Origin of the sequence: Streptomyces sp. TLI_185 (assembly GCF_003814765.1) — a bacterium.
Taxonomy (GTDB): Bacteria; Actinomycetota; Actinomycetes; order Streptomycetales; family Streptomycetaceae; genus Streptomyces.
Genome location: NZ_RKRB01000001.1, coordinates 10211567 through 10267495, shown reverse-complemented (window position 1 = coordinate 10267495; position 55929 = coordinate 10211567). Strand labels below are relative to the sequence as shown.

Here is a 55929-nt window from a genome sequence, read left to right as displayed (position 1 = left end):
GGTCACCACGTCGTCGACGGCCGCGACGATCAAGTGGTGGTCGCCGGCCGGGAGGTCGCGCACGACGCGGCACAGCACCGCGTACGAGCTGTGCGCGAGCAGCAGCGGCAGCCCGCCGTGCTCCTCGGCCGACCACTCCAGGTCCGCGAACCGATCCCCGGTGCGGTCGGCGAATCGCCGGGAGACGTGTTCGCCCCCGGAGTGCAGGATGTTCAGCGCGAACCTGCGGCCGTCGAGCAGCGCGGGCAGCGAACGGCCGCTGCGGCCCACCCCGATGGCGAGCAGCTGCGGCGCGCGGCTCAGGCTCATCACGGCGGTGCTGGTGAAGCCCACCGGGCGCCCTTCGGCCGTCAGGGCGGTGACGACGCACACGCCCCCGGCGAGGGCTGCCATGGCGTCGAGGAAGACGGAATCCGGCGGGGAGACGACGGAACGGTCGGAGGTGGCCGCGGCCATGAGGGCTCCCTGAAGCTAGAATGTTCGTGCCATCAACATTCAGCGTAGGGGCCGGGTGTTTCACGGGCGTAAACCCTCTCGCGGCACTCCCCCGGCCCCTCCCGGCCCGCCGCGCCCGACCCTTTAGGATTCCTGCCATGCCGGCCCAACCCGCCCACAGCACGTCGCCCGCCACCGGGGACACCGACGCACTGCTGCGCGCCGAACTCGGCGGCGCGATCCGGAAGTTGCGCAAGGAGCGAGGCCTGACCCTCGTCCAGCTCGCCGAGCGTGCCGCGCTGTCCCATCCGTTCCTCAGCCAGCTGGAGCGCGGGCTCACCCGCCCGAGCATGCCGTCCCTGCACCGCATCGCCCGCGCCCTCGGCACCACCCAGCAGGCCCTCATGGCCACGGCGGCGGTGCCGCGTCCCGACGCCCCCGCCGGTTCGGCCCACGTCGTACGCTCGGGCGAGGGCCTGAACGTGGCCAGGTCCGGCGGCACGGCGCGCATGCTCGGCGCCCCCGCCTTCTCCGTGCACCCCGTCGAGCACATCGGTGCGCCAGAACGGTTCGAGGAGTACTACGACCACCCCGGCGACGAGTTCGTCTACGTCGTGGCAGGCGAAATCGAGATCGAACTGCGGGGCGCCGACGGGCCCGAATCCCACGTACTCCGCCCGGGAGACAGCATCTGCTACCCGGGAGCCACTCCGCACCGCTGGCGCGCGGTCGGCGACGGCTCTCTGGTGCGGCTCCTCACCGTGCAGAACGCGACACAGTCCGACCATCACTCCTGAGCCGACCGCCGAGCGTCCGGCCGGCGCTTCCCCGCGAACACGTGGAGGCGATGGTTGTGGCCGAACGGCCGCTTGAGACTTTGATGCTCACTGGCACCGAGCCCATCACTCGAGATGTTGAAGCTCATGACTCTCAGCAGCTGCCGCTCCACGTGTCCCTCGTCTGATTCTGTCGCATCATCGCGGCGAGGCGCCGCACATCAATGACGTCGAACGGGACGTGGCCGCATCGGCAGCCGCCCACCACTTCCTCCAAGGCATTGCCTCGGTCCCGGTGCCCACAAGCTCGGTGGCCGTGGCCTCCCCTTTGCAGTCGGCCAGGGTGCGGCCCCGTCAATGAAGCGCGTTTCCGCTGCAGTTGGCACGCCCCCGGTCGTTGCCGCACCCCCGGCCCACTCCTTCCTCCCGGCTCGCAGCTCACGGCTCGGACCGGTTACGTCAGTGGCATGACGCTGTAACAGTCCTGACGGAGGCTCATGGCGACGCACCTCCGGTCTCCTCAGCAACTCGCCCCCCACGTGACCGGGTTGACCGAACGACCGCTCCCCGGACGGCGCGTGCCCGCCGGGGTTCGGACGAGGAGGAATTGATGGCTGCAGAGCAATCCCCCGCTTCCCGTCGCAACTTCCTGAGATCCGTAGGCGCCGCGGGCGGTGCCGGAGTGCTGTACTCGGCGATGGGCGCACTCGGGCTCGCCCCGGTGCCCGACGTGCGGGCGGACGAGTACCGCCCGCCCCAGCGAAGCGACTTCGCGCTCACGGGCCGCGCCGGGAAGAAGGTGCTCGTGCTGGGCGGCGGCATAGCCGGCCTGGCGACGGCGTACGAGCTGGGCAAGGCCGGTTACGACTGCCGGATCCTGGAGGCGAACGAGCGTCCCGGGGGCCGCAACTGGACGGTCCGCGGCGGCACGAAACTGACCGACCTCGACGGGCGCACGCAGACGGCGTCGTTCACCCAAGGCCAGTACATGAACGCGGGCCCGGCCCGGCTGCCGCAGTCCCACGTCACTCTCGAGTACTGCCGCGAACTCGGCGTCGAACTCCAGGTGTTCACCAACCAGAACGCCAACGCGTACATCTACCACGAGAGCAGTGCCGCCCTCGCGGGCAAGCCCATGCGCTGGCGCACGGCGAAGGCCGACGTCTACGGCTACATCTCCGAACTGCTCGCCAAGGCCACCGACCAGGGCGCGCTTGACGCACGGCTCACCGCGCAGGACAAGGAACGACTGATCGCCTTCCTGCAGAGCTTCGGCGCCATCAAAGGCAAGGCCGACGGCTACGCCTACACCGGCACCGACCGGCGAGGCTACTCCGTCGAACCGGGCGCGGCCTTCGAGGAGGGCACGGTCCTCGGCCCGGTGCCATCGTTGTCGGACGTCGTCGCCAGCGGCGTGGGGCAGCGCTTCGCCTTCGAATTCGGCTACGACCAGGCCATGTTGATGTTCCAGCCGGTGGGCGGCATGGACGCGATCCCGTACGCCCTGGCCAAGGCGGTCGGCCGGCACCGCATCACCTATGACGCCACAGTGCTGGAGGTCAAGGACCTGCCGGACGGCGCCGAGGTCACCTACAAGGACACCGGCGGCCGCAACCGCACCCAGCGCGCCGACTTCGTCGTCGCCGCCATGCCACCGATGGTCATGGCCCGCCTCAAGCACAATCTGGGGGCCGACATCACCGCCGCGCTGAAGTACGCCGTCCCGACGCCGGTCGGCAAGGTCGGGCTCGAGTACCGCAGCCGCTGGTGGGAGACGGACGAGCACATCTACGGTGGCATCACGCCGACCGACACCGACCTGGCGACCATCTGGTATCCGTCGTACGGCTACCAGGGGCGCCGCGGCACACTCATCGGCTACTACAACTTCGGTGCCAACGCCGTCGCGTACAGCGATCTGCCGCACGCTGAGCGCGTCGCGCGGGCGGTGAGCCGGGGTGTGAAGATCCACGGTGACAAGTACCGCACCGAACTCGATCACTCCTTCAGCGTGGCCTGGCATCGCACGCCTCACATCGAGGCCGGCTGGGTGGGCTGGCCCTCGCAAACCGGTCCGGAGTACAAGCTGCTCAACCAGCCGGCCGGGCACGTCTACTTTGCCGGCGACTGGCTCAGCCATGTCATCGCCTGGCAGCACGGCGCGTTCACCTCGGCCCGCAAGGTCGTGACCGACATCCACGCAAGGGTGATGGCCGCATGAAGCAACGTACGAGGGTTGTGATCGGTACGGCCCTGACCGCCTCGCTCCTCACCGGCGGCACCGCGCTCGCCGAGGGCAGGGGCTGGTGGCCCGGCTCCAAAGAGGTCCGCGTCATGCTGCCCGAGGGCCAGTCCAACCCGGCCATCGCCACCGGAGTGGTGACCGGCGGTGAGGTGGCGGTCTACCAGAGCAGCGGCCTCGGCCCGACCGCGCTCAACCCGTCCGCGCCGGCAGGCTCACCCGAGCTCTACACCGACCCGGCCCTCACTCAGGGCGCCACGGGAGTCACCGTTACCGAGGCCCAGGCACTCGTCGTCCTGCGCAACATCAAGACCAACCTCGAAGCGGCGGGCCTGACCCTGGCCGACGTCATCACGATGAAGTGCTACCTGATGAAAGCGCCGGGCTCCGACACCGCCGACTACGCGGGCTGGAACCGCGCGTACCGCCAGTACTTCGCCAACATCGACCTCACCTCCAAGGAGGTGGTCCCGGTCCCGATGGGCACCTCCGCCCCCAAGGCTCCGCTGGTCGCCAACAAGGCCCGTCCGGCGCGCGCCACGATGGAGGTCGCGTCACTGGCAGTCAAGGGCTGGCTGGTGGAGGTCGAGGTCACCGCCGCGTACAAGAAGCACTGACGGGCACACGTCCGCAGACCGACTGCAGCCAAGGGCCGGGCCCGCGACCGGGCCCGGCTCCGAAGCGACCTCCCCCCTACCGCCGAGTTCCTTGTCGGCGGCCCGCCCCCAAACGACGGTTCGAGGCCACGCGCGGCGCCCACATGCGCTGCCTCCGCGGCGGCCGACGCAGCGCATCACACGGCGGATGAGCCTTGTCGTCGGGAGAGGGCTACCCTGTGTCGCTCTCGGTCGATCTCGGTGACGACCACCGTGATCTCGTCGCCGACCTGGACGACATCTGATGGGGTCTCCACCGGTGTCCAGGCGAGCTCCCGCAGATGAACCAGTCCCTCGACTCCGTCGGCGACCTGGACGAAGGCGCCGAACGGGATCAGCTTGGTGACCTGGCCAGGCAACTTCTCCCCCACCGCGATGGCGTCGACGAATAGTTGAAAGGGGTCCGGCTGTGTGGCTTTCAAGGACAGTCTGGCCTCCAGGTTCCACGTGTCGAACTGGAGGAACTCGCACGAGACGCGCCGCCCGACCTGCACGACGTCGGAGGCCGCCTCGAAGCGACGCGAGGACAGTTCAGCGAAGGAGATGAACCCGACGCCAGGGAAGACCGAATGGGCCGGTCCGTCGTCCAGCGCCACGAACACACCGAACCGTTCGATCGCTGTGACGGTGCCGGAAAGGATATCGCCGCAGTGCAATGATTCCAGGAATGCCCAGAGTTCTGGCTCCTCAGACGGTCCACCCATCACCGACGACCGCTAAGCCGCTGGTCATCCCCACCCCGCGGTGGCGACATCATCGGGTCGAGGAACAGGTCCCACGGCGCCCACACCGCCGAGTCCAGCAGCTCCGGCGAATCCTCCGTCTCGCCCTGGCCGACGAAGGTTGTCATCTGCTCCTCCAACTCTCCAAACACCCGCGCCGCGCCCACGTGATGCACACGCGCCTGCTCATACAGCTGGGCGGCCGGGGCCGCCCGCGCCCGCTTCCCCCGCGTCACATGAACGATCCGCCAGGTCACCGTCGGGTCCACCTGCTCCAGCAGCGCCGGCAGGTAGTCGCCGCCGTTGTTCGTCTCGATCACCACGCAGTCCAGGGCCTATGCCTCGACCTTGATGCCGTCACCGCCGGCCTCGCCCTCCCCTGGAGTTCAGGCATCGTCGAGGGGCACGTCAACCGCATCAAGACCATCAAGCGACAGATGTACGGCCGAGCCGCGTTCCGCCCCCTCCCTATCCGGATCCTGTTGCGATCACGACCTGGGGATTCACGGAATCGCGGCCTGAACCACTTACACGACCACTGACAGGAAGGAACCGTCGCCGGACCAGACATCACCGCCGATGCCACCGGCCTGACGCTGTTCACGACGGTGCGGCGCGCTGACGAGCCGGGGGGATCCCCGCAGCCGGCATCGTGTTCCTCCCTGACGCGACATCGGTCGTCAGTCGAGGCCTTCGATGATGCGGAAGTCGCGCTCGACGCAGTCAGCAAGTACGGCCAGCGCCTCCTGGTAGGCCGCACTCGCGCGTGCGGCGACCGCCTGTTCGAAGCTGTCGAACTCGATCAGGATGGTGCGCTCGGCGGTTCCGGTGTCGTGTGCGACGACCCGGCTGCCGCGGGAGAGCGTCCGCCCGCCCGCGGCCTTGACGGCTGGACCGGCCAGCTTGTCGTAGACAGCAAGCCTCTCAGGGTCTGCGATGGTGCGGTAGACGCTGACCCAGTAGCCCTTGGCCACGGTACCTCCTGTGTTCGGAATTGATGATCAGAAGCAGGCTCAGATCCATGGCCGGCGCGCGGTGGGTCAGCGAGCCGACGGAGACGGCGTCGAAGTCGGACGGCTTCGATCAACCAGCTGGGGCTGCGATCGGCGCTTGTCCCGGGCCGCCACACCGGAGGAGCTGTTCACCGGCCGGCGGCAAAGCCGCGCGACCAAGCTCGACGCCTACAAGCCCTACCTCGACCTGCGCCGGCAGGAAGGCTGCACCAACGCCTGGAAGCTGTGGGAGGAGATCAGAGAGCAGGGCTACCCGGATGGCTACGGCAACGTCCGCAATTCCGTGAGCAGGACTCTGCGCGGCAAACCCAGCCGGTCGGACCACGGCCGCCATCGGCCCGCGCCGTGACCCGCCGGCTCCTGACCCACGCGGACGCCCTGGTCGAGAGCCACCGGATCCAGCTCAAGGCCGTGCTGGCCAACTGCCCCGGGCTGGACATCTTCGCCCAACACGTGCGGACCTTCGGCCACATGGTCACCGACCTGCAAGGCGACCAACTGCCAGAGTGGATCGAATCAGCCAGACAACAGCATGTGGCCGCACCACAGGAAATGGACCAGAGCCAGCCCCTCGCAAAGTGACACAGCCATGCCGCTGCCCGGACCGGCGAGTCCGGGCAGCGGTGTGCCGTCTGTGGGTCAGGGCGTCAGCTGCCAGCGTGCGATGTATCCGACGTCGATGGATGCCCGGTCCTGCACGCGCAGTTTCCAGGTGCCGTTCAGCGGCTGCGCGGAGGCGTCGACGGTGAAGGTCTGGTCGACGTTGTCGGCAGAGCCGCCGCTGCGGTTGAGCAGGGAGTAGACGGTGCCGTTCGGTCCGACCAGGTCGACAGTCAGGTCACCGCGGTAGGTGTGGACGATGTTGACGTAGACGGAGGTGGTCGCGGAGGCGTTGCCGTCGCGGCCGGTGATGGTCACCGGTGACTCCACGGCAGGCCCGTTGTCCGGTATGTCCACGTGGGTGGCGCTGGCGTAGACGTAGGCGATCCGCCAGCTGAAGGTCTTCGAGACTGACGCTCCCGTGCTGTCGGTGACCCTGACGGTGACATCGCCGGTGCCGAGGGTGGTCGGCGTGCCGGTGATGAGACCGCTCGGGCTGATGCTCAGGCCGTCGGGCAACCCGGTGGCCTCATAGGTCAGAGTGGCTCCGGAGTTGGTGGTGTAGGCGTCCAGCTGGAGGCTCACCGCCTGGCCGATGCCGCTGGTCTGGTCGGCGATCGGAGCGAGGTTGACCCCGAGTGCGATGCGGTTGCCGACGTTGATCGCCGCCCAGGCGTCGGCGACGGCGAGGTAGGTCGGACTGTAGACGCCGTAGAGGTCGGCGGCGGCCGACAGGGTGGCGGTGCGGGCGCCGGCGTAGTTGGTGGTCGAGGTCATGTACGTCGTCAGGGCGCGGTACCAGATGGCGGCGGCGTTCTGGATGCCGATGCCCGTGACCGACTGACCGTCGTAGGTCGGGCTGTCGTATGAGACGCCGTTGACGGTCTTGGCGCCGCTGCCCTCGGAGAGCAGGTAGAAGAAGTGGTTGGCGGGGCCCGAGGAGTAGTGGACGTCGAGTCCGCCGAGGGAGGGGCTCCAACTGTCGGCGGAGGCACCGTCCTTGGAGGGCTTGTCCATGTACCGCAGCGGGGTGCCGTCGCCGTTGATGTCGATCTTCTCGCCGACCAGGTAGTCGCCCGGGTCGGCCGGGAGGTTCTCGTAGAACTCCACGGCGGCGGCGAAGATGTCGGAGGTCGCCTCATTCAGGCCGCCGGACTCGCCCGAGTAGTTCAGGCCGGCCGTGGCCGCGGTGACACCGTGGCTCATCTCGTGGGCCGCGACATCCAGCGCGGTCAGCGGGTGGTTGTTGCCCGAGCCGTCGCCGTAGGTCATGCAGAAGCAGGAGTCCTGCCAGAAGGCGTTGACGTAGTTGCTGCCGTAGTGGGCGCGACTGTAGGCGGCGACACCGTCATTGCGGATCCCGTTTCGGCCGTACACCTGTTTGTAGTAGTCCCAGGTGGCCGCCGCGCCGAACGCGACGTCCACGCCGGCGGTCTGACGGTTCGACGGAAGGCCGTCGCCCCAGACATCGTTGTCGTCCGTGAAAAGGGTGCCGGTCCCCGACGTGCCCTGATTGAGGTCGTACGTCTTGTGTCCCGCGCGGTCGGGGTCGGTGAGCTGATACGTCGATCCCGACTGGGTCGTGCCCAGCGGGACCGTGCCGACGTACTGGCCGGTGCCGGTGCCGGTGTCCACCTTCTCGGCGGCCAAGAGCTGTTTGCCGGTGGTGGCGTCGGAGACGACCTGCAACTCACTGGGAGTGCCGTCCCGTTGGACGCCTTCGACGACGCTCTCCCAGGCCAGGACGGGCTTTCCGGAACCGGACCAGATCACCAAGCGGGGCTTCCGCTCGACCTCGGAGCCCTTGACCCGGGCGCGCTTCGAGGCTGCCTCGGCCTTGTCTGCGGCGGCGGCTGAGCGGATCCTCGGACTGAGCGAGGGCACGGCAAGGGTCGCCCGGCTCGCCCTGGTGACGGTGGTGCGACCGCTGCTGTCGTGGACGACGAGATCGCCACCGCGGACGGGCAGGCCGGCGTAGGTGCGCTCGTAACGGGTGTGCGTGGTGCCGTCGGCGTCAGTGATGACGTCCTTGACGACAAGTTTCTCCTTGACGCCGAGGCCGATACGGCGTGCGGTGTCGGCGGCCGAGCTCTGGGCGTGCTTCAGCAGAGCGGTGCGGCGGGCGGGCGTCAGGGACGCCGGCAGGGCACCGACCCGGGGCTTGGCGGTGATTTTCGCGGGGCTCGGGCCGGCAGGGGCGGCGGTGGCGTGGCCGGGAAGGGTCAGGGCGAGTAGAGATCCCAGGGAACTGAGAGCAACGGCGGCGGCGCGTCTGCGCCGGGCAAGGGTGCGGTCTCGCAGGGGCAACGGTTTCTCCTTCGATATGACGGCCCATGGGGGCCGCGGGCGGCACAGAGCGGCAGAGGGCGCCGGTCTGGAGGCTGCACGGCATGCGGGTGGAAGGAGGTGGGGGGTGAGGGCGGGGCTCGGGGTGACGCTGCGGGTGCACCGCGTGGTGAATCTGTCAAGGAATGGTGAACTTCCTGCAGAAGAGTGACACCGCACAGCTGACCTGTCATGCGCCGGTCAACCGATCGGCTGGAAATGGCTATGCAGATCAGGCAAATCGGAACGGACGACGCCGGTTTTCGGCCGCACCCGACGCTAGACAGTCGTCATCGTCGCGGATGTCGACGGGCGGAGACCCGCAGGGGGCGTCGACTTCACGTGCCCACACCGCCGCAATCCGCCAGGACCGGCCCCGTAACGCCGAGTGCAGCCAGGAGCATCGCGACCAGCTGACTCGCGGGGGGCTCAGGGCCGCGAACCCCGCGAACCGGGAACTGCGGCGGAACCCTCCGAACCCGAGGAGTAGGCAGCCATGGGCTCCGGCGTCCCGGCAGAGCAGACACACGCGATGTCCGGCGATGCCCAGCCGGCCCATCCGCCGGCCGGGAAGCCGCGCAGGAGGCTTTCGTCTGCACTTCTCTCCAACTCGCCGTGCGTGCGCCGGCGCACCGAATGGACTGACGCAGAGCTCGGCCTGGTGGGTCAGGTGGAATGTCCACACGGCGCTCAGCGCCACCGACGCTCTCGCCGATGAGGTGGTGGGCGGTGAGGGATGATGCCGGATCAGCCAGTCGAGCATGGTCGCCACCGGCCTGGCAGTCTGGTCGCCCTGGTCGGCGTCACCATCGGCGCGGCGCTCATCCTGAACACCGACGACGCGCGTCACCCGGTCACCGGGGCGACCGTCCTGGCCGCTGTCATGCTCGTGCTGGGCGGGCCACTGCTGCCGGCTTCGGCACGCCGCCGCGCCGTACGGACCGTGCGGCAGTCGGGCCTGGGTGATGTAGGCGCAACTGCCGGGCCGGACCGGGCTGCAGAACGGCACGTGCCCTTCGGTGTCCGTGAGGACCATGGACTTCACTGCGTTCTGCTTGGTCTTGCCGGAGACGAATTTATCCCGAGCCTTGCGGCCTGCGGCTGGGCGTCGCGCGCGGATCTCCGTGCCGTCGATGATCCCGGTCCGACCGCCGGCGCCCAGGTGATCGAGGACCGCGGTGAGAGTGCGTAGTCGGATGCCCGGCGCGACGGTGCAGCCCCGTTGCGCGAGCAGGGGCCGCACCTCGCCGATGGCGCGGGTGAGGGTGGAGCGGTCCACGCCGAACCAGCAGGCCAGCACGTCATGTGTGGTGCCGTGGCGCAGACTCACCAGCGTGGCCAGCAGCCGGTCGACGAAGACGAACTTGTGCTTCGCCCCGGCTCCTACGTCCCGTCGCCTCGGCCGAGCCTTCAGACGTGCCTGATACTGCTCATGCCACAAAGGCCCTACTTCAGCAATGAGTTCATCAATCACAGCCGGCGACAGCCCGGTGACCCGGTACTCCGTCACGATCAACTCACGCGCCCCAGCCCCCATCATGCACAGCTCAACGAGCCACCCGAGCACCGAGCCACGGCCAACCGTGCACGAGGTCGTGAGTCGCGAAGAGGGTGCCAGGGGTGGGCGCATGCTGCTGGAGGGCTCTCACACAATCCCCGGCCTTCTGGATTCAGTGCGCGGCCCGTAGGTATTTCAGGACGGCGAGTACACGCCGGTGGTCGTCCGGCGACTGGTGGAGGTTCAGCTTCTGCAGAATCTGCCGGACGTGGGCCTCCAGTGTCTTGGGGCTCATGGACAGCTTTGCGGCGATGGCCGCGTTCGAACGTCCCTCGGCCATGAGTGCCAGGACCTCGAGTTCCCTCGCGGTGAGGCCGGCGAGCGGGCTGGGGTCGCGCGGTCGCCGCATCAGCGTGGTGACGATCGTGGGATCGATGACGCACTCCCCCTCGATCACGCGGCGCAGCCCATCGACGAGCAGGGCAACGTCCGCTACGCGCTCCTTGAGGAGATATCCCAGGTGTTCGGGTGCGCTGCTGATCAGACGCATGGCGTAGTGCACCTCGAGGTACTGCGACAACACCAGTACGCCCATGGAGGGGTGCCTGGAGCGCAGCTGCTGGGCCGCAACCAGGCCTTCGTCGGTGTACGTCGGCGGCATCTTGATGTCCACGATCACCGCGTCGGGTACGACAGAGTCCAGCTTGCGCATCAGCGTGGCGGTGTTGTCAGCGGTCGCCACCACCTCGCAGCCGGCCTCTGCGAGGAGCCGCGCGAGGCCGTCACGGATCAGCATCGAGTCATCAGCGATCACGACCTTCATCGGATATGCCCCCGTTCGCGATCCCCGTCTGACCTCACTGCTTCGGCCGTGATCCTGGCCACGAGCAGCGTCCCGCCGGTGGCATCACCGCCGACAGTGATGCTGCCGCCCAAGGCCTCGACCCGGTCGGCGATGCCGCGCAGGCCCGATCCCCTGGCGTCGGCACCGCCGCGTCCATCGTCGCTCACGCGTACCACGATGTCGCCCGCCTCCGCGACGACCTCCACACTCGCCCGTGTGGCCGCTGCGTGTTTGACGACGTTGGTGAGTGCCTCGGCGCACACGAAGTAGAGGGCTGCCTCGAGCGGAGCCGGCTGCCGGCCGACCCTGACCGTGACACAGACCGGCAGGCCGGCTCGGTCGGCGAGCAGCGGAACCGCTGCGCCCAGTCCGCCGGCGGTGAGACTTTCCGGCCTGATTCCCTGGGCGAACTGGGCGAGTTCGCGCCGGGCGGTGGCCACCTCGGCCAGCACCTCCGGCAGCACGGCACATAGTTCGCCGTCGGCCTCGGCTTCGAGGGCGGCGAGATGGAGCGCTGCCTGGGCAAGATGGTGTTGTGCTGTGGCGGCGAGCTCTGCCTGCAGTGCCTGCCGCTGGGCGTCCGCCACCTCCACGACGCGGCGGCGAGATGCGGCGAGTTCCGCGACACGGGCGCGGATATCCGCCCTCATCCGCGCGTTGGCGACGGTCAGGCGAAGCGCCGCGATGGCTCCGTCGATCAGATCAGGGTCGTCCAGGACCGCAGGGTCATGGATGAGTACGGCGACGGGTTCGCCCTCGTTTTCGACAGCCGTCTTCACCCGCCCCGCCGGGCGCTGGTCGACGTCGAGCGGCCGACCGGCCTCATCGACGTACGCATGCTGCGACGGTACCCAGTAGCCCAGCGTGAGGCCGGGATCGCCCAGTGCCCTGGCCAGTTGGCCCTGCAGTCCCGAGGTGTCCGTGCGCTGGGCGAGCTGCACAAGGAGGTCGGAGACGGTCGCCTCGCTCCAGCGCCCGCAGTACAGGTCCACCGTCAGCCACATCACCACGAGGCAGACCGCGGTGTCGTAGACGAGCAGGACCGCGCGGTCCGCGCCCCACTCCAGGAGCACATTGGCGCTGCCCAGAGCCAGCACGCAGGCGAAGACCAGGGCGCAGGCCAGCGCCGGCCGGCCCGCCCTGCGGGCCGGTCCTGAGGTACGGGCGAAGACGTCGATGGCGGCCGCAACGACCGTCATCGACAGCCCCACGGCCAGCCACGGCGCCGGTACGAAGCCCTCGTAGACGGCCGCCACATACGCGGAGACGACCGCCGCGGCGGTCGACCGCCGGCGCAGCCGCCCGATCGGATAGGTCAGGTGCAGTTGGACCAGCGGCCCGCGGTGCAAAAACACCAGGCCGGGAAAGGCGCTGCCCACAAACCAGCACACCCCGGCCGTGGCCATCAGCGCACCGACGCGACTGCGGCGCCTGCCCGTCCAGGCCACCGCGCCCGACCCGAGGAGCACCACGCCCACCGCGGCGTCGGCCAGGGACAAGATCCGATCCGGCATGGCGCGCTCACCCGGCCAGCGCCAGCAGCGCGGTGCCCGACAGCCTGTCCTTCGGGATGAACCCCCGCGCGGCACTGCGGCTGAGCCGGTCTGTGTACGCCGTCGCATCCCGGCTTGAGGTGAGGACGACCGCGGGCCGCTGCCGCCCGCGTCCGGTCAGGCGCGCGCAGACCTCGAAGCCGTCAAGGTCCGGGAGCACGATGTCCAGCAGCACGATCTGGGGGTCCAGTCGTTCGGCCGCGTACAGGGCCGATGCGCCGTCCGCGGCCTCTCCGACCACGTCGAAGCCCTCCGCCTCCAGCAGTGCCCTGGCAAAAGCACGGAAGCCTGCGTGATCGTCCACGATCAGAAGCGTCGGGGCCACCGTCCGATGGTGACAGCGTGGAGGGCGGCCGTACATCAGGGCTGCCCCCGATGCACGGCCGGGCCGGCGTGGGGCCCGCTCAATGGGCCACCGCCGTGCTGACCCAGGGCTGCTGGGATCCGCCGAAGGTCACCACATAGCCGGCGCAGTCCGGGCAGTCGCTCATGTCGAAGTTGTCGAAGGTGAGATGCCCTGCGTCGAGGTGGAAGGTGGCGTTGAAGGTGACCAGTCCGTCGAGATGGATCCGGTCGCGGAACGTCTGGTAGGGCCACCGCTCGGTCTCACCGTTGGGGTCGGTCTTGGTGAGGATGCCGTTGTTGAAGGTCAGGGTCCAAGTACCGTTCGGTGGGCGCTCGGGCCAGGTGTCATATCCCGGCCAATGGCGCCAGTCGCTCTCGGTCATGGTGCGGGTCCACTGCCCTTGAAGAGGGCCGGCAGCGGTGGACTTGGCGGGGCACGAGACGGTATCGGGTCCGACACCGGTCGTCTCCTTGAGGAATTGGATCTGCGCGAGCCAGTTGGCCGTCCGTTTGTCGTTGCGCAGCCTGGCGTAGACCGGCTGCACGGCCGACCTCATGGCTTTGACGTCCGAGGCGGACGCCGACGGCAGCTTCATTCCCATCCTGCACAGGGTGGGAGCGGATTCCCGGTCCTCGGCCCGGGAGGCATCCACCGCCTGCGTGATGGTCTGTTTGAGCGCGTCGGCGAGGATCTCGCGCTGCCGGGCGGACAGCCTGTTGTGGGCTGCCTTGCCCATCACGACCACCAGGGCGCGCGGCCACAGGCCGATGTTTCCGGTCACGTACTTGGCATCGCTCTCGTGGTGGCGGCCGACGACCGCGCCGAGCTGCATCTGTATGCCGCCGAACGGGCTCAGGTCGACGCCGGGGGGCGCCTGGACGGGAGTGGCGCCCCAGGCCCGCAGGCTTTCGTCCATCAGGGCCGAATCCTGACTGGCGATCTTCTCATCCTTGAGGGCATCCGGATTCACCATGGGCTTGCGGGTACCCACCAGGCGCGCCACGGGGCCCGGCAGGACGCCGATGCCGACGAGACCGGCCTTGCGTACGCCGCCGAGCATCTGGGCCGGGATGCCGGCCTCGAACACCTTCGCCTCCAGCTCGTAGCTGTCCACCAACATGGGTGCCAGCAGCGCCTGGAAGTCCGTGATGCCGACCCGGTCGAAGGCGCGGGCCCCCACCCAGGCCATGTCGGCCTTGCCCTTGCGGATGTCGTCGAGCGTCGGCACCTCGGGGCGGGCCTGCCCTTCGCGCCACTCGTCCCGGAACCTGATCCTGATGGTCCCCTTGGACATCTGCTCGACACGCTTGGCCCAGGCCACCAACTGCGGCGGCTCAACGGATCCGCCGGGATTGGCGAGGGTGAGGACGGTGGGCTCGGCGCCGGCATGCCCTCCGGCGCGGTCGGATCCCGTAGCCGAGCATCCCGACGAGACCAGCACCAAAGCCACAACTGCCGCCGTGGCGGCCCACGTTCCCCGTTTCTGCCGTTTCACAGGGGCACCTCCCATCGATGCCCACGACGTTACGATCGTGCCCGGAGCGGGACATCGGGGCCAACCCCGCGGCTGCGCACGGCAAGAATCAGGGACAGCCCTCTCCCGGCGCAAGGGCCATTCCGGGAGCATCGTGTCCCGACAGGTGAGCCAGTCGCCGCCACCCGGGGGACATGCCGATGCCGATACGCCTGCTGCTCCTCGGCCTGGGAGCCGCGCTCAGCCTCCTCACCGTGCTGATCGCCCGGGCGGAGCGGGGCTTTTCGGTGGCGCTCACCACGCCGCACGGCCTGATCGCCCTGCTGGGCGCCGGCTGGACCCTCCTGATCGGCGCGTTCGCTCTCGGCTCGCGACCGTCCGGCAGGCGTGCAGGAATCCTGCTGTTCATCGCGGCATACGCCTGGTTCCTGCCGGAGTGGGACAACCCTGGGACAACGTCGTCGGTCGCGTTCTCCCTCGGGCTCGCCCTCAACGCGGCCTGCCCGGCGGCCGTGGGACACCTCGCCCTTGCCTACCCCGGCGGCCGACTCGGGTCCTGGCCCGCCCGGGTGCTTGTGGTGGGCGGCTACGCGATCACGGTGGGCGTCCAAGGAGTCGGCGCGGCCGCCTACTCCCGGCCCCAGGCGCACGGCTGCCCGCAGTGCCCGCGCAACTGGTGGGCGCTCGCCGACGCCCCGGCGCGCGCGCAGAGCATCGCATCACTGGGCGTACAGGCGGGCACGGTCTGGCTGTCGGCGCTCATCGCCTTCCTCGCCTGGCGCCTGCTCACCTCGAGCCCGGCCGCCCGGCGCTCCACAGGCCTGCCCACGCTGTGCACCCTCGGCTACATCACCGCTGTGGCCCTCTCCTACGTCCGCAGCCTGGACCGCGGCTTCCTCGGCTTCGACGCGCGGGACGGCCAACTGTGGCTGACGCAGGCGGGGACGCTGTCCCTGCTGGCGGCGGCTGCGCTCGCGGACCTGGTCCGCATCCGGCTCAGACGACGCGAGCTGACCCGCGTGGTCATCGACATAGGCGCCACGGCCACCCCGGGCAGGCTGCGCGACGCGATCGCCGAGCGTCTCGACGACCCGGACCTCCAGATCGCCTACCCGGTCGGCGTCGGCCACCGCCACATCGACGCATCGGGCAGCCCGGTCGCGTGGCCCCCGCAGCCCGGCAGAGCCACCACCACGCTCCGCATCAGCGACGCACCCCTCTCCATCCTCATCCACCGTCCCGGACTGCTGGACAGCCCGATGGCGGTCGACGAGCTTGTGTCCGGCATCCACATGGCCCTGGAACACGAACGTCTCCACGCCGAAAGCCAGGCCCAGTTGGCCGACCTGCGCGCTTCCGGAGCCCGCATCATCACCGCCGGCGACGAGGAGCGCCGCCGCCTGGAGCGCGACCTGCACGACGGCGCCCAGCAACGCCTCGTAGGGCTGGCCCTGGGCCTGCGCCTGCTGCGGATCCGCACCACGACCCCGGCTCCCCACCTGGATCGCGCGGAGGCCGAACTCGAGCAGGCCATCACCGACCTCAGAGCGGTGGCGCGCGGGCTCTACCCGGTCCTGCTCAAGGAAGCCGGCCTTGCCGTCGCCCTCGAAGCCCTGGCACACACCCGAGATCTCCGCATCCAAGACGTCCCCCGCGCGCGCTACCCCGACGTCCTGGAATCCACGGTGTACCTGATGGTGGCCCGGATGAGCGAGAACAGGACGACAACGGTCGGCATCGACGAATGCAGCCGACAACTCATCACATCCGTCACGGTGACAGGCGAAATGCCCGATCTCGCCGACCTGACCGACCGCATCACCACGCTCGAAGGCGCACTGACCTCACACACCGAGCACGGCAGCACTCAAGCGATCCTCCAGCTTCCCCTGCCCTGCCCAGACCAGACCGCCGTCGCCCATTCCTAGACGTCTCGGCCAGGGCGGGAGTTGGGCGCCTCCGGCGCCGGCAAGCTGGCACAGGATCGAATGTGAGGGAATGTCAGTTCTGTCGGCCACTGGAAAGAGTGTGGCCGCGTCATCAAGCATGGAAGGCCCGGCACCCTTCGGTGAGCGGCCATCAGGGCAGAGTGACCGTCAGCGATGGCCGCCTGCGATATCCCGGTGGAGATCGTGGATGACGGTGTACGTCTCAGGCAGGTCGTTGGTCAGCACGTGGGGCGGACGCGGACGAACGCACCGTGGGCGAGCATGTCCCGCTTCAGCTGCGCAGCGGAGAGGGTGTGGCCGCGCCGGGCGAGCGCGTCGCGCACCTCGCCGGGCGTCAGGTGCCGGTCGCAGCGCGCGAGGTACCGGGCCACAAGCTGCTCGCGGGTGGGATAGGCAGGGGCCTCCACCACCAGGAGCGAGTCGCTGAGCGCCTTGTGCTCGGTCATCCCGGCGTTGGCCACCTCCAGCACCGACTTTGTTGCCTGACCCACCCGCGACAGGCGCCGGCGCCAGTTGTCTCGGGTCAGATAGCCGTTTTGGTAGCACCACGACAGCAGGCCACCCACAGCGACCGTCGCGGCCAGCGGGTTGCCAGAAGCGAGGACCACCAGGCGGTGAATGCCCGCGCCGGACAGCTGCAGTGCCCAGTCGATGACCACCAGCGCGTTCGCACCGGTGGCCTCCAGACCGGCCATGCGCATCACGCTCTGCACGACGGGGATCCACTCAATGACGGCGAACCCGAAGCGGGAGAAGACGCTGTCCTGGGTGACGATGACGCTCGGGGCGAGGAACTCCGCGAGCGCCATGATGGGCGCGTCGTCCGGGTCGCCCCGGTACTTGCGCGGGATCTCCCGGTCGCCCCGCAGGATGCGCCGGGTCCGTGGGGAAAGGTGGTCGCGGATCTCCAGGTCGACCACTCGAAGGTTGGGCAGGATCTGCTGATCAAGCACGCGGCGCACCTGACGCTCACCCAGGCCGCCACCGGCTCGGCGACCGCCACAGCGAAGGCACGGCGCGGACGGCCTGGGCAATTGCCACAACGAACGCTGGCTGAGGCAGAGCTGAGCGCCTCTCGCCCCGCTGACGTTGCCCTTGCCGCCCATCCCCCCTGTGGCGTCCGCACACAGCTCAGACGGTCTGCGGGTGAGGAGATCCATCGAGCAGGTGTGGGGTCGTCCACGAGCGGCCGGTGGCCGTTTTCAGGGCTCTGGCCGCAGTTCCGTGAATGCTACGGCCGAGGAGCCTCGGCCGTGCCGTCGAAGGATGTCGTCGACGGCTGCGTTCCGGGACCTACTGGGGTCGGCCCAGCTGGTGGGCGGGCTGATCATTCCGTTCGGCGTCGGCCTGGGCAGGCAGTGGCAGCGTCCAGGTGTAGGCGTCCGGGTCGAAGGAGTCCAGGCGCTGGACGAGCCTGGCGGTCGACCAGGGCCAGCAGAAGGTGTTGATACCCGGGAGACCGAAGTAGTAGCCGGTGCCGCCGGCGTTGTAGACGGTGCCGCGTAGCGCCTCGTGCAGGGCCTGCTGGTGGGCTGTTTCGGCCTCGGGCTTGACATCCAACGCGAACGCCCCGCTGGAGCGCAGGTGGTTGAGTGCGGTGGTGACGTAGCGGAGTTGGGCTTCGAGGACGGTGGGGACGGCGGTGGTGCCGGTGAGCAGATTGGGGCCGATGAGCAGGAAGAGGTTGGGGTATCCGCTGACGCTGGTGCCCAGGTAGGCGCGGCGGTTGTCGGCCCACGTCTGGGCCAGTGCGCGGTCGGTGCCGTGTAGTTGGGGGGCCAGGGGGATGTCGCCGATGATGATCGCGTTACGAGCCCTTACGCCCTTTTGGAAGAAACGCGATCGAGGAGTTCACCTCCGACAGTGCCGAGTAGACCTTCTTCCGGTTCAGTTTCTTCATCGTCAGATCTTTTGACCTCACCGTTCCTGCTTTCAGCTTCAGCGGTAGCCTTGGGGCGAGCACTTGACCCCTCGGGGGTGGGTTTTTGCATAGCGACCGCGGATCCACCAGCCACTCCAATCGCGGCAAGCAGGACAGGGGTGGCGATCAAGATGGCGAAGACTCTACGTGCACGCATGGTTTCCCGCCTCGTCTAGGACAATGTCGCCACCAAGCTACCTCGGCAATCATTCCGAAAAACCGCTCAGCGAACTACTCACTCGCACGGCCGAGCGCGCTACCCCTCTGCGAGATGGTCAGATTCACCCGCCTTGAATCTCTCGATCATGGCGGCTATCTCCGGGCGCGTATAGAGGAGGGCCGGACCGTTGGGGACCTTGCTGTGGCGGATGGCGATGCCGTTGTCGTAAGCGGCGAATTCGACACAGTGAGCCTTTTCCAACCTCTTGCACGGGCTGGGCAGTTGGCCTGACAGAAGGATGAAGCCCCTGGTAGATGGGTTTTCGACCAAGAGAACCGTCCCCACCAGAGGCTTCGCATGCTTGTCTACCCGTCCGGAGTCGACGTGTCCAGTTCTGCCCTCCGCTTCCTCTCGGCCCGCCTGAGAACACACCGTCACGCTCTCGGCACCCGATGGCGGCGCCTGAGCGCGGGCCGACAGGCCCTGCTCACCCTCACCCACCTCCGCAACGGCCCAGCCCTACGCCCAGCTTCTGCCGATCGAGCGGATCGCCGCCGACCGTCCCTTCTACTCGGGCAAACACAAGAAGCACGGCATGAACGTGCAGGTCATAGCCGACCCGAAGGGCCGTCTCCTGTGGGCTTCACCAGCCCTGGCAGGTGCCGTCCATGACGTCCGGGCCGCACACGAGCACGGTATCATCGACGCTCTCGTCCAGGCCGTCCTCACACTCCATCTGGCCAGCTCAGACTGAGGATGGAGAAGGCTCACTACCTCCAATGCAATGCGATGCCACTCCGATAGCACGTGTTTCGATGGTGTTCGAAAGGATGGCCGGTATCCACGGGCGGCGCCTACGGTGTGACGCAAAGAGGTCGACCACAGCGAGTTGCATCGGTCGACCGAGTGGCAGGTCCTCATGGGCGTCTGCTCGAACTGGCGTCACAGTGGGGCCCCAGGCAGGGAGACTTCTGGATGCAGTTGCTCAAAAGGCACGTGACCCGTACAGCTGTGGCTCTCACTCTTGGGATTGGCGCGCTCATCGGCGGCTCCAGCACTGCTTCAGCTGCCGACGTCCATCCCCAGTACGTGACCTACAAGTGCGATGCCGGGCGGGCCTGCGTATACGATACTTCCGGAGGTGTCTGGAATATGGACGGCTGTGGAGACAACTGGATCTACGGCCGTTTCAACTATGCCAGGGCCCACGGCAACAGCTTCACGGTGTATTACGTGAACGGCACGTGGGATTTCGTCTGGGCAGGGGGTCAGCGGACCCTGGACGGCAGCAATTACGTCGAGCGAGTGCACGTGGATTGCTGAGCGCTGACGACAAAAGCAGCCCCCTTCCAGCTTTGAGGAAGGGGGCTTCCTTCTTGGCTGGCCTCTCTTTTCCTCACCCTGTGCACGTCGGCGATTGGGTCCCTCCGTCGGAGCTTCCGAGAAAGGGAGCCTTCTCCATCCTCAGACCGTGTTTGAGATCTACCGTGGCTCGTTGCTGGTGTGATCGTTGAGCATGCCGTGAGCGGTGCTGGGGGCGGGTATCCGTCGGACTTGACGGACGAGCAGTGGGCGCTGGTGGAGCCGTTGCTTCCGCCAGCGAGAGTGGGGCGCAAGGGCGGGCGTCGGGAAAAGCATCCGCGGCGGCGGATCGTGGACGCGATCTTCTATGTCGTGCGGACCGGCTGTGCTTGGCGGCAGCTGCCAAAGGACTTCGCGCCGTGGCCGACGGTCTACTGGTACTTCACGTGGTGGCACGACGACGGAACGGTCGAACGCATCCACGACGCCCTGCGCGGCCAGATTCGCGAAGCCGACGGCCGTAACGTTGAGCCAAGCGCGGGCCTGATCGATTCGCAGTCCGTCCGTACTGCCGACACCGTTCCCGCTGTCACCAGGGGATTCGACGCGGGCAAGAAGGTCAAGGGCCGCAAGCGGTTCATCGTCACCGACACCCTCGGCCTGCTGCTGGCCGTGCACGTCGTCGCGGCGAGCGTCCAGGACCGCGATGGCGGCCGCCGACCACTGCTGTGGACCCGCCTCGACCACCCGGGGGTCAAGAAAATCTGGGCGGACCAGGGCTTCGCCGGCCGCCTGGTCGACTGGACCACCACCGTGCTTGGCCGGGAGCTGGAGATCGTCCGCAAGGACCCCGACCAACGGGGCTTCCAAGTCCAGCCGAAGCGGTGGGCAGTAGAACGTACCTTTTCGTGGCTCACCGCCCACCGACGCCTGGCCCGCGATTACGAGACCATTCCCGCCCGTTCCGAGACGATGCTCCGCTGGGCGATGATCGGCATCATGGTCCGCCGCCTGACCCGGGTGAGGCCGGCTTCCCGAGCGGGTCGGCGCCCGTTGACCCGAACTTCGGCCTGATAGCCAGGCGCGGGCAGCAACATCAGTCCGGCTCAACTTCTTCTCCGATGAGCAACGTCACCATCGTTTCGAGGCGCTCGTCGCTGACCTGCGGAACAGTCCAGTTGTTGCTCCGCGCGTGCTCGATGAACGCCGGGTCGAGCTCAACGTGGTAGCGCCCCACGTAGTGGGCCAAGTCGGAGTACCACAGCCAATGTCCGTCTGTGAGCAGGTGCAGTCCTCCGATGAACGCGCCCATTTCGCTCAGCACGTCAGGCACGGCTGAAGGCGTGGCGACCAAGGTCGCGCCGCCACGCAGGTACCGAACCAGATCGCCTTCACACCTCGGCGCCGCCATGCGCACAGCAGCTCGGATCGACGGCCCCTCCGGGCTGCCGTACTCCAGCTCCCTGAAGCCGCCGACGAGGGGGAACTTGTCGGAGATCACCTGACCGAGCCTAGAGCACCCTCCGAGAAGCCACCGACCTAGATCTCAAACGCGGTCTCAGTCTGAGCTGGCCAGATGGAGCGTGAGGACGGCCTGGAGGAGGCTCGTGATTCGGGTGGTCGAGCAGCGGAGCTTGCGCAGGAGCCGCCAGGACTTGAGGATGGCGATGGCCTGTTCGACCAGTGCCCGCACCTCCGCATGGGACCGCGCCGGACGGGTAGACAAGCATGCGAAGCCTCTGGTGGAGACAGTTCTCTTGGTCGAAAACCCATCTACCAGGGGCTTCATCCGTCTGTCAGGCCAACTGCCCAGCCCGTGCAAGAGGTTGGAAAAGGCTAAGTCTCCGTCGCCTCCGGAGGCGGATGACTTCTGCCAAGTGACGGCCATCTGGGCCGCTACTCGGTGCCGTCGGCTTCCCAGGTGAGCGCCAAGAACTGGATCGGTATCTACCCGACGGGCGTCAGCCCCGGCAAGCAGGCTTCGCTCACCTGGTCCTACGCCCCCAACGCCAGCGGCGCCCTGACCTTCCCGACGGGCAAACCGGGCGGCGCGGGTACGTACGACGTGTACTACCTCGCCAATGACGGCTACTCGGTGCTGGGCGGCCCCTTCTCCCTGACCGTCGGCTGACCGGCCACGACGACGGAACGCCCTCCCCTGTGCCGACCGTCCTGTTCGACAGGAGGCGACGCACGGCACGTCGCGGATGGTGCTCTGCCACTCGGCGCGTCACAGTTCGGATCCGACACGTCGGCACACATCGGTGGCCATCCGCGATGTGTCGACGCCGCAGGTCAACAGCCCGCGTGCGGCTGGGGCGAGGTTGCGTACGGGCCCAGACGTACGTCATGGACCAGCAACGCAACGACGTCGTGCCGATCCCGAACGGGCCGTCCTTCTTCTGCAGCTGCCAGTCCCCGCCTGGCAGAACGCCATGGAGCGACCTGCGGCACTTCGTGCCGCTCCACGCATAGGAAGCCCGGCCGGTCCTTGGCCGTCACGAGCTGGCCTTCTTCCTGGTCCAGGGGTGAGAGCCCTGCCATCCTCGCCCCAGGCGTCCACCAGCACTCCCGTTCGTTGTCCTCCCCCCTCGACAGCATCGGAATCGGTGAAGTTGAGTGTCCATCCGCGCGGATGATCCCCCCTGGCTGTCGACCAGCCAGGGCCTCGCCCACGGCGGGGGCGCATTGAGTGCCGCCGCCTTGGCCACGACCTGCTGTGCAGTGCGACCGGTGGGCGGATCGGTGGCCAGGACGGTCTCACCGGGCTGAATGGTCTCGATGTCCCTCGGGCTGGCGTTGGCCACGAGCACTTTGGTGACAGCCGGGAAGCACGGGGGTGCAGCCCTTGTGTAGCGGGCGGCCCTCAAGGCCTCCAGTGCTTCCATTTCTCGTTCGAGGTACCTGAACTTCGAGCTGAGGAGAAGGTCTTCGCCGAACTGGAGGCAGGATTCGCCTGGATGCCTCGGTCGGACATGCAGGCCCCGGCGGCTGGATGCGGGCACGTGATCCGGTGGACACCGCTGGCCCATTACGCACTTATTGCACAGAGGATCTTCACCATTCCCGACGTGAGTTCATATGATGCGGAGATCAACAGGCCCGGCCGGAGGGAGACTTCGGCGGGCCTCTCACGTTCCCGTGGGGGATTCATGCGCATACGCGTCGCGGCCGCCGTGGTTTCCGGTGCCGTCGTTCTGTCCGCGCTCGCTCTTCCGGCTGCCGCTCAGGCGGCGGAGCGAGCGAGTGTGTCGGCGAAGCTGAGCTCCTTTGCCTCGAGGGCCGTTCGGCCGAACGATTCGTTGGGCAACACCAAGTTCTCGAACGCGGTCATCAACGGCGGCAAGGACATCGTTCTCGGCACCACCGGCACGAAGTCCGTCACCGTCACGTACACCGCCACCGACCAGAACGGCGTCGCACTCACCGAGGCCTTCCTGTGGCAGGGCACCGACAGTTCGACCACGGACGGCATCACCGGCGGCCTGGGCACGGATGACGACCCCGACTGCACGGAGACCGCGACCCAGGGCGTCTACCACTGCAAGGCCGTCTTCAACATCCACCCGGCCACCGACATGAAGAACAACGGCGTGGCCGGTACCTGGAAGCTGTTCCTGGGCGCGTGGGACCTGTACGCGAACGCCAGCTACAACGACGACGTCGCCACCGCCTCGATCAAGAAGCTCTCCACGCTGACCGCCGACGCCACGCCCGAGCCGGTCAAGCAGGGCAAGACCATCACGGTCACGGGCAAGCTCGCCCGCGCCAACTGGTCGACGAGCAAGTACGCGGGCTACGCGAACCAGCCCGCGAAGCTGCAGTTCCGTAAGAAGGGCAGCAGCACCTACAGCACCCTCAAGACCGTCAAGACCAACACCACCGGCGTCCTGAAAACCACCACCACGGCCACGGCCGACGGGTACTACCGCTACGTCTTCGCCGGCACCGGCACCACCGCCGCCTCGACAGCGCCCGGCGACTTCGTCGACGTCAGGTAAGCACCGCGACACCGAGCCACCGAGGAGCGACCACGGCGGCGCCGAACTCAACGAATCGGCGCCGCAAGGCCGCCTCGGTGGGGGCCACCGCGGGAGCGTTCACCCTTCGTAGCCCGAACTGAGCATCCTGGGCCGCCAGGCGGTGGCTGTTCGTCCTGCCGGTCGTGCTGGTCGTCGTCGCCACTGTCATGGCGCTGCGATCCATCCCGGACTCGCGCGCCGTGCCGGAGCACGGGTTGGACACCGTCGGCTCGCTGTCGTCCGTGGTCGCAGCGGTCGGGCTTGTCTTCTTTCTCCATGAGGGCCCCCAACGAAGCTGAAGGACGCCCGCGACGCAGCTGAGTCTCCTCGTCACCGCCCTGGCCGCTGCCGGATTCGTGGCATGGGAGCTGCGACGGCAGCCTCCACTCCTCGACGTCCGCCTGTTCAGCGAGCAAAGTCTCGCGAGCGGTTCGGTGTCGCTTGCGATGGTCTTCGGCGTGCAGGCAGGTATCTTCGTGGCCCTCTTCCCTTACTCCCAGGCGGTGCTGGGCTGATCCGGCGTTCGCGCCACCCTGGCGCTCAAGCCGACGGCGCTGCTGATGATGTTCGCCTCCAGCCTCGCCCGCAGGCAGCCGCACGCATCGGCACACCCGCTGCGACTTCTACGCCCCAAAGGACTCCACGAGAGCCCAACTCCTCGAAGCCAAAGGCAACTTGCAGAAGATGGCCGTCTCCATCCCGCTCACCGAGGACGAACAGGCCGCCCTCACCGACGGCAAGGCCGCGATCGACCAACTGCTCAACAGACTCGCCGATACCCCGACCCCGACCGGGCCAACACCCCAAAAGATCACAGCACCCGGCAGCGCTCAGCTCCTACCGATCGTCGCTGTCCGTCAAGGCAAAGCAGCACAATCTTGACAAATCCGTTTCCACGGCAGGGCCATTCACCTGACGGCCCTGTCGCGTGTGCGTCGCTTATCGGTGCGTGCGGAGTCCGTCGAGGATGAGCGCGAGCATATGGGGTGCCCGGTCCTCGGGGCTGGACACGGCGCGCCACAAGGCGCCGGTGAGTTGGAGGAAGTCTCCTGGGTCGGCGTCGGGGCGGATGCTTCCGTCCTTCTTGCCCGCGTCGAGAAGCTGAGCGATCGCGGCGATGACCGGGCCGTAGCTCTGTTCGCTGATCGCCTGGTGCACGGCCGGGGTGAGTGCGTCGCCGAGGCCGTGCTTTCGCCGCATGGCCTCGACGAGGTCCATCGTCCAGTGCCGGAGGGCTTCCAGTGGGGGCATCTGTGCCAGTAGGTCGGCCACAGCGCCGGTGATGCGGGCAACCTCGTCCTGGTTGACGGCCAGGACGAGCGCCTCGCGTGTGGGGAAGTTGCGGTACAGAGTGCCGGCGCCGACTCCGGCGCGCTGGGCGATCTGGTTCATCGACGTGCTGCCGTCCGCGGCGAGCGCTTCGCGTGCGGCGGCGAGGATGCGTGCCCTGTTCTCACGGGCGTCTGAACGGACCACGGGACCTCACGTTGCTAAGTGGAGAGTTCTCCACTACGTTATATGGAGAGCTCTCCACATACTTTAAGGAGCGTCATGCATTACATCAAGCTCGGCATGACCGGCCTCGACGTGTCTCCGATCGCGATCGGTGCGATGACCTATGGCGAACCCGACCGCGGGCATCCCGTCTGGTCGAAGGGCGAGGAGGACGCGCGCCCGCTCATCAGGCACGCACTGGAGGCGGGGATCAACTTCTTCGACACCGCGAACATGTACTCCAACGGCTCCAGCGAGGAGATCCTCGGCCGCGCGCTCAAGGACTTCGCCGATCGCGATGCTGTGGTGATCGCCACGAAGCTGCGCCACCCGATGCGGCTGGGACCCAACGGCCGCGGCCTGTCGCGCAAGGCGATCATGACCGAGGTCGACCACTCGCTGCGCCGCCTCGGCACGGACTACATCGACCTCTATCAGATCCACCGCAACGACCACGCCACTCCCTGGGAGGAGACCCTCGAAGCACTCAGCGACCTCGTGAAGGCCGGCAAGGTCCGCTACCTCGGCGCCTCGTCCATGCACGCCTGGGAGTTCGCCAAGGCGCTGCACCTGCAGAGGCAGCACGGCTGGGCACGCTTCGTGTCGATGCAGGACCACTACAACCTGCTCGCCCGCGAGGAGGAGCGGGAGATGATCCCGCTGTGCCTGGACGAGGGCGTCGGCACGATCATCTGGTCGCCGCTGGCCCGCGGCCGTCTCGCCCGCGCGTGGGACGATGCCCGTTCGACGGCGCGCTCCGAGACGGACGGCGCTTACGCGGACCTGCTCTACTCGCCCGAGCAGGAGGCGTCCAACCACGCCATCATCGACGCGGTCGGACAGGTCGCACGCGCGCACGGCGTCAGGCGCGCACAGGTCGCGCTCGCCTGGCTGCGACGCCAGCCGGTCGTCACCGCACCCCTGGTCGGCGCCGGCTCGATCCGGCAGATCGACGAGGCCGTGGCCTCTCTCGACATCGAGCTGACCGACGAGGACGCGCGCGCCCTGGAGGCCCCGTACACCCCCCGCCACGACTGGCAGGGCGTCTCCGACGAGGCCGAGCTGGAGGCCATCCGCAAGCGCGTTCCCGGCATGGCTCTCGTATGAACCGCACTACCGAGAGGCACCCCTTGATAGTCGGATCCCGAGCTGAGGGCACACAGATGGCACAGGTACTGGTCACCGGAGGGACAGGATTCATCGGGAGCTGGTGTGTCCTGGCCCTGCTCGACGCCGGGCACACCGTCCGCACCACCGTCCGAGACCTGCGCCGCGCACCGGCTCTGCGCTCGTGGCTTCACGCGGCCACACCGTTCGACGACGACCGTCTGACGGTCCTCCGCGCCGACCTCGAACGCGCCGAGGGCTGGGACGACGCCGTCGCCGGCTGCGACTTCGTCCTCCACGTCGCCTCGCCGACCCTGCGCCGCACCCCGGCGACCGACGACGGGCTGGTGGCCCCGGCACGAGAAGGCGTCCAGCGGGTGCTGCGCGCCGCCCGCGACGCCGGCGTGCGTCGGGTCGTCCTGACGAGCGCCTTCGGCGCCATCGGGATCGGGCACCCACCACGCTCGACCCCGTTCACCGAGGAAGACTGGACCAACGTCGACAGCGACATCCCGCCCTACCAGCGCTCCAAGACGCTCGCCGAGCTCGCCGCCTGGCGGTTCGTCGCGGACGAAGGCGGTGGGCTGGAACTGGCAGTGGTGCATCCCGTGGGGGTCCTAGGACCACTGCTCGGCCCCGACGACCCTCCCTCCCTGCGCCTGGTGCGCAGAATGATCGAGGGACGGGTGCCTGCCTGCCCTCCCTTCGGGATGGGCTTCGTCGACGTGCGCGACGTCGCGGATCTGCACCTGCGCGCGATGACCGATCCGGCAGCCGCCGGCGAGCGCTTCCTCGCAACCGCCGGGCGCAGCCTGCGGGTTGTCGAGATCGCGCGCATTCTCCGTGACCGCCTGGGAGAACGCGCCGCCAAGGCCCCGGACCGCGAACTACCCGTGTGGCTCGCACGAGCGCTGGGCACCGTGAACCCGGAACTGCGACTGCTCAGGCACCAGCTCGGCCGGGATCTCGACGCCACAAGCGCCAAGGCGGAGCGGCTTCTCGGCTGGCGGGCCCGTCCCATCGAGGACACCATCGCGGAGACCGCCGAGAGCCTCCTCGTCCACGGCGTCGGGAAATGACCGGCTCGTAACCGGCCGACGCGGCAGCATTGAGGCACCGAAGGTGCGTCGGACTGGTGACCCGGAGCGACTGTGTCCGTTAGTACTCCAGCAGGATTTCGCTGTCTGACCTGCGGGGTTGGCTGGGCGGCTGGAGTGTAGCGGGTCTTGGAGTGGTGAGGGGTGACCTTGCGGAGGGCGCCCCTCGAACGTATGCCGTCGCCGCTGGTAATGGCAGCGTCGAGGAAATCTCCCGATGTGATCACCGAGCGTGCTGTCGAGCTGGGACCTGGAACTGAGCGACCTCTTCGTGGCCATCGGCCACCGTTTCCGCCGCGTCGAGCTCCGCTGCCGCATGCGTGACTATGTGCGCGAGCTACTCGCCCCGGTAGCCCGCAAGAACAGCTGGCAGTTGGCCGAGCAGGCAGGCCACTCCACTCCCGACGGACTGCAACACCTGCTCGCCGGCGCGAAGTGGGAGCCCGACGACATCGGCGACGACCTGCAGGAATACGTCGCTGACAAGCTCGGTGACAACGATGGAGTCCTCATCATCGACGACACCGGCTTCACTGACAGTTATTGAAATACGGGCCCCGGGCCGTACCGAGCACTGCCAGATCGGCGTCTTCGCAGCCTACGCAACCTCCCGCGGCCGGGCCCTGGTTGACCGCGAACTGTACCTTCCCAAGTCCTGGACCGCCGACCGTGACCGCTGCCGCGCTGCCAAGATCCCCGACGCGCGCGAGTTCGCGACCAAGGGCGAACTGGCCGGCGCATCGTGCTGCGTGCCCTCGCCTCGCCGCTGCCCATCGCCTGGGTCACCGCGGATTCCTCCAACGGACAGGAGAGTCGCTTCCGTCGGTTCCTGGAACAGTCGGGCATCGGTTATGTGCTGGCCGTGCCCAAGTCCCAGTTCATCGTGGGCTGTCCCCGGATCGAGAGCCTGTTCGCGCAGGCGCCGGACGAGGCGTGGCAAAAGGCTTCGTGCGGAGACGGGGCGAAGGGACCGCGCGTCTACCACTGGGCGGCGGTGCGGCTGCCGGCCGTTGCCGAGTTCGACTACCAGGGCGAGTTTCCCCACCGGATGCGGTGGGCGCTGGCCCGGCGCAGCATCAGCAAGCCCGACGAGATCGCCTACTACCTCGCCTGCGCCTCTTTGGCGACCAACGCTCGGGAGTTGGTGCGGATCGCCGGGTCGCGCTGCGCGATCGAGGAGTGCTTCCAGGCCGCGAAGAACGAGTGCGGCCTCGACCAGCATGAAGTCCGCCGTTACGTGGGCTGGCACCGGCACATCACCTCGCCATGCTCGCGCACGCCTTCCTGGCGGCCACCACGCACCAGGTCAGAGAAATGGGGGCGGAACCGGTGAGACAGCCGGGCCATCGAGCTCACAGTGGCGGAGGTTCGGCGACTCCTGGCAGATTGTCGGCCCCGGCCCCCGCACCTGCGCGGACACCGAGGCCGACGCTACGCGATGAACTGGTCGAACTGGCGTCGGCGACGCCAAGCAGTCGCCCGGCGCTGCCATTACCAGCGGCGACGGCCTACGTTCGAGGGGCGCTCTCCGTACGGTCACCCCTCACCACTCCAAGACCCGCTACACTCCAGCCGCCCAGCCAAACCCGCAGGTCAGACAGCGAAGTCCTGCTGGAGTACTAGGCGTCTTGGACGAACTTGTAGGTGAGGAAGACCAGGCCGTCACCGATGGTCCGGGTGTCGACCAAGCGCATGGTCTTCTTGCCGCCGGCCTCGCCGAAGAATCGTTCGCCGGTCCCGAGCACGACCGGGAAGACGACCAGCCGCACCTCGTCGACGAGGTCGTGCTCGATCAGCGTACGCCCGAGCCGATAGCTGGCAGGGACGACGATTTCTCCGTCCAGCTCCTGTTTCAGCTTCGAAACCTCGGTCACAACGTCGCCCTTGAGAACCGTCGAGTTGTTCCAGTCGGGTTCCTTGAGGGTCGAGGACACGACGTACTTGGGCATGCTGTTCAACCGGTCCGCAAGCTCGCCACTCCGGGGCAGCCACCGCCCCCGGAAGAACTCGTAGCTTTTGCGACCCAGCAGCCATGCCTCGGCGCGTAGCGCCTCCTCGAGCGCGACCTTGTTCCACTCTGCGAGATCCTTGCCCCCGAACTGGACGAACCAGCCGCCCAGCTCGAAGCCCTCCTGACCATCCGGGTCCTGGACCACTCCATCGAGCGAGACGTTCTGCGGTCCGCTCATCACGATCTTTCCCATTCCGCTCCTCCTTCGCGCCTGCGTGGTCGTCGGCCACGCAGGTACAGGCGTCGCGACGCTGGGAAACTGGGCGCCGGCCGACCGCCCAGTTCGCCCCACGGCCAGCGCCTATACAGGATGGAAGTGCGGCACGACGCGGGGAGAAGGTGACGGTGAGGATGGCGGCAGCCGATCTGATCGCAAGGGCGCGGGCCGGGGACGGGCAGGCGTTCCGGGAGCTGACCGAGCCCTACCTTCGAGAGCTGCACGTGCACTGCTATCGCATGCTCGGATCCTTCGAGGACGCCGAGGACGCCCTCCAGAACACGCTGCTCACCGCCTGGCAAAGCCTCGGCGGGTTCGAGGGACGCGCCTCGCTGCGCACCTGGCTGTACCGGATCGCCACCCATAGGTGTCTCGACGCGCGCCGCGCGGCCAGTCGGCGCCCGGCCAAGGAGTGGGACGTGCCAGGCGTCGAACCGCCCGAGCCGACCCGGCTCGGCGAGGTCGTATGGCTGCAGCCGATTCCCGGTACCCTCCTGGAGGGTGCGGTCGAGGTGCCGCTCGGCCCGGAGGCCCGCTACGAGCAGACCGAATCCATCTCGCTGGCCTTCGTGACCGCCCTTCAGGTCCTGCCGCCCCGCCAGCTCGCCGTCCTCGTCCTGCGCGATGTCCTGGGGTTCCAGGCGAGCGAGGTGGCCGGCATGCTGGACTCGACCGTCGAATCGGTCAACAGCGCCCTCAAACGAGCGCGCGCCAGCCTGCAGCGCAGCCGACCGCCGACCGGCGACCACCAGCCGCCTCCCCCCGTCGGCTCACCCGCCGAGGACGCGATCGTGGCGAAGTTCGTCCACGCGTGGGAGTCCGCCGATATCGATGCGCTGGTGGTCCTCCTGACCAACGACGTCTTCATGTCGATGCCACCGATGCCCTTCGAATACCAGGGCCGGGACGTCGTGGCCCGCTTCTGCGCCAGCCTGTTCGGCGCCGGCCGCAGGTTCGACCTCGTCCCCTCGCGAGCCAACGGCCAGCCGGCATTCGGGGCCTACCTGCGTGACCCCAACGGCATCAGCCACGGGGTCGGCCTCTACGTCCTCACTCTCACCGGCGATCGGATCTGCGCCATGACCCGATTCGACAACAGCGTGCTCCCATGGTTCGGGCTGCCCCGATCACTCCGGAGCCGATAACCGGATCATCAACCCTTCACGAGGGAGGACCGCTGCACGACCCCGATCCCGCGGTCCGGTACAAGGCCGCCAAGGACTGTTGCGGCTGCGAGGACAGCCACGTCTCCGTCCGCTTCGACCACCAGCAGGGCCCGCGCTATGCCGACGAGGCGTTCCGCACGTGCTTCGCACGCCCGGTCACCCACTACCGGCCGCATGCCGCCCGGCTGCAAGACGGGATGCTGCTGCGGGAAGCGGCGAAGCCGGCCGGAATCCCATCCCTGTCCCGGCCGCGGCGGGCCCACCCGTCCGCACCGTCGCCGGCTGGATCACCCGCCATCCCGACACGCTCACCGAAGACAGATCACACAGTCCAAGGCCATACGCGCCGCCCGCCCCGAGCTGGAAAACGCGCATCGACTCGTGCGTGACCTCGGGCAGATGCTCACCTTGCGCACCGGCCCTCTGCCGCCAGACCGGATCAACAACGCCCGCACCGCTCAGCTCCCCGGCATCACCGGCCTGAACCTTCCCCTTGATCGTGGACACCTGGAGACTGGGATCTGAGGTTCCAGAGGAAGTAGCACCAGGTGGGAAGCAAGTACACGAAGCGGTACACCGAAGAGTTCAAGCGGGACGCGATCGCGCTCGTCGACTCCTCGGGCAAGACGGTCACGGCGGTGACCCGGGAACTCGGCATCAGCTCCGAGTCCCTGCGCGGCTGGTACCGCAAGGCGAAGGCGGAGCAGGGCGAGGGCGCTGCCGGCGGATTGAGCAGTGCCGAGCGCGAGGAGCTCAAGCGGCTGCGGCGGGAGAACCGCGAGCAGCAGACGATCGAGATCCTGAAAGAAGCGACCGCCTTCTTCGTGAAGGACAACGACCGGTGAGCGAGTTGTGCCGGTTCATCCATGCGGAGAAGGCGAACTACCCGATCGTTCTGTTGTGCCGGGTGCTGCATGCCGCCCGCTCCTCCTACTACGCGTGGCGCGAGGGCGAGGCCGCCCGTCATGCCCGGCAGGCCGCCGACGACGCGCTCGCGCACGAGATCACGGTGCTGCACGTCGCCTCCCGCCGCACCTACGGTGTCCCGTGCATCCACGCCGAACTGCGGCGTCTGGGGCGACGGGTGAACCGCAAGCGCATCGCCCGCGTGATGCGCGAGCGCGACATCCGAGGCGTCACCCGGCGCAAGCGCCGCTCGTTGACCCGGCCCGACAAGAAGGCGAAGCCGGCCCCTGACCTGATCGGCCGCGACTTCCACGCCGAGCGGCCCGGGATCAAGCTGGTCGGCGACATCACCTACCTGCCCACTGCCGAGGGCTGGCTCTACCTCGCCTGCTGGCTGGACCTGGCCACCCGCGAGGTCGTCGGTTATGCCATGGCTGATCACCACCGCGCAGAACTCGTCGTGGACGCCCTCGACATGGCCTACGGCCGAGGGAACCTGGAGCCCGGCTGTGTGATCCACAGTGACCGCGGCAGCGAATACACCTCTACACAATTCTGCGACCGAATAAGGGAGTTGGGGCTGCGGAACAGCTGCGGACGTACCGGATCATGCTTCGACAACGCGGCCGCGGAGAGTTTCTGGGCCCTGCTCAAGGAAGAGATCGGCACGCGCATCTGGCCCGACCGGGCCACCGCCCGCGCCGAGGTCTTCACCTTCATCGAGACCTTCTATAACCGCCGCCGCCTGCGCAAGCACAAGACCTTCGGCTACCTCACCCCGGCCGAGACCAGGCAGCGGCATCAACACGCCCTCGCGGCATAATCGACGAGTGTCCAAGATCACGGGGAAACTTCAGCCTCCCCCAGGGCTTGACCGGCGATCTGGAGGCCGTGGCTGCCGGGCTCACCCTGCCCTGGAACTCAGGAAGCACCGAAGGCGCCGACAACAGGATCAAAAAAGATCAAGAGGCAGCTGGACGGGCGAGCCGGATTCGAACTACTCCGCAAAATGATCCTGCTCCAGTAACCCCTCCGCGACCGCTCCCCAAGATCTGTGCCAGAACCCAGATGGCACCGCCCCAGCCAGCCGACGCCCGCCACCCCCGACGTCCTGGCCGCCCAACGCCGAGAACGTGCCCGCATCCGCTGCGAGAAGGGCATCCGCTGGGGCGGACGCCCCCTCGAAGCGGCAGCTTGATGAACCTGGCCGTCTTCCCAGCCACGGCATCAGGTGAGTGGCGGTGCCACCTCGGCTGCGACCCACTCCATAGCCTTCTCGACATGTTCAGCTGCGACAGGCAGCCACAGGGTGCAAGCGGTGAGCCCTGCCTCGGCGAGCCGCCCGAGGTCGTCGGCGACACTCGCTGCAGTGGGCGCCTTGCCTCCGAGCGGCCGTCCCGGTGGCGGAATCGCCGCGGAGAGACCGGGCGGAGTAAGGAACGCGGCCGACGCGAGCGTCAGCCGGTCGGCGTTCTCTGCGCCAGCCAGGTCACTCAGGCGGCGCCGTACCTCGGTGACCTCTGCGGCGTCGGCGCCTGTGCCGTACCAGCCGTCGCCGAACCGCAGCGCACGGCGCAGGGCAGCGTCGCTGTGGCCGCCGACCCACACGGGCGGACCGCCGGCAGTGACCGGAGGCACTCCCAAGTGCGCGGCGCGCAGTGTCGTGTACGGCCCGTCGAAATCTGCGGGTCGCCGGGCCCACAGGGCCTTGGCGGCGGCGAGGTGGTCGTCGGTGCGTGCACCGCGTTCACGGGCGGGTACACCGACGGCATCGAATTCGTCGGGGTTCCAGCCGGTGCCGACGCCCAGGATCAAGCGACCACCGGACACGACGTCCAAGGTGGCCGCCTGGTTGGCGAGCACCAGCGCCGGGTAGTACGGCGCGACGAGTACGGACGTCAGCAGCCGCAGGCGCGTCGTCGCCCCAGCGACGGCCGACAGCAGAACAAGCGGGTCCGTGTCGAGGCCGAAGCCGCTGTCCAGTAGGCGGTTGCCGACCGCAACGTGGTCGAAGCCCAACTCTTCAGCATGGCGTGCGGCGCGGAGCACGCTGGCTCCGTCATCGAGCGGCCAGCGTGGTTGAAGAGAAACGCCGAGGCGCAGCTGGGACATGAAGTTGCCCTTCGATGGCAGTCCAATGGCGACACGACGATCACCGACCGACCTGTCGCCACACCCAACTCCCGCACCACCCCATTTCATCCCCGGCCGGGACGCAGCGGATCGCCTGTGACTCCGTATGCCCCTCGCAGGCCCACGCCATGAACTACGTAAGCCGGTCAGCCTTCCCGGTCAGAGCAGCAGCCGCGACATCCCCCCAAGCCCGGTTGCACGGGTTTCACGGCACGACGGCTGTTCTGTCAGCACCTGGGAAAAGATCACCACAGTGAAACGATCGTCATCCGCACCCACGACGGATCGGCCCTGCTGCACAACACGAGCATCGACCAGGTCGTGGTCTACGACGCCGGCCAGATCGACCCCCGAACACGTACCGGCTGGAGCGTCATGGTCACGGGCCCGGCCACCCCGATCACCGACCCGGCGCAGGCAGCCCGCTACCGGCGCCTCCTCGTCCCCTGGATCGAATGCGACAACAGGGCCTCCTGGACCGCTCTTTGGCGTAAGAACACCTTCGAGCTACCAAGAGGCCCTGGTTTCATGCACGGCGGCCGCTGCACTCACCCGATCGAGACTCCCGTTCGACCGGTGCCCCTCAAGATCGGAACGACAACAGCTGAGCATTCTGACAAAGCACTGCCCGGAATCCATCGGGGGCTGCGGCCGCTGCAGTCGTCGGACGATCCAGATCGCGGTTGTCCGGGGTGCGCTGTTCCTGGGTGAAGCGCGCCCCCCTTCGCCCATACGTCGAGGCATTGCGGGGGCCTAGCCTCGCACTATGGACACAGACAAGGATGATCCCGCCGCCGAGAACGCACTGGGAGGCTTCCTGCGCGCACGGCGTGCCCGGTTGCGCCCCCAGGACGTGGGAATTCCTGCCTCCGGTCGGCGCAGGGTGCCTGGGCTGCGCCGTGAGGAGGTCGCCACGCTTGCCGGGGTGAGTACCGACTATTACATGCGGCTGGAACAGGGCCGCGAACGGCATCCGTCGCAGCAGATACTCGAGGCCGTCGCGCGGGCCCTGCGGCTGGACGACGAAGCGGTGGCCCACCTGTTTCGCGTGGCCGGCCCGAGGAACCGCCGGACTCGCCGTGCGCCGCGCGTCGAACGCGTAGCCCCGCACATGCGGCGACTCCTCGATACGTGGAGCGGCACGCCCGCCTTCGTCCTGGGCCCCGCGTTGGACATCCTGGCCCGCAACCGGCTCGCAAGCGCCCTCCACGCCGGTTTCACCCACTCCGACAACCTGCTGCGCATGACGCTCCTGGATCCGGCGGCGCGGCATTTCTACCTCGACTGGGATCGGGCCGCCGAGTCGACCGTGGCCGCGCTGCGGCGGTCGGCCGGTATCGACCCCGATGACGCCCGGCTGAGCCAGCTCGTGGGCGAACTGTCCATGAAAAGCCCCGACTTCCGCGTTCTGTGGGCGCGCCAGGACGTGCGCGGGAAGACACGCGAGGCAAAGCTCTTCCACCACGCCCAGGTCGGCGACCTGGAATTGCACTACGAGTCCTTCACCGTCAACAGTGCCCCCACTCAGCAGCTCGTCGTCTACCAAGCTGAACCCGGCAGCACCTCCGCCGACGCCCTCGCCCTTCTCGGCTCGCTCATTGCCGGCCCCGTGCCCGCACCGGACACGGCGACGGGCGTCCTCTCCGACTGAAGGCACGCTCGCGGCGGTATGAGGCCCAGCCCGGCCCCGCGTTCCTGAGTGTGTGCCAGGGCTGGGCCCACCGCTCCCCCAACCCCGGGCGGATGCGAAGGAGGATGACGCCATGACCCGGACGGTGAAGCCGGGAGAGTTGCCCCGTCTGCGCCTAGGCCGGCTCGCCCCGGCCGAGGCAGCAGTGCCTATGGCCTTGCGGCGGGGCATGCCCGTCTGCGCGGTGAGGTACCGAACACGCGCGCGCCTCGGACCGGCCCCCCTGCCGCCTGAATCCTGTAGACGGCCGACTACGCGGCTGCGACATGCCCGCGCCACGCGCTGCCGGCCGGAACGGCGCGCGCGGCCGCCGGCCGGACGGCCCGGCGGCTCGGTGCCGCCGCGTGGTGGCCGGCCCGGCCGCCGGTCGGCGGAGCGTCGGCGAGGCGATGTCGGCGGCCGGACGTCTGGACGTCCCGTCCATCAGCGGCCGGCATTCCCCTCGCCCAGGGTGGGGTCATGTTCGACCAGGTTGGTGCCGTGCTCGATCAGGTTGGGGTCATGAGCGACAGCACTTTGTTGGGAGACACCCTGAGAGCACGGCGCGAAGCCCTCAAGCCGCAGGACGTCGGCCTGCCGGAGCACGGGCGCAGGCGAGTGCCGGGGCTGCGCCGCGAGGTGGTCGCCATGCTCGCGGGCGTGAGCTCCGACTACTACATGCGCCTGGAACAGGGTCGGGAGACCAGCCCGTCGCCCCAGATGATCGACGCGATCGCCGCCGCCCTCCGCCTCGACGACGAGGCACACGACACCTGCGCAGACTCACCCGGGGGCCCCAGGAGCGCCGCAGCGTTCCCGCCGGTCACGACGGGATCAGCCGCCAGCTTCTCCAGCTGATCGACAGCTGGCCCGACACCCCCGCCTTCAACCTGGGACCAGCCCTAGACATCCTGGCGTACAACGCGCTCGCCGCGGCCCTGCACGGCGGATTCCAGCGGTTCGACAACCTTCCCCGCATGGTCTTCCTGGACCGGGCCGGGCGTACCTTCTAACGGGCCTGGGACAAGGCCGCGAACTCGTGCGTGGCCGAACTGCGCGCGGCCTACGGATACGACCCCGATTCCCCGCGGATCACCGAGGTCGTCGACACGCTCTGCTCGAAGAGCCCCGAATTCGCCGAACTGTGGGCACGGCACGAGGTGAGGGGCAAGACGCAGCAGGCGAAGAACCTCGCGCACCCCGAGGTCGGCGCCCTGGAGATCCAGTTTTCGGCGTTCACCGTCCACGGTGCCCCGCACCAGCAGCTGGTCGTCCACCAGGCCGAGCCGGCCAGTGCCACCGCAGCTGCCTTCACCGAACTCCGGTCCCGCTCCGGCCGAGGAGGATCCGTACAGTGGTGCAGGGAGAATCCGGCTGGTCGCGGCCGGCCGGCCCGTCCTGTGGGCCGGCACCGACGTCCCCGGCCGGGCCACCTCCCCCAAGGCGGGCATCCCGGCCGCACCGCAGGTGACCGGCAGCCCATGGGTCGGCGTCTGGATCGACAGGAACGACTTCCTGCACCAGCAGCTCACCGCCGACGGCCGCTACGACGAGACCCGGGGCGGTCGCCCGCACGCCTACCAGGGCCGTTTCTGGATCGACGGCGACCGCATCGACTACCTCGACGACCTCGGCTTCTGGGCCTACGGCGAGTTCCAGGGCGACGAACAGCACCACGAGGGCTACGTCATGAAGCTGGGCTGACCTCTGCGCCCATCGGCGCCCCCCAATCCCGATCCTGGGTGCGCGACACCTGGGGAAACCGCGACCTGGTTGCCGTAGCGGGCAGGGCCGAGGCTGGTATTCGAGCAGCCTCGGCCGCCCCCGGCGACCGGCCCTCCCAGCCCCCTCCCGCGGACGGGCCCTTCTTCCAGCCCTGTCCGCCGTACGGAAAGAAGACCTCACATGAACGTCAACGACACCACCAGCGCAGCCGTCCTCGAAAAGCTCCGGTGCCGCCCCGCAGAAGGACGGCGCATCCTGTTCACCGGCGCGACCATCGTCACCATGGACCCCGGCCTCGGTGTCATCGAGCGCGGTGACCTCCTCGTCGAGGGCGACACCATCACCGCCGTCGGCCCCGACCTCAGCGCGGGCGACGCCGTGGTCGTCGACGCCACCGGCACCATCATCAGTCCCGGCTTCGTCGACACCCACCGGCATGCCTGGGAGGCCCAGCTGCGCCGGATCATGCCGGACGTCGACGACCTCGGCGGCTACGTCATGGCCACCCTGGCCGGCTACGCCACGGTCTACCGGCCCGAGGACATGTACATCGGCACCCGGCTGGCCGCCCTCACCGCGATCGACAGCGGCATCACGACCATGCTCGACTTCTCCCACAACTCCCGCACCCCAGAGCACTCCGACGCCGCCATCGAGGCCCTCCGCGACACCGGCATCCGAGGCGTGCACGCTTCCATGGGCCCGCACTTCGGCGAGTGGGACCGGCAGTGGCCCGGCGACCTGACCCGCGTCAAGGACCGGTACTTCAGCAGCGACGACCAGCTGCTGACCCTGCGCCTGGCGACGCTCGCCACTGACGAGATCGCCGGACCGGCGCTCGCCTACGGTCCCGAACTCGCACGCGTCGCAAAGGACTTGGGCATCGGAGTGAGCGTGGACGCCGTCTTCGGAACCTCCTCCTCCGAGGCGATCCTGCGCTGGGCCAAGGACGGCATCCTCAGCCCCGACGTCACCCTCATCCACGCCACCGGACTGACCCCCGAGGCCTGGAAGGCGATGGGAGAGACCGGCACCACCGTGGCGCTCGCCCCCACCTCCGACGCCCAGATCGGCCTGGAGACCGCGATCCCCGCCGTCGACGAGGCCCTGTCCGTCGGCATCCGCCCCGGACTGAGCATCGACGTCGAAGTCGCCCTGGCCAGCGACATGTTCACGCAGATGCGGGCCCTGCACGCCATCCAGCGGATGCGCGCCGTCAACGCCGCCTACGGCACCGACCAGCAGCCCCACCGCATCACCACCCACGACGTCCTGGACTTCGCCACCCTCCAGGGCGCCCACACCAACGGCCTGGCCGCCGTCACCGGCACACTCACACCGGCCAAGAAGGCCGACCTGCTGGTCATCCAGGCCGAGGACCTCAACAACATGCCGCTCAACGACCCGATCGGCACCGTCGTACTGGGCTCCGACGCCCGCAACATCAGCGCCGTCCTCATCAACGGCGAGCCCCGCAAGTGGAACGGCCACGTCCTGGACGTCGACCTGTCCGCCCTGCGCCGCGAGGTCAACGCCTCGCGCGAGTACGTGCTGAACACCCCGGCTGCCTGAGCATCCCCCTTCACCGTCCCCCGGCCAGCCACACGCCGGCCGGGTGACCTACTGCCCCGGCGGCGCCATCGGCCGATCGCGTCGCGCACACACGGGGCCGCCACCAGACGCCCCTTCTGGAGTTTCCATGTCCCACCCCACCACAACCCCCCAGGCCGCAGCCAAGAGCAGCACGCCCGACCAACCGCCCCGCTGGGCCCCGGCCGCCCCGACCACCTTCCTGCTGACCGCGCTCGGCGTCCTGATGGCCGGCCAGATGCACACCGTCCTGGCGCTGCTACACCCATGGCCCCCGCGCTCGGCACCACACCCGGGCAGGCCATCTGGACGGCGACCGCGTTCGGCTTCTCCTACGCCGCCGGCTTCCTCCTCGCCGGCCCGCTCTCCGACCGCTACGGACCACGCGCCGTGATCACCGCAGGACTCGTGACCGCCACGGCGGCCACCGCCGCGGTCAGCGCCGCCCCCAACCTCCCCACCGCCATCGCCCTGCGCAGCCTGCACGGACCGACCGCCGCGACCTTCCTCGCCTGGTGGGGTGGCCGATGGTGACGGCCGGCGCCTGTCCGGTATTGCCCGGCCTGTGGTGAACGGCTTCGGCCGGACGCTGGCCCGCAGGCCCGGTTCTGTCGGCGGTGTGTCGCTCCAGGCACTGGCCACCGACTCAGCCGTGACGGACGAGCTTGACCGCGGAGACGAGCACGATCACGGCCAGCGCTGGCATGAGTCCCTCGCGCGGCCAGCAGGCCGCCGCCTCACACCTGCAATCGCCATGCCAAGCGGCGGCGCATCACCCAAGGGCGGCTCATTGATTGGCGAGGACGTGCGCCCACGGCTCGTCGATGTCGGCCAGGCCCAGCACGGCGACCACGTTGTCGAGCATTCCCGCGCCGAACCAGCGCCGCACGGCGTCGTCGTCGCCCAGCAGTTGGCGGACGGTGTCGACCTGCTTGGCGTAGCACCGGCGCACGGCCTGTGCCACCAGCGGCTCGCCGACGGCACAGTTCGCGTGCATGAGGAAACGCAGGATGTTCCGGTCCGCGACGAGCGCCGCGTAGGCGTCGCGTGCGGCATCCAACGCCGCCTCGGGTCCCGGCCCGGCCGCACCCGGCGCCGGCGAGTGAGCGACCAGCGTGTCGGTCATCACGACGGACACGTGGTCGACCACCGCCGCGAACAGCGCTTCCTTGTTCGGGTACAGGCGATACAGGTATGGCTGCGAGACGCCGACCCAGTCGGCGATCTCGTGCGTCGTCGTACCGTAGAAACCCTTTTGAGCGAAGCACTCGACCGCGGCGGCCACGATGGCCCGACGGCGTTCGTCGCTCTTTGTGCTGGTACCGGCGGCAGGCATGGGCGTCAGTCAAACACGGCTCCGCTCAGCGCCCAAACGTCACACTGAGGTCGGAGTCGGACGGCACGTCGTCGGGGGTGAGCGCCTCGATCGCCACCAGCGGGTTCCAGTAGTCCAGGTAGTGGGTGATGCGCCCGTTGTCATCGGTGCGCACGACGGAGATGCAGGTCTGCTCGTACGGCTTGCCGGTCGGCAGCGCCGTGCCCTTCGAGCGGAACTCGGCGATCACCAGACCCGGATCGACCGTGTCGTGGAAGACCAGGTCGACGAACTCCACGTCGAAGGTCTCGGGAAAACTGCTCATGTGCGCGACCAGCGCGTCTCGTCCGGTCACCCGCTGAGGCACACCGGCCGGCGCGTACGGGAACTCCAGCACCGCGTCCGGGGCGAACAGCTCCACCCATTCCTCGACGCGGCCCGCGGCGGTCAGGCGCAGGTGCTCGGCCAGAGCGTGGCGGGCAGCGGCGCGGCGAGCGGCGTCGTCTTCCTTGACTGTCATCTTCACTCCTACGTTAGTGGTCGACCTATAACCTAACACGCCGGCAGCCGCTACAGGCAGCCGGAAAGGAGGTACCGCCAGGGGGTCAGGCCCGGCCCACGTACATAACGGCGTCCAGCCCCCGTTATGGGGGGTGGTGCCACCGGGCCCGAGAGGCGCCGTTGGAGACGCCGATGAGAGGTCCGACTACCGCCTGGCCTGGTGCAATGCCCGGCCGCTTGCGGGCGGCAGGTCTGCATGACGTGGATGCACGCAAACGACGCCGAAGCCCTGGCCAGCACCGCACGAACCCCGCTCGGGAGGATGGGTTGGACGGCATCGACGACGTGGGCGTCCTCCTCGGCCTGGACGACATGGCAAGCACCCGGGTCATCACGGATCTCGTGATCGAGCAAGGGCCGGTCGAAGCCGGCGAGCCGCAGGTCATCATCGAAATCGGCAGAACGGCCTCCACCTGGCGGCCCTTCGGCCTGCATCCCTTCGTCAGGGCCTACATATCCGGGGGCTCCGAGTCGTGGGAGCGGGGAATTGCCGGCCGGATCGTCAAGGTGTTCAAGAAGGCGCACTTCTTCAATGCCCGCCTCGCGAAGTGGCTGGATCGCCTTCAGGTGGCGCTCCTCGTCACGGCATCGTTCTGTGCCATCTACGACCGCGAAGGCATGGGTGGTTACGTTGGCTTCGCGGCGATCGTCATGTGGTTCGTCCTGTACGAGGTGGACAAGAACGTGACGCAGACCATGCTGATCAATAACCCCAAGTGGCTGCTGAGAACGGTTGCGCACAGTAGCCAGAACCACCGGCCGACTAGCGGCGGGGGGCCTGGAGGCACAGCGTTCGTCATGACGGTGGTCGGGCTCATCGCCACGTGATCGCGACCCTCGTTGCTCTCCTCGACTACTTCTTCCCGCGTAGCTGAGCGGGCATCGCGAGACCGCGCGTCTTCATGCTCGGCCCGAGACGGGAGTCGAAGACGGGGACCGCCTTACGCTTGGGAAGCAACTCGGTGTCAGCGAACTCGCTGTGCGGCGTGCTGGACGACGTGGTCGAGGGCATCTCGTACCGCGGCCGCGCGGGCACTCACCTCGGCCCGGTCGACGGCGCGGTGCACGACGTCGGCTTCGTCGAGAATCCAGGCGAGCCCGGGCAGCCCTAGCCGCTTCCGGAACCTGCGGACCTCGTCCGCTTCGCTCCCTTCGGTCCTGCGCCGCCCCGCTCGAAGCCGTGGCTGTGCTCGACCTTGGCGATGTGCAGGGAGTACCGCTCGTACCAGTGCTCCCGCCCGTACGCCTTGGCGGCCCGGTGCTCGGTGTGGTTGCGCCATTCCTCGATCCCGGCCAGATCCCGGAAGTAGGCGACGGTGACGGAGAGCCCGCCGGGCGTGCGGGCGGAGTCCTCGCCGAGGAACCCGGGAACCTCCTTCACCAGCTCGCCCATGCGCTGGGCGGTCTCGCCGTATCCGCCGTCCGCCTCGGTGCGCAGGGAGGTGAAGACGACGGCGTAGTAGGGCGGCTCATGGGCCGCGACAGGTACAACGCGTTGATCGCTCATGTCGTTCACGATCGTCCCGGGCCCGACCCCTCGTCCACCCTCCTTGCCGAAAGGGATCCACAAGGGATCCAACTCTTGACCCTTCAGCACCGCTCCGCGCCGCTGCCTGCTCCGGGCCGGCGCCCGGTGAGTCTTCGCGGGCGCAAGGCGTCGCTGCCTGGTCACGGCCCGAGGACACGGTGCGGCCTGTTGGTCGGGAACGAGGCGTCCCTCGTGGTGCGCTGCTTCAGACAGGACGGTGAGGACCGAAGGGACTATGACTTCTCGCGTTTACGTATGGCTCCGGGGCTGCGCAATGCCCTGCTGGCCGCGTTCGTGAAGCGGACGGCGCCGGGGGCCGGGCTGACGTCCCTGTGGTGAACAAGGCGCACGGCACGGTGCTGCGGCTGGACCGCTACCTGATGACGCTGGCCTGGCCGCCGACCGAGTTGGAGCATCTGATGGGATTCCAGAATGCGGCCCTGTCCGCACTTTCGTGAACCACAGCGTCTGGTGCGCCAGCAGAGACAGATGCGCCGAGCACCTCGTCTGTCGGCCGTAAGGCATGCTGTTGCGGTGAGTGATCCTTAACTGGCATGGCAGGAATGGCTGAACAGCCTGGACGTGCCGCGGAACGGTGCCGCCGAGTGGCTGTGTGCCCAGTACAGCGCCCTCGGCGTGACCGACCTCGTCGACCTGATCAGGTCGGAGGTCATGGAAGACCTTCCTCAGCTCGCGCGATTCGTCCTCCTGCGCAGCCTGTGGCACCGTGCGATCGACGGCTGGACCGAGCCAGGCCCTGCTCGACCAACTGCCCACCGCGCAACACCTCCTAGCCGCCGGAACGGACCGCGAGAACCTTGTTCGCCTGGTCCGAGCCGTGGCCTACGAGGCGGTGTTCGCGACGCTCAACGAGTTGGACGCCAGCGGCGATGTAAGCGTGTCGGGCGTAAACGCCGGCTAGGCGGTCATGGAGCCGGGCGAAGACGGCTCTCCGACTGAGCGGGCTCTGTCGGGCCTGCATGAAGACCTCTGACCATGGATCCCAGCGGGCGCGGCGGAGCCGACCTCTGGCAATGGGGGCGGTGCTGTGGGCTGATTGATGCAGGTCACGACCGGGGGAGGATGCGCCTCGCTGGGCCATGATCCGCGACGACACCTCCTACGAACTCCGTCCCCCGATCCCCACCACGGCTTGACGAGCGTCATTGGGAAGTTCCTTAAAGAAACATGGCTCGCTTGGCGGTCGGCCGCCGAAGTTCGACCCGATTGACTACCGCGAGCGGCACGCGGTCGAGTGCGGTATTAACCGCCTCAAAAGACACCGGGCCGTAACCATGCGGTATGACAAATTAGCGGTTCACTACGAGGGCTGTGACCAGCACATTCGATCCACGCCTCAGTCCGGGAGTTCCTCGCCCTTTCGGCGCCGGTGGGGCATCACGAGGCTGGTGCCCGGGTAGCCGCCGTCCGCGATCGTCATGGTGCGGCCGACGGCGGCCTTAACTCCGGATTCCTCCCATGCCTTGCAGTCGGCGCGGTTGCCGGGCAGCGGCCGGCCGACCACGACGACCAGACGACTGTCGGCGTCGATGACGACCTGGTGGTTGGTGGAGTACCGGTAATTCTTGGACTGCTCGGCGACCGTGTGGTCGCGGGTGGGCACCAGGGTGCCGTCCACAATGAGCACGGCATCCTTGCGGAACCGCTTGCGCGGCCGGAGGGCGAGCAGGGGACCGAGATGCCCGATGATGCGGTCGGCCCCAGACTTTGAGACCCCGAACAGCGGGGCGAGCTGCCGCAGTGTCAGGTTCGTGCGCCAGTACGTGGCGACCAACAGAACCCGGTCCTCGAACGGCAGCCCCCAGGGCCGGCCCTTGCGGACTGGGTCCGCGCCCTCACGCTGCAGCGCGGTGATCAGCTTGCGGAACTGCCGCGGGCTCAACCCGGTGAATGGCGCTATCCATGAAGGTTCCGACGCCGCAATCACTCCTGTCACGACAAGATCATGGCATCGTCTCCAGCGAGCCATGGGGGGACGACCGACAGAGTTCGGGCCCAGAGATACCCTCGGACGATGTCGAATCGGGCGGTAGCAGCTGGAGTAGGTCTTGCGCGGGTGATGGCGCACTGCGGGGGCAGCCCATCAGCAGCCGTGCACTATCTGGCGGATGCCATCACCTCCGCACCTGAGAACCCCGAGCCCTATACGGTTCTTGCCGAGTTGTGGAGGGACAAGCCGTCGGAGCTGGCCGAGGTCGTTCAGGGTGCCGACTCGTTGAGGACGGTACTGGCGCAGTCGTACATCAGCTTCCTTAAGGGCGACATGGACGGCGCGGCGCTGGCGATCGGATCGGTCACGGGTGTGCGACCCGACATCGCCTGGGCCAAAGCTCCCTGGTTCAGCGATGAACGATTTCTCGGCGTGGTGAGTGCTGATGCGCTGGCCGAGGCCGCAATGCGGACGATGGACTATGGCCATGATCTGGACACCGAAAGCATGCGGGAACGTCTTCGGCCCTGGTTCGAAGCCGTCGACGTGATCTCTGCCCGCCAGCCGTTGCCGGAGGCGTTGGCCAAGATGGCGATCTTGCTGCGGGCATGCGGTGTCACCGATGCGTCCTTTGCCCTCTGCGACCAGGCAGACTCCGTTGAACGGATCATGCTGACGGAGGTTGTGCGAGCGGGCACGTGGCGCAAGCTGGGTGATCTTCAGCAGACCGTGGCGGCGTTCGAGCGCGCTTTGGCCCTGGAACCGGCCAACTGGTCGCTCTACCTGGACCTGGCCGATGTGCGTGCTGAGCAGGGCGACTTCACCTCTGCGGTCCGGCTGATCGATCAGGGGATGAGGTACGAGCCGACTGAGCTCTCACTTCGCGCGGCCGGGGCTGCCTACCGTGCACGACTGACCGGCTCGCGTGCCGATCTGAACGAGCTCATCGAACTGGCGCCGAATCTGCCGAACGACTCGTACCGGGACCTGCTGATTGATCACGCGTGTGCTGGCCCCGCGCTGCCTGCCGAACTCGTGGCTGCGGCCCGGCGCTTTCAGAACCGCTGAGGCTCCGCTCCTCCGCGAGCAGCAGCGCCAGCCAGCAAGTGCCCAGCAGCGCGACCGGAGCCTGAGTTGCGGCGCGACTGCCACGGCAAGGGCGACGGCGTCCACGCCTTAACGCTTGGCGTCGCCCGGCTGCACAACCCACTCTCGGCCGCATGGCTCGGAGCTCCCCAGTGCAGGGGATCCACCTGCTGCAGTCGCAGATCAGTTACGGGACAAGTCTTAGCTTGGCGTTTATCGACTGTGGTCGAACATGGCCTCGAACTTGCCGACATTTTGGGCCGAGTGCCTGACGTGAGAACGGCCTTCGCCTGATCCTGTGCTCCGTCACAGAGGCACTTGACCAGTACGAAGGCCGTAGCAATGAGTCTGCTGCAGCGGGATGTCCCGCGGGATGCGTTTGCCGAACTGTCATGCTTCCGGACGGAGTTATACGCCTGCCTGACCCAGAGGCCCGACGCCCTGTTCGAGCTGAGTGACGCCCTGCTGTGCGCAGACGGCCCGGTGAGGACGTTGGTCGAACTGTCCCTGGCACCTGAGCATCAGCGTGGTCATGGTGCGTTGTACGGCGGGCTGAACCGCGGGCATCTGGATCTCCCCCGGCTACGCAGGGCACTGGCGGGGCTGCCGCTTCCACGGACGGCAGAAGGGCGGCTGGTCCTGGCAGTCGATGTCAGCAACTGGCTGCAGCCGGATGCGAATACCAGCCCGGACCGGCTGTTCTGTCACACCTATGGTCGAGGCAGGGGCTCGGCCCAGATGATCCCCGGGTGGCCCTACTCCTTCATTGCTGCTCTGGAGCCGGGACGGACGTCGTGGACTGCCATGCTGGACGTGGTCCGGCTGTGTCCGTGAGACGACGCGATCGCCGTCACCGCCGCCCAGGTCCGGGAGGTGTTCCAGCGGTTGTATGTCGCAGGCCAGTGGCAGATCGGTGACCCACCCGTCCTGGTGGTCGTCGACGCCGGCTACGACGTGACCCGCCTGGCTTTCCTGCTCGCGGACCTGCCCGTTGAGCTGCTGGGCCGGATGCGTTCGGACCGCGTCCTGTACTTCCCGCCCCCGCCGCAACCGACGGGGAAACGCGGGCGCAAGCCCAAGCGCGGGGCGGAGTTCGCGTTCGAGGCTGCGGCCACTCAGCCGGTCCCGTCCGTTACCACGGTGACCGACACCAGCCACTACGGGAAGGCCGTCGCCACTGCCTGGGACCGCCTGCACCCGCTGCTGGTCCGGCGCTCGGCCTGGGCCGACCACCCCGAAGGAGAACTGCCGGTCATCGAAGGCACCGTCATCCGTCTTCAGGTCGACAATCTCCGTGGCGACCGCAGCCCCAGGCCCATCTGGCTGTGGTGGTCGGCCACCGCCGCTTCTGCCGGGGATGTGGACCGGCTCTGGCAGGCGTTCCTGCGCAGGTTCGATCTTGAGCACACCTTCAGGATGTTCAAGCAAACGCTGGGGTGGACCGCTCCCAAGCTTCGCGAGCCGGCCGCCGCCGACCGCTGGACCTGGCTCGTCATTGCCGCCCACACCCAACTCCGCCTTGCCCGGCCCCTCGCAGAAGATCTCCGCAAGCCCTGGGAGCGGCCCGCGCGCCAAGGGCGTCTCACACTCGCGCGTGTCCGTCGAGGATTTCGCCGCCTCCACGGGAAAACCCCTCAGCCGGCCAGCGCACCGAAACCCAGCACCGCAGGCCCCGGCCGGCCAACCGGCATGAAGAACAAACACCGTGCACGCGAGCACCCCGTCGGGAAACAGGACAAACCAAACCGCACGACAGCCATCACAAGCAGCAAAGCGGCATAAACGCCAAGCTTAGGGCCGGCATGACGCCCGAGGCGGCGATCGTCACCTACCGCAGGCTCTACCTGCTCACGCTCGGCAGCGCGAGCTTCGTCGACCACCGCGACCCAAAGGCCGCCCAGGCCGCCACCCGCCAGGCACTGGGCGCCCTCGATCCCGAGGAATTCCCGGAGCTGACAGGCCACCTGTCCGCGGTCCTGACCGCCGTGGTCGACCACGAGGTCTACTACGGCGCCCTCCGCCAGCTGATTCACGCCGCTGCCCCGGCACAGGCAAGCGCCGAAGGGAGTTGGGCGTGACCATGCAACTGAGCCGGGCGGAGGAGGCGTTCACTGCCCTTGCCGACCACTGCCTGCAATGCGCCCAGTGCAAGCCCGACCTCGATACAGCACACCCCGAGACCCGGCGTTGCGAGAAGGCGGAGGAGCTGTATCGGGCGTGGAGGTCGGACTGGACACAGGGGCCGGCGGCGTTGAAGGCTTGCGCTCACGAGCCGCCTTTCAGGGGCTCTCCCCCGGATTTTCGAGCCTGTCGCCGACGGCGCACACCCGCAGCTGTCGATGTGCCAAGAGGCGTGCGCTGGCTGTCCACCCGTCCGACTTCGGCCTGTCGCCCTGCTGCGCGATAAGGCATCCTCATGCCCATGCGAACGGGGGACGCACGTGTCGGCGGCAACAGCAGGCGCGGACACTACAGAGCATGGGCCCTGGCTGCGGGAGCTGTCGCTGCCGTTGGACTGATCTTCGCGAAGTCGTCTCACCAGGGCGGTGGAGCGAGCGCAGAACACCTGTTGGGAGTCGTCGGCACCGCCGTGGGCCTCGTCGTCGGTGTGGCGTCGCTGTACATTTCGTGGCTCGGCTACCGGGCCGACCGGCGAGAACACGCCGACAGCCTCGGCCTGACGGCCATGACCGACGAACTGGCGTTGGCGGTGCGCACCCAGTGGCAGGCTGAGGCTAGAGTCCGGCGCCTCGATGAACCGTACGCACTGCCGGTCCCTTGGCGGTCCGCCCGCGCCGACCTGGTGGAACGCTGGGCCATTCTCGTGCGTACGTCCATCGGGGCGCCCGCCGACTGCGCCGCACTGCCGCCCGCCTGGGCCAGCGGCCCAGAGGGCCTGGCCGGCAGCGACGGCGAGATCGTCGAGGTCTTCACCACCCGCGTACCGGGCAGACGCCTGCTGATCCTCGGTGAGCCGGGCGCGGGCAAGACGATGCTGCTCGTACGCCTCCTGCTGGGCCTGCTCCAGTCGCGGGAGGCGGGCTCACCGGTCCCGGTCATCTTCCCGCTGGCCTCCTGGGACCCCGACAGCCGGGAACTCGACGCATGGCTGGCCGAACGTCTCGCCACCGACTACCCAGGCCTTGCCTCACCCGCTCCGGCCGCAAGCGGACCCGGGCAGGTCACGTCGCGCGCCCGCGCCCTGCTGGACCAGCACCTGATCATTCCCCTCCTCGACGGATTGGACGAACTTCCCGCGCACACCCGAGCGGTGGCCCTGGACGCCGTGAACCGCACCCTGCCTCCGGGAACCCCCCTCGTCCTGACCAGCCGCACCGCCGAGTACCGGACCGCCGTCGATCCGCCCGCCAACGCAGGCGTCCCCGTGCGCCTCACCGGGGCAGCCGGCATCGAACTCGACACCGTGGCCCCCGAGGAGGCGGCCGCCTACCTGCTCCGCGACGCCGGCGGAGAAGGCACGCCTTCCGCCGAGCGGTGGCGGCCCGTGCTCGACCTCCTGCCCACCGATACCCCCATCGCCCAGTCCCTGCAGACGCCTCTGACGCTGTTCCTGGCCCGAACGATCTACAACCCGCGCCCCGGCGAACGCCTCACGGCGTTACCCGACCCGGCCGAACTGTGCGACACCACCCGCTTCCCCACCGCCGCAGCCATCCGCGCCCGGCTCTTCGACGGCTTCGTCCCCGCCGCCTACCGCCCCCTTCCCGGCCATCAGGTGCGATGGACCAGCGCCCAGGCCCAGCAGACGCTCACTTTCCTGGCCCGGCACTTGGAGCACGACCTGCACGGCGGAGCCGACCTCGCCTGGTGGCAGCTGCGGCTGGCGGTGCCCAAGACCGCACGACGGTTGCTGTCGGGCGCGGTCCTCGGCGCGGCGATGTTCCTGCTGACGCTCCTGGGCATCGGCGTTGCCCTTCTGGGCCTCTTTGCCGGAGGCAGGCTCGGGGACCTGCTGGCGCTGTTCTGCTCCGCGCCTGGTATCACGCTCTTCCTCGCGAGCTGGGGCGGTGGCCTGCTGGGGTACCCGCTCTGGATGTTGGTCCTATTGGCCGCCTACTTGCCCGCGGGATGGCTGCTCAGCCACGCGTTCCGGCTGCGAGAACGAAACACCCCCGCAGTACGGGGCCACTGGTCGTGGAACCGCAGCTCCCTCTTGCTGGGGCTCGGGACCGCCCTCCTCGTCGGCACGGCACTCGACTTCCTCCTCGACCGGGTGGCCGGCGTCGGCTGGGGTGCCGTGGCCGGACTTGTCTGCTGGCTGGTCACGGCATGGAGCGCGGCCCCAGCCGACCTCTCCTCGGTCACGAGTCCACAGGAACTGCTCCGGCAGGACCGCAGGGCTTGGTGGGGTTTCGTACGCACCGGCGCCCTCCTCGGCCTCCTGGCCGGACTCCTCCTGGGCACCCTGCTGGGGTATCTGAACGGTGACCTACGCGACGCGGATCCCGTCAGCACGTTGATCGAGAGTACTGTGTTCGGCTGCAGCCTCGGCTTCTGGAGCGGACTCGTCCTCGGTCTGGCCGCCGCTATTCACCGCACCGCCTGGGGCGATTTCACCCTGAGCCGTCTCTACCTCTCCGCCCGGCATCAGGGAGCCCTGCCTCGCCACCTCATGTCGTTCCTCACTGACGCTCACCAAGTGCGGGGTGTCCTGCGGCAGGTCGGCCCCATCCACCAGTTCCGCCACATCGACCTGCAACGCCGCCTCGCCCGGCACACCGAAACCCCGCCGCTGTCGGCCCCGTCCCCAGCGACACGTCCAGACGACGCAGAGGGGCGACAGGTCACGTAGCTGGTACCACTAAAGTCGCGGGGGGGACAAGAGCAGGTCTGAAGGACGAGCCGAGCGCGGGTGGGGAGGAGTCTGAAGGAGCCTCGGCCGTACATCTGCCGATTGATCGTCTTAAACGGTTGACGTGGCCTTCGACGAGGCCGGAGCTGTAGTCGAGTGTCATGCCGGCGAGGACGGCGTCCCAGTCCTGGCGGAGGAATCCGGCGAAGCCCCGCACGGGTCCGGGCCCGTTGGTCTCGGCCTCGCGGACCCAGTCGGCGAGGAGGTGCCCTCGCCGGTCGCGGACCAGGCCGGTGAAGACGCGTGCCAGGTCACAGGCGGTGGCGATGTCCGGGCAGGCGATGCGCACCTCGTCGAGCTGGTCTTGTTCCCCACGGCTGAGTCCGTCGCGCGGTCTCATGATCCATGAGGTGATCTTGCGTGGTGTGGGGATGGGACGGGGAGGCTCTGCCGCGGCGGTGCCGCCGCGCATGGTGCGGATGTAGAGGCGGACGGCCTGATGGTTGCCGCGGTAGCCGGGCTCGTGGATCTCGCGGTAGAGCTGGGCGGCGTTGGTGCAGCCGTCAGTGAACCGTTGTTGCAGGTGAGGCCGGTAGGGGTCGAGTTGACGGGGGCGGCGGTCGCGGGCCGAGGCGATCAGCACCTCAAGATCGGTGGTCAGGTAGCGGCGGACGGTTTTGCGGTCCAGTCCGAACCGGCGGGCGATGGCGCTGATCGTCCACGTCGCCTCTCGTAATCGGTGGATCTCCGCATACCGTTCGCTGACCCGCTGTATGAGCGGGGTGGCGGGGATGTTGTCGAGCAGCGGCGTCAGTGGCAGCAGGGCGTTGGGTGGCGCGGTCGGCGGCGCGGGTGCGTCCACGTCGTCCAGGGCGCATTTGTGCAGGCAGGCGCGGTGTTGGTGTCAGGTCTTCTCGATCGCGGCGGACAGGTTTTGCAGCATGTGCCAGCGGTCGGCCACCTCGGTGGCCTCTGGCACCGCCTCCTTGATCGCGCGCAATGGTGCAGTCGGATACTGGAACTCTCCGAATAGCTCGGATCCCGCCGCGCCTCGGTTGGTGAGGTGCAACAAGTGCAAGTTGTTTCCGTCCTCGATCACGGGAGCCTCAGAGGGATGCTGGTCTCGGGCCTGGCGATCACGTGGGGGGAGAGTGGGACGGCGGCGTGGGGCGGGTGGCCGGGCAGTCGGCCGTTGCTGCGCTGGGCGCAATCTTCGTCTGCTGGGTGGTGGCATGGCTGGCTAGTGTCGATAGTCCAGAGGCGTGAACGCCTGTCAGATGTAGGAATGGAACGGGAACTGGTGGCACGGTGGCCGTGGACAGGGTCAGCGGGAGCAGCCCGAATACGCGGCCGCTGATCAGTTCCGCGCGGAAGCGGACGTCACCTGAAAGCGTCAGGCGGCGCGCGCGGATGCAGGTACCGGCCTGACCTGGGGGCCTGGGATTGCCGATCTGTACGTCCTCGAGCGTTACCCGTTCAGCGCGGCATACGCCCTTGCCGAGCGTGGGCAGTGCGCAGGAGAGGCCGGTGACGGTGAGGGTGCGAGCCTGCAGCTGGGTTCCGCCCGAGCCGCGGGGATGCAAGCCGGCGGCGCCCAGACACTCCTGCATGATGCGGGCAGCATTCAGGACGGCCGACCCTCGCGGTGCTGCTCGGGGAAGGGCTTCGACCGTGCAGGAGGAGGGCAGCTCAGGACGGCCTGACGGTGACATGGTGATGGTCTGTGATATCCCCTGGGCGGCGCTCGTCGGGCCGGTGGGGTGCCCAAGGAGGCAGGTGGCGATCAGCAGCAGGGCCACTGGGCGCAACGCCGGCGGTTCAGTCACGGTTCAGCGCCGACGGAGTGTCATCTTCCGTGGTCCGCCATGCAAGGGCCAGAGACCCGCCGGTCAGCGCGAGCAGCATGCCGATGAGGAATCCGCCGAGGTTGGCCAGCGGATAGGAGAGCAGGCCGAGCAGTACGGCGGCAGCGCCCGTCCGGGCGGCGGTGGCCGGCCGTGTCCACAGCTGCCAGGCGCAGCCGATGAGGGCGGCCGCCAGTAGCAGGGCGGCCGTACCGCTGAGGCCCTGGACGCCGAGCAGGGCAGGGCGCAAGAGAGGGAACGCGGCGAGTTCCAGGCCGGCGCAGCCTAGGAGGAGGCTGGCGGCGACGGGGCGTGGGGGGCGGGTCATGGGCATGGCTGTTCCCCCCGTTTGATGGACAGGGTGGCGTCGGAGAGCGAGAACAGTCCGGCTGTCAGTGACCAGGCTTTCAGTCGCATGCCGGTGATGGTCAGGGTGCGCGCCTGCTGTCCGTAGGTGCTTGCGGGTCCGGTGACGCCGGAGCTTTTCAGGGTGGATGCGTCCCGTCCCATTTCCACTGACTGGAAGGTCATGTCGCCGGTGACCTCGGCGAGGTCGAGGACCATGTCCTGGGCCCGTACCGGCTGCTCTGCGTCGGAGCGGACGATGACGGTGGCGGAACCCAAGGGGGTGTGTGCCACGGCGGACTGGCACAGGCCGCTGATCTCGGCATCACGGATGCCGACGACGGCCACCGGGTGGTCGTGGCCGCCGATGTCCTGGCGGAAGGAGGCGAACTGGGTGGCGCCGGTGGCGGTGAGCTTCCGCGCGGTGACGGTGAACGGGTTGCTGGCGACGGCGATGGAGACGGGAATCGCGGTGGCCGTGGTAGTGGCTATCATCCCGGACGCCAGCGCGGCGGCCGTGAGGAACGCGAGGGTGAATCGCGGCCAGTCCGTTCGGCTCTTACGCTGTCTGCTGGGCGCCGCGCGGGACCGCCGCAGTCCGAACCGCTTCATGGATGTGTGTCCCTTCGATGCCAGGGCGGCCATGTGCCGTGTTGCCACTAGGGCTTCAGCTCTTTCAGGACGCGGTCGCAGAGCGATGCCGGGGTGCCTACCGGAGTTGGGGCCGGGCCGGAGGGCGTAGGCCCTGTCACAGTCGAGTCGGGGCGCAGTGTGGTGCGGGTGCTCAATGGTCTGGTTTGTCGCAGACCAGGGCGTGGTAGCCGGCTGTTCGCCCCAGTGTCTGGTGGGCTCGGAGGACGGCAGTGAGGTTCTGCCAGTCCTGGTGGGTGAGTACTGCCAGGCCGGGCCACCACAGGCGCAGCGCGCGGCGGCCGCCGCGCGAGGATGCAAGGCGGCTGGCCAGGCGGAGGAGTTGAGTGGATCGGTGAACGACCGGACGGGTCCAGTCCAGCACTGCGGAGACGTCGAATCCGGCGGCGGTGGCGTACGCAACGTAGGTCTTCGGAGTGTCGAAGTCCTCGAACTGCCACGTGTCGCGCACCAGCCTGTGCGGGTCCAGCTCGGCGAGCGTCTGCGGTGCTGTGTCGGGCCAGGTGAGGTCCACCAGTACAAGCCGGCCACCGGGGCGCAGCACCCGGTAGCTTTCGGCGAGGAAGGCACGGCGGCCGGCCGGTCCGAAGTGGAAGGCGGCTTCCAGGCAGTGGACGCGGTCGATGCTGCCCGCAGTGAGGTTCACGCCTGCGGCCTCTTCGGGTAGGCGGGTCACGTCGGCGACGGCGAAGGAGACACGGGGCCGGTTGCCGAAGCGTTCGCGGGCCAGTTCGATCTGCTGGGGTTGGATGTCGACGCCGAGTGCCTGGCAGGCGTTGTCGGCCAGGCACGCCGTGGTGTGGCCGCGTCCGCAGGCGGCGTCCAGGACGACATGCCCGGGCGATGTGTCCAGCAGCGCAAGCGACTTGCGCGCGAGAGTCCGTTGGAACGGAGCCAGCCCGCCCAAGGCCGCGGGCAGCGTGGGCAGGGTGAAGTAGCCGATGTTGACCAGGTCGCCCCAGCCCAGATGGCGGAGGAAGCGGAACAGGATGCTGGTGTCGTTATAGGCATCGGCGAGGTTTTGTACCACTGGGTGTGCCTCTCTTACAGGCCAAGGGCGGTAACACGGTGCTGACGGCATCTGTCTGCAGTCGGCTCAGGCAGACCGCGCGTCTCGTGCGGCGGGTGCTTGTACGGGTGTCGGGCCCTGTGCCGCGCGGCGAGGTGATACGGGTTCGTGCAGCGCTCTGCGCACCCGGGTGAGTCACCACGGCTGACCCGGGCGACGGCTCACCCGGCCACCAGGGCTTCGGCGCAGGAGAAGGCCCGGGTCAGGTAGGCGTGGTCGACGGGGGCGGGGTCGGGGAGGCCGTCGAGTGCGGCGATGAAGTTGGTCCGGTCGTAGGTGCGGCGGTGGGTGATGTAGGGCAGCAGGGGAGCGCCGTGCTGGGCGACGAGGCGCTCCAGCGATGTCGGGCGGGACAGTCGCTCGGCCATGGACACGGTCAGTCCGGGGAAGCGGGTCTGCAGGGCTGCGGCGGCAGTGGCGAACGACACGTTGTGGGGGTGGGTGACGTGCAGGGTCTGCACGCCCGTCGTCGGCCCGGCGCCCGATGCGGCCCGCACCATGGCGTGCGCCGCGTAGTCGGCCTGGAGCATGTTGAGGCTGCCCTGCGGATCGCCCTCGACGCGGAAGTGCAGATCTGACGCCCGGTGACCGGCTTCGCCGGGTGGCCGGTGCAGCAGCGCCTGTACCGGCGAGGACCGCTTCGCCCAGCTGCGCAGGTGGCGCTCCAAGGGGCGGAGAAGGAAGTCGGCCGGCTGGGCGGGCAGATCTTCGGGGATGGGCCTGTCGGTGACCAGGAGGCTGGGGCGGAACACCGTCACGTCGCGTTCGTTGCGGTACGTCCAGGCGTGTACCAGCCGCTCGGCCGTGTACTTCGATTCCTCGTACGGGACCTGGAATCCGGCCGTGTCCACAAGGTCGTCTTCCCTGATGATTCCCGTGGCGCGCCGCCCCGCTACGTAAGCGGTGCTCACGTGCAGCAGACGGGCGTCAGGTGCCTCGTCGGCGAGTTCCAGAACGCGGCGGGTGCCGATGACGTTCGCGTGGTGCAGCGGTGCCGGGTCGCTCGCCATCTTGAGCAGGGCCGCGCAGTGCCACAGCGCGGTCAGTCCGTCCGTGATCCGGGCTCGCTCCAGTGGGCTGAGGCCGAGGCCCGGCCGGGTCAGGTCGCCGGTGACATAGCGGACGGCGGTGAGTGCGCTGTGAGGGAGCGGCGGAGCGTCCAGCCACTGCACTGCGGCTTCGACACGGTCACGCAGCTTCTCCGGAGTGCCGCGGCCCAGGACGGCGATGTCCTCTTCGCCGTGGGCTAGCAGTTCGCGCAGGAGGCGGCAGCCGAGGAATCCGGTCGCGCCAGTGAGCAGCACGGACAAAAGGGGTCTCCTGAGGAAGGGGTGGGGGCGGGAGGAGACGGTACGCGGTTGCCGCTGGTCACGGGCGGTGGTGCGGTGCAATTTCCGCATGATCACTCGTACGAGCGGCCGGTGGCACGACGGGCGTTGACCACTCGTCCGGCTGCTTTCGGTGCCGGGAATACGGCGAACCGCTGTGACCACGTGCACGTGCCCATCTCCCGGATGGTTACGGTCCGTTGCTCTCTTGTCCGCACAGTGAAAGGCCGCGCATGACGCAGCACCCGGCACCCGACGCCCTGGACCGGGGCATCGCCATCATCGGTGTCTCATGTCGCCTCCCCGGCGGCATCCACGGCCTCGACGCGCTGTGGGGCGCCCTGCTCGAAGGGCGCGACGCGATCGACGAGGCTCCGGCGGACCGGTTCGACGCCCGCCGGTTCGTGACCACCGACATGGCCCGTACCGGCCGGAGTTACACCGCGGCGGGCGGTTTCCTCGACGACGTTGCGGGCTTCGACGCC

General features: G+C 68.4%; 57 protein-coding genes and 9 pseudogenes (2 of these 66 only partly in view). 36 read left to right on the top strand and 30 right to left on the bottom strand.

Annotated features, from left to right (window positions below; genetic code table 11):
• A protein-coding gene (locus EDD92_RS47270) for a flavin reductase family protein (RefSeq protein ID WP_123970015.1) crosses the window boundary here: on the bottom strand, positions 1-456 show its 5' portion. Its footprint begins 66 nt before the window's first position; the window shows 456 of its 522 coding nt (coding positions 1-456); its start codon is at positions 454-456; its stop codon lies off the left edge, out of view.
• A gap of 137 nt (positions 457-593) precedes the next feature.
• On the opposite strand from EDD92_RS47270, the gene EDD92_RS47265 reads away from it, so the two are divergent.
• Positions 594-1232: a helix-turn-helix domain-containing protein gene (locus EDD92_RS47265; RefSeq protein ID WP_123970014.1), complete on the top strand. Its 639-nt coding sequence runs from the start codon at positions 594-596 to the stop codon at positions 1230-1232.
• A gap of 32 nt (positions 1233-1264) precedes the next feature.
• Here the strand turns inward: EDD92_RS47265 and EDD92_RS51880 are convergent.
• A pseudogene (locus EDD92_RS51880) lies at positions 1265-1360 on the bottom strand (deaminase); the annotation flags it as partial.
• Between the two features lie 461 nt (positions 1361-1821).
• On the opposite strand from EDD92_RS51880, the gene EDD92_RS47255 reads away from it, so the two are divergent.
• Together EDD92_RS47255 and EDD92_RS47250 are read left to right on the top strand one after the other, a co-directional pair.
• Positions 1822-3432 (top strand): flavin monoamine oxidase family protein, encoded by a 1611-nt coding sequence (locus EDD92_RS47255; RefSeq protein ID WP_123970013.1) that lies wholly within the window; start codon positions 1822-1824, stop codon positions 3430-3432.
• Positions 3429-4070, top strand: coding sequence for a Rid family hydrolase (locus EDD92_RS47250; RefSeq protein ID WP_123970012.1), 642 nt, complete (start codon positions 3429-3431; stop codon positions 4068-4070). The genes EDD92_RS47255 and EDD92_RS47250 overlap by 4 nt, the downstream gene beginning before the upstream one ends.
• Positions 4071-4246: 176 nt before the next feature.
• Here the strand turns inward: EDD92_RS47250 and EDD92_RS47245 are convergent, their stop codons facing one another.
• Together EDD92_RS47245 and EDD92_RS50320 are read right to left on the bottom strand one after the other, a co-directional pair.
• Entirely contained in the window at positions 4247-4813 is a 567-nt protein-coding gene (locus EDD92_RS47245) for a S1 RNA-binding domain-containing protein (protein WP_123970877.1), read from the bottom strand.
• Positions 4813-5154, bottom strand: a complete 342-nt coding sequence (locus EDD92_RS50320) for a hypothetical protein (protein WP_260327238.1) — start codon at positions 5152-5154, stop codon at positions 4813-4815. Before EDD92_RS50320 ends, EDD92_RS47245 begins: the two co-directional genes overlap by 1 nt.
• 9 nt (positions 5155-5163) lie before the next feature.
• On the opposite strand from EDD92_RS50320, the pseudogene EDD92_RS47240 reads away from it, so the two are divergent.
• A pseudogene (locus tag EDD92_RS47240) lies at positions 5164-5373 on the top strand (hypothetical protein); the annotation flags it as partial.
• Positions 5374-5511: 138 nt separating this feature from the next.
• Here EDD92_RS47240 and EDD92_RS47235 read toward each other — a convergent pair.
• Entirely contained in the window at positions 5512-5805 is a 294-nt protein-coding gene (locus EDD92_RS47235; protein WP_123970011.1) for a DUF1330 domain-containing protein, read from the bottom strand.
• Between the two features lie 136 nt (positions 5806-5941).
• On the opposite strand from EDD92_RS47235, the gene EDD92_RS47230 reads away from it, so the two are divergent.
• A complete protein-coding gene (locus EDD92_RS47230) occupies positions 5942-6193 on the top strand; it encodes a hypothetical protein (protein ID WP_123970010.1) in 252 nt (83 codons plus the stop codon).
• Positions 6190-6426: a hypothetical protein gene (locus EDD92_RS47225; protein ID WP_123970009.1), complete on the top strand. Its 237-nt coding sequence runs from the start codon at positions 6190-6192 to the stop codon at positions 6424-6426. The genes EDD92_RS47230 and EDD92_RS47225 overlap by 4 nt, the downstream gene beginning before the upstream one ends.
• 57 nt (positions 6427-6483) lie before the next feature.
• Here the strand turns inward: EDD92_RS47225 and EDD92_RS47220 are convergent, their stop codons facing one another.
• The 6 genes from EDD92_RS47220 to EDD92_RS47195 form a co-directional block, all read right to left on the bottom strand.
• The gene (locus tag EDD92_RS47220; RefSeq protein ID WP_123970008.1) at positions 6484-8751 is read right to left on the bottom strand and encodes a M4 family metallopeptidase; all 2268 of its coding nucleotides are present in this window, start codon (positions 8749-8751) and stop codon (positions 6484-6486) included.
• Positions 8752-9001: 250 nt separating this feature from the next.
• Positions 9002-10279, bottom strand: coding sequence for a transposase (locus tag EDD92_RS51875; RefSeq protein WP_260327393.1), 1278 nt, complete (start codon positions 10277-10279; stop codon positions 9002-9004).
• A gap of 160 nt (positions 10280-10439) precedes the next feature.
• Complete coding sequence (locus EDD92_RS47210; RefSeq protein ID WP_123970007.1) at positions 10440-11090, bottom strand: response regulator transcription factor; 651 nt, start codon at positions 11088-11090, stop codon at positions 10440-10442.
• Positions 11087-12625 carry a sensor histidine kinase gene (locus EDD92_RS47205; RefSeq protein ID WP_123970006.1) on the bottom strand — a complete coding sequence of 513 codons (1539 nt, stop codon included), beginning with the start codon at positions 12623-12625 and terminating at the stop codon, positions 11087-11089. Before EDD92_RS47205 ends, EDD92_RS47210 begins: the two co-directional genes overlap by 4 nt.
• Positions 12626-12632: 7 nt before the next feature.
• Entirely contained in the window at positions 12633-12968 is a 336-nt protein-coding gene (locus EDD92_RS47200) for a response regulator transcription factor (protein WP_260327237.1), read from the bottom strand.
• 100 nt (positions 12969-13068) lie between these two features.
• Complete coding sequence (locus EDD92_RS47195) at positions 13069-14505, bottom strand: TRAP transporter substrate-binding protein (RefSeq protein ID WP_185124357.1); 1437 nt, start codon at positions 14503-14505, stop codon at positions 13069-13071.
• Between the two features lie 179 nt (positions 14506-14684).
• Between EDD92_RS47195 and EDD92_RS47190 the strand changes: the two genes are divergently transcribed.
• Positions 14685-16412, top strand: coding sequence for a histidine kinase (locus tag EDD92_RS47190; RefSeq protein WP_185124356.1), 1728 nt, complete (start codon positions 14685-14687; stop codon positions 16410-16412).
• A 239-nt stretch (positions 16413-16651) separates the two neighbouring features.
• Here EDD92_RS47190 and EDD92_RS47185 read toward each other — a convergent pair whose 3' ends face one another.
• The 3 genes from EDD92_RS47185 to EDD92_RS47175 form a co-directional block, all read right to left on the bottom strand.
• Positions 16652-17386, bottom strand: a complete 735-nt coding sequence (locus EDD92_RS47185) for a PIN domain-containing protein (protein ID WP_123970002.1) — start codon at positions 17384-17386, stop codon at positions 16652-16654.
• A 340-nt stretch (positions 17387-17726) separates the two neighbouring features.
• Complete coding sequence (locus EDD92_RS47180; RefSeq protein ID WP_123970001.1) at positions 17727-17993, bottom strand: hypothetical protein; 267 nt, start codon at positions 17991-17993, stop codon at positions 17727-17729.
• Between the two features lie 617 nt (positions 17994-18610).
• The gene (locus EDD92_RS47175) at positions 18611-18859 is read right to left on the bottom strand and encodes a DUF397 domain-containing protein (RefSeq protein ID WP_260327236.1); all 249 of its coding nucleotides are present in this window, start codon (positions 18857-18859) and stop codon (positions 18611-18613) included.
• A 12-nt stretch (positions 18860-18871) separates the two neighbouring features.
• On the opposite strand from EDD92_RS47175, the pseudogene EDD92_RS47170 reads away from it, so the two are divergent.
• The 3 genes and pseudogenes from EDD92_RS47170 to EDD92_RS47160 form a co-directional block, all read left to right on the top strand.
• Positions 18872-19235 (top strand): annotated as a pseudogene (locus EDD92_RS47170) (transposase family protein); the annotation flags it as partial.
• Between the two features lie 254 nt (positions 19236-19489).
• Complete coding sequence (locus tag EDD92_RS47165; protein WP_123970000.1) at positions 19490-19837, top strand: hypothetical protein; 348 nt, start codon at positions 19490-19492, stop codon at positions 19835-19837.
• 180 nt (positions 19838-20017) lie between these two features.
• On the top strand, positions 20018-20890 hold the full coding sequence (locus EDD92_RS47160; RefSeq protein WP_260327235.1) for an IS5 family transposase: 873 nt from the start codon (positions 20018-20020) through the stop codon (positions 20888-20890).
• Positions 20891-20912: 22 nt separating this feature from the next.
• Here EDD92_RS47160 and EDD92_RS47155 read toward each other — a convergent pair whose 3' ends face one another.
• Together EDD92_RS47155 and EDD92_RS47150 are read right to left on the bottom strand one after the other, a co-directional pair.
• Entirely contained in the window at positions 20913-21317 is a 405-nt protein-coding gene (locus EDD92_RS47155; protein ID WP_123969998.1) for a hypothetical protein, read from the bottom strand.
• Between the two features lie 57 nt (positions 21318-21374).
• Positions 21375-21524 (bottom strand): annotated as a pseudogene (locus EDD92_RS47150) (IS5/IS1182 family transposase); the annotation flags it as partial.
• 213 nt (positions 21525-21737) lie between these two features.
• Between EDD92_RS47150 and EDD92_RS47145 the strand changes: the two are divergent.
• The 4 genes from EDD92_RS47145 to EDD92_RS47130 all read left to right on the top strand — a co-directional run bounded on the left by EDD92_RS47145 (position 21738) and on the right by EDD92_RS47130 (position 24720).
• Positions 21738-21947 carry a hypothetical protein gene (locus tag EDD92_RS47145; RefSeq protein ID WP_123969997.1) on the top strand — a complete coding sequence of 70 codons (210 nt, stop codon included), beginning with the start codon at positions 21738-21740 and terminating at the stop codon, positions 21945-21947.
• A 1021-nt stretch (positions 21948-22968) separates the two neighbouring features.
• Positions 22969-23817: a hypothetical protein gene (locus EDD92_RS47140; protein WP_123969996.1), complete on the top strand. Its 849-nt coding sequence runs from the start codon at positions 22969-22971 to the stop codon at positions 23815-23817.
• A gap of 377 nt (positions 23818-24194) precedes the next feature.
• Positions 24195-24353 carry a hypothetical protein gene (locus EDD92_RS50315; RefSeq protein ID WP_185124355.1) on the top strand — a complete coding sequence of 53 codons (159 nt, stop codon included), beginning with the start codon at positions 24195-24197 and terminating at the stop codon, positions 24351-24353.
• A gap of 169 nt (positions 24354-24522) precedes the next feature.
• Positions 24523-24720, top strand: a complete 198-nt coding sequence (locus EDD92_RS47130) for a hypothetical protein (protein ID WP_123969995.1) — start codon at positions 24523-24525, stop codon at positions 24718-24720.
• Between the two features lie 57 nt (positions 24721-24777).
• Here the strand turns inward: EDD92_RS47130 and EDD92_RS47125 are convergent, their stop codons facing one another.
• Positions 24778-25314, bottom strand: a complete 537-nt coding sequence (locus EDD92_RS47125; protein WP_123969994.1) for a TetR/AcrR family transcriptional regulator — start codon at positions 25312-25314, stop codon at positions 24778-24780.
• A 75-nt stretch (positions 25315-25389) separates the two neighbouring features.
• Between EDD92_RS47125 and EDD92_RS47120 the strand changes: the two genes are divergently transcribed.
• The 3 genes and pseudogenes from EDD92_RS47120 to EDD92_RS47110 all read left to right on the top strand — a co-directional run bounded on the left by EDD92_RS47120 (position 25390) and on the right by EDD92_RS47110 (position 28978).
• Positions 25390-26439, top strand: a complete 1050-nt coding sequence (locus EDD92_RS47120; RefSeq protein WP_123969993.1) for an aldo/keto reductase — start codon at positions 25390-25392, stop codon at positions 26437-26439.
• Between the two features lie 56 nt (positions 26440-26495).
• The gene (locus tag EDD92_RS47115; protein ID WP_123969992.1) at positions 26496-27518 is read left to right on the top strand and encodes an aldehyde reductase; all 1023 of its coding nucleotides are present in this window, start codon (positions 26496-26498) and stop codon (positions 27516-27518) included.
• A 250-nt stretch (positions 27519-27768) separates the two neighbouring features.
• Positions 27769-28978 (top strand): annotated as a pseudogene (locus EDD92_RS47110) (IS701 family transposase).
• A gap of 177 nt (positions 28979-29155) precedes the next feature.
• Here EDD92_RS47110 and EDD92_RS47105 read toward each other — a convergent pair.
• Positions 29156-29740 (bottom strand): dihydrofolate reductase family protein, encoded by a 585-nt coding sequence (locus EDD92_RS47105; RefSeq protein ID WP_123969991.1) that lies wholly within the window; start codon positions 29738-29740, stop codon positions 29156-29158.
• Positions 29741-29898: 158 nt separating this feature from the next.
• On the opposite strand from EDD92_RS47105, the gene EDD92_RS47100 reads away from it, so the two are divergent.
• Entirely contained in the window at positions 29899-30909 is a 1011-nt protein-coding gene (locus EDD92_RS47100) for a sigma-70 family RNA polymerase sigma factor (RefSeq protein WP_123969990.1), read from the top strand.
• 177 nt (positions 30910-31086) lie between these two features.
• Here EDD92_RS47100 and EDD92_RS50310 read toward each other — a convergent pair whose 3' ends face one another.
• Positions 31087-31437 (bottom strand): hypothetical protein, encoded by a 351-nt coding sequence (locus EDD92_RS50310; RefSeq protein ID WP_185124354.1) that lies wholly within the window; start codon positions 31435-31437, stop codon positions 31087-31089.
• Positions 31438-31478: 41 nt separating this feature from the next.
• Here EDD92_RS50310 and EDD92_RS50305 point away from each other — a divergent pair, with 41 nt between their 5' ends.
• From EDD92_RS50305 to EDD92_RS52640, 3 genes and pseudogenes are all read left to right on the top strand, one after another.
• The gene (locus EDD92_RS50305; RefSeq protein WP_185124353.1) at positions 31479-31775 is read left to right on the top strand and encodes a transposase; all 297 of its coding nucleotides are present in this window, start codon (positions 31479-31481) and stop codon (positions 31773-31775) included.
• Positions 31772-32659, top strand: a complete 888-nt coding sequence (locus tag EDD92_RS47095) for an IS3 family transposase (RefSeq protein ID WP_185124352.1) — start codon at positions 31772-31774, stop codon at positions 32657-32659. The genes EDD92_RS50305 and EDD92_RS47095 overlap by 4 nt, the downstream gene beginning before the upstream one ends.
• Before the next feature lie 279 nt (positions 32660-32938).
• Positions 32939-33034 (top strand): annotated as a pseudogene (locus EDD92_RS52640) (IS630 family transposase); the annotation flags it as partial.
• Between the two features lie 29 nt (positions 33035-33063).
• Here the strand turns inward: EDD92_RS52640 and EDD92_RS47085 are convergent.
• Positions 33064-33885: a TIGR03619 family F420-dependent LLM class oxidoreductase gene (locus EDD92_RS47085; protein ID WP_260327234.1), complete on the bottom strand. Its 822-nt coding sequence runs from the start codon at positions 33883-33885 to the stop codon at positions 33064-33066.
• Positions 33886-34188: 303 nt separating this feature from the next.
• Here EDD92_RS47085 and EDD92_RS47080 point away from each other — a divergent pair, with 303 nt between their 5' ends.
• The 6 genes and pseudogenes from EDD92_RS47080 (at position 34189) to EDD92_RS51865 (ending at position 39487) form a co-directional block, all read left to right on the top strand.
• On the top strand, positions 34189-34680 hold the full coding sequence (locus EDD92_RS47080) for a pyridoxamine 5'-phosphate oxidase family protein (RefSeq protein ID WP_123970875.1): 492 nt from the start codon (positions 34189-34191) through the stop codon (positions 34678-34680).
• Between the two features lie 55 nt (positions 34681-34735).
• Positions 34736-35620 (top strand): helix-turn-helix transcriptional regulator, encoded by an 885-nt coding sequence (locus EDD92_RS47075; protein ID WP_123969987.1) that lies wholly within the window; start codon positions 34736-34738, stop codon positions 35618-35620.
• A gap of 540 nt (positions 35621-36160) precedes the next feature.
• Positions 36161-36978, top strand: a pseudogene (locus EDD92_RS52635) (helix-turn-helix transcriptional regulator); the annotation flags it as partial.
• Positions 36887-37342 carry an Atu4866 domain-containing protein gene (locus EDD92_RS52245; RefSeq protein ID WP_399185282.1) on the top strand — a complete coding sequence of 152 codons (456 nt, stop codon included), beginning with the start codon at positions 36887-36889 and terminating at the stop codon, positions 37340-37342. The pseudogene EDD92_RS52635 and the gene EDD92_RS52245, both read left to right, overlap by 92 nt.
• 201 nt (positions 37343-37543) lie before the next feature.
• Positions 37544-38935: an amidohydrolase family protein gene (locus tag EDD92_RS47060; RefSeq protein ID WP_123969986.1), complete on the top strand. Its 1392-nt coding sequence runs from the start codon at positions 37544-37546 to the stop codon at positions 38933-38935.
• A 285-nt stretch (positions 38936-39220) separates the two neighbouring features.
• Entirely contained in the window at positions 39221-39487 is a 267-nt protein-coding gene (locus EDD92_RS51865; protein ID WP_260327233.1) for an MFS transporter, read from the top strand.
• Between the two features lie 253 nt (positions 39488-39740).
• On the opposite strand, the gene EDD92_RS47050 is transcribed toward EDD92_RS51865, so the two are convergent.
• Positions 39741-40289, bottom strand: a complete 549-nt coding sequence (locus tag EDD92_RS47050) for a TetR/AcrR family transcriptional regulator (protein WP_123969985.1) — start codon at positions 40287-40289, stop codon at positions 39741-39743.
• A gap of 25 nt (positions 40290-40314) precedes the next feature.
• On the bottom strand, positions 40315-40788 hold the full coding sequence (locus tag EDD92_RS47045) for a nuclear transport factor 2 family protein (protein WP_123969984.1): 474 nt from the start codon (positions 40786-40788) through the stop codon (positions 40315-40317).
• A gap of 308 nt (positions 40789-41096) precedes the next feature.
• Here EDD92_RS47045 and EDD92_RS47040 point away from each other — a divergent pair, with 308 nt between their 5' ends.
• Together EDD92_RS47040 and EDD92_RS50300 are read left to right on the top strand one after the other, a co-directional pair.
• The gene (locus EDD92_RS47040; RefSeq protein ID WP_123969983.1) at positions 41097-41657 is read left to right on the top strand and encodes a hypothetical protein; all 561 of its coding nucleotides are present in this window, start codon (positions 41097-41099) and stop codon (positions 41655-41657) included.
• 134 nt (positions 41658-41791) lie between these two features.
• A complete protein-coding gene (locus EDD92_RS50300) occupies positions 41792-41941 on the top strand; it encodes a hypothetical protein (protein WP_185124351.1) in 150 nt (49 codons plus the stop codon).
• On the opposite strand, the gene EDD92_RS47035 is transcribed toward EDD92_RS50300, so the two are convergent.
• Entirely contained in the window at positions 41938-42336 is a 399-nt protein-coding gene (locus EDD92_RS47035; protein ID WP_123969982.1) for an antibiotic biosynthesis monooxygenase, read from the bottom strand. The two genes, EDD92_RS50300 and EDD92_RS47035, sit on opposite strands and share 4 nt — an antisense overlap.
• Before the next feature lie 356 nt (positions 42337-42692).
• On the opposite strand from EDD92_RS47035, the gene EDD92_RS51860 reads away from it, so the two are divergent.
• Together EDD92_RS51860 and EDD92_RS51855 are read left to right on the top strand one after the other, a co-directional pair.
• Positions 42693-42815 carry a hypothetical protein gene (locus EDD92_RS51860; RefSeq protein WP_260327232.1) on the top strand — a complete coding sequence of 41 codons (123 nt, stop codon included), beginning with the start codon at positions 42693-42695 and terminating at the stop codon, positions 42813-42815.
• Between the two features lie 269 nt (positions 42816-43084).
• Complete coding sequence (locus EDD92_RS51855) at positions 43085-43279, top strand: hypothetical protein (RefSeq protein ID WP_260327231.1); 195 nt, start codon at positions 43085-43087, stop codon at positions 43277-43279.
• Between the two features lie 438 nt (positions 43280-43717).
• Here EDD92_RS51855 and EDD92_RS47020 read toward each other — a convergent pair.
• A pseudogene (locus EDD92_RS47020) lies at positions 43718-44314 on the bottom strand (transposase family protein); the annotation flags it as partial.
• A gap of 156 nt (positions 44315-44470) precedes the next feature.
• Here EDD92_RS47020 and EDD92_RS47015 point away from each other — a divergent pair.
• From EDD92_RS47015 to EDD92_RS47000, 4 genes and pseudogenes are all read left to right on the top strand, one after another.
• Positions 44471-45376, top strand: coding sequence for a tetratricopeptide repeat protein (locus EDD92_RS47015; protein ID WP_123969981.1), 906 nt, complete (start codon positions 44471-44473; stop codon positions 45374-45376).
• A 360-nt stretch (positions 45377-45736) separates the two neighbouring features.
• A pseudogene (locus EDD92_RS47010) lies at positions 45737-47176 on the top strand (NF041680 family putative transposase).
• A gap of 20 nt (positions 47177-47196) precedes the next feature.
• Positions 47197-47472: a hypothetical protein gene (locus EDD92_RS47005; RefSeq protein WP_311736807.1), complete on the top strand. Its 276-nt coding sequence runs from the start codon at positions 47197-47199 to the stop codon at positions 47470-47472.
• 491 nt (positions 47473-47963) lie between these two features.
• A complete protein-coding gene (locus EDD92_RS47000; protein WP_185124350.1) occupies positions 47964-50207 on the top strand; it encodes an NACHT domain-containing protein in 2244 nt (747 codons plus the stop codon).
• On the opposite strand, the gene EDD92_RS46995 is transcribed toward EDD92_RS47000, so the two are convergent.
• From EDD92_RS46995 to EDD92_RS46970, 6 genes are all read right to left on the bottom strand, one after another.
• Positions 50200-51069, bottom strand: a complete 870-nt coding sequence (locus tag EDD92_RS46995; RefSeq protein ID WP_123969979.1) for a transposase — start codon at positions 51067-51069, stop codon at positions 50200-50202. The genes EDD92_RS47000 and EDD92_RS46995 overlap by 8 nt on opposite strands.
• Before the next feature lie 42 nt (positions 51070-51111).
• Positions 51112-51306, bottom strand: coding sequence for a hypothetical protein (locus tag EDD92_RS46990; protein WP_123969978.1), 195 nt, complete (start codon positions 51304-51306; stop codon positions 51112-51114).
• Positions 51307-52025: 719 nt separating this feature from the next.
• Positions 52026-52379: a DUF6114 domain-containing protein gene (locus EDD92_RS46985; protein WP_260327230.1), complete on the bottom strand. Its 354-nt coding sequence runs from the start codon at positions 52377-52379 to the stop codon at positions 52026-52028.
• Entirely contained in the window at positions 52376-52891 is a 516-nt protein-coding gene (locus tag EDD92_RS46980; RefSeq protein WP_123969976.1) for a DUF6230 family protein, read from the bottom strand. The genes EDD92_RS46985 and EDD92_RS46980 overlap by 4 nt, the downstream gene beginning before the upstream one ends.
• A 289-nt stretch (positions 52892-53180) precedes the next feature.
• The gene (locus tag EDD92_RS46975; RefSeq protein ID WP_260327229.1) at positions 53181-54077 is read right to left on the bottom strand and encodes a class I SAM-dependent methyltransferase; all 897 of its coding nucleotides are present in this window, start codon (positions 54075-54077) and stop codon (positions 53181-53183) included.
• A gap of 200 nt (positions 54078-54277) precedes the next feature.
• Positions 54278-55420: an SDR family oxidoreductase gene (locus tag EDD92_RS46970; RefSeq protein ID WP_260327228.1), complete on the bottom strand. Its 1143-nt coding sequence runs from the start codon at positions 55418-55420 to the stop codon at positions 54278-54280.
• A gap of 257 nt (positions 55421-55677) precedes the next feature.
• On the opposite strand from EDD92_RS46970, the gene EDD92_RS46965 reads away from it, so the two are divergent.
• Positions 55678-55929, top strand: the 5' end (the start) of a protein-coding gene (locus EDD92_RS46965; protein ID WP_123969975.1) for a type I polyketide synthase. It continues 7311 nt past the right edge of the window; 252 of the gene's 7563 nt are visible here — the first part of the coding sequence; its start codon is at positions 55678-55680; its stop codon lies off the right edge, out of view.

Excerpts from the sequence above, each read along its gene's own strand:
- EDD92_RS46980 (WP_123969976.1), bottom strand. The coding sequence starts at position 52,891 with ATGATAGCCACTACCACGGCCACCGCGATTCCCGTCTCCATCGCCGTC.
- EDD92_RS47250 (WP_123970012.1), top strand. The coding sequence starts at position 3,429 with ATGAAGCAACGTACGAGGGTTGTGATCGGTACGGCCCTGACCGCCTCG.
- EDD92_RS47035 (WP_123969982.1), bottom strand. The coding sequence starts at position 42,336 with ATGAGCGATCAACGCGTTGTACCTGTCGCGGCCCATGAGCCGCCCTAC.
- EDD92_RS47255 (WP_123970013.1), top strand. The coding sequence starts at position 1,822 with ATGGCTGCAGAGCAATCCCCCGCTTCCCGTCGCAACTTCCTGAGATCC.
- EDD92_RS47210 (WP_123970007.1), bottom strand. The coding sequence starts at position 11,090 with ATGAAGGTCGTGATCGCTGATGACTCGATGCTGATCCGTGACGGCCTC.
- EDD92_RS51865 (WP_260327233.1), top strand. The coding sequence starts at position 39,221 with ATGGCCCCCGCGCTCGGCACCACACCCGGGCAGGCCATCTGGACGGCG.
- EDD92_RS47060 (WP_123969986.1), top strand. The coding sequence starts at position 37,544 with ATGAACGTCAACGACACCACCAGCGCAGCCGTCCTCGAAAAGCTCCGG.
- EDD92_RS47005 (WP_311736807.1), top strand. The coding sequence starts at position 47,197 with ATGACGCCCGAGGCGGCGATCGTCACCTACCGCAGGCTCTACCTGCTC.
- EDD92_RS47100 (WP_123969990.1), top strand. The coding sequence starts at position 29,899 with ATGGCGGCAGCCGATCTGATCGCAAGGGCGCGGGCCGGGGACGGGCAG.
- EDD92_RS47130 (WP_123969995.1), top strand. The coding sequence starts at position 24,523 with ATGGCCGTCTCCATCCCGCTCACCGAGGACGAACAGGCCGCCCTCACC.
- EDD92_RS47205 (WP_123970006.1), bottom strand. The coding sequence starts at position 12,625 with ATGCCGGATCGGATCTTGTCCCTGGCCGACGCCGCGGTGGGCGTGGTG.
- EDD92_RS47105 (WP_123969991.1), bottom strand. The coding sequence starts at position 29,740 with ATGGGAAAGATCGTGATGAGCGGACCGCAGAACGTCTCGCTCGATGGA.
- EDD92_RS47245 (WP_123970877.1), bottom strand. The coding sequence starts at position 4,813 with ATGGGTGGACCGTCTGAGGAGCCAGAACTCTGGGCATTCCTGGAATCA.
- EDD92_RS47120 (WP_123969993.1), top strand. The coding sequence starts at position 25,390 with ATGCATTACATCAAGCTCGGCATGACCGGCCTCGACGTGTCTCCGATC.
- EDD92_RS47075 (WP_123969987.1), top strand. The coding sequence starts at position 34,736 with ATGGACACAGACAAGGATGATCCCGCCGCCGAGAACGCACTGGGAGGC.
- EDD92_RS47140 (WP_123969996.1), top strand. The coding sequence starts at position 22,969 with ATGCGCATACGCGTCGCGGCCGCCGTGGTTTCCGGTGCCGTCGTTCTG.
- EDD92_RS47190 (WP_185124356.1), top strand. The coding sequence starts at position 14,685 with ATGCCGATACGCCTGCTGCTCCTCGGCCTGGGAGCCGCGCTCAGCCTC.
- EDD92_RS46985 (WP_260327230.1), bottom strand. The coding sequence starts at position 52,379 with ATGACCCGCCCCCCACGCCCCGTCGCCGCCAGCCTCCTCCTAGGCTGC.
- EDD92_RS47045 (WP_123969984.1), bottom strand. The coding sequence starts at position 40,788 with ATGACAGTCAAGGAAGACGACGCCGCTCGCCGCGCCGCTGCCCGCCAC.
- EDD92_RS47165 (WP_123970000.1), top strand. The coding sequence starts at position 19,490 with ATGCAGTTGCTCAAAAGGCACGTGACCCGTACAGCTGTGGCTCTCACT.
- EDD92_RS47265 (WP_123970014.1), top strand. The coding sequence starts at position 594 with ATGCCGGCCCAACCCGCCCACAGCACGTCGCCCGCCACCGGGGACACC.
- EDD92_RS47050 (WP_123969985.1), bottom strand. The coding sequence starts at position 40,289 with ATGCCTGCCGCCGGTACCAGCACAAAGAGCGACGAACGCCGTCGGGCC.
- EDD92_RS47115 (WP_123969992.1), top strand. The coding sequence starts at position 26,496 with ATGGCACAGGTACTGGTCACCGGAGGGACAGGATTCATCGGGAGCTGG.